Here is a 57,671-nt window from a genome sequence, read left to right as displayed (position 1 = left end):
AAGTTTAGTGATCCATTCAAATGAACTTTATAAAAGAATTATTTAAAAATAAAAAAAGGCTAATGGTGATTATCTACATAATCACCTTGGGAAATGCGATGTCCTTCTGCACTTTTGGTTCAGAGGGCAACAGCCTAACAGATAACAAAATAATTGTTACAAGGCTTGCCCTTCTTCGAGATTCTATTAAGACCAATGCAAATCTACAGATTTTGTTTTATGATGATCAAGGAGATGAAAAATTAGATTCTTTTCAATTAAACAGCGGAACGGCTAATGACCTGTATACTGTTACTCTGACTGATTCTTCAAAAATTAACTTTGACAAGATAGAATTATATATCAGCACTACAAGTTCAAATATTACAGCTAACAAAGAAAGCCAAAATGAAATATTTCTCCACGAAGCAGACGGTGGTAGTGGCGGGATTTCATCTGCAACCACTAAAATATATGTAACGGCTAATGGCTATTCCACTTCTACTTTTTTAAAGACAAATGGTTCCGATGAATTCGGGTCTTACAGTGCATCTGAAAGTTTTGTTCTTGCGAACTTGCCTCAGGGAATTTTACAAAAAGTAACTTTTCACTTTGCATCCATACTTTTTGTCGGAAGCTTAAAGAGCACAACAAAGACAAAAAATTTTACTATCCAGTTTCCATTGAACGATATCTCTTTTACAAGGCTATGTAGCAATACACTTGGTCTAAATCAAGGTTTAAATTTAAAATTGGATATTAAGTATTCTGAACTGTTTAAAGATACAACTACGAATGCATATACAATAATAGACAATACTAAAATATTGCGGGCTATTCATGATTTGCCGGATAACAATCCTGTTATCAGCAATGCACAAAATTCTGGAATCTACAATGAAATCATAAAAAACTGGAACCTAACAACTACAATCAAAGAGCATAGGTGTAGCAAATGAAATTCAATAAAAAGATTAGCTTAACTGCGGCTATAGTATATTATCTTCTTCAAAGTATTTCCATCTATTCCCATCACACAGGCTCAGGACTTGATACAACACAATTCAATGTTCGGTTTTTGGGTCAAGGAGAGGATAAAGGTGGTTTTCCGCCTACTTACTTTATCGTTAGCAATGACTACAATCGGGGGGCACAAGAGAATCGCAATATCAATACTACAAACATATACGGGGAAAGCATTTTCATGCGCGGATTATTCACTGTAAACGCTAATGTTAGTTATATTTATTATGATCAAAAAGAGCGATCTGATTTTGCTCGTTATGGAAAGCCTTATATTGGATCGAAATTGTTTCCGTTTTTTAAAACACAGGCGGAGAATAATTATTTCTTTTTTTTAGAAGGACGAATTGGTTTTCCGACGAGTGCAGTGAATCAAAAATTCATTGATAGTAATTACTGGACAGGACAGGGAAATATGGCATTCGGATATTTGTGGAAAGATTTTTCGATTGTAGGAAAACTTGGGGGTGAAATCCCAATTAGCCGCTATACCGGAGATAGAACCAATGAATATGATGAAGTTCCCTATATTCTAAGACCGCCTCAAACATTTACATGGAACCAGATTGATAACATTGAATTGAAAAAAACGACTAGCGCATCCGGGTTTATTAGCTATATTTTAAATAATCATATTTCTTTCTTTACTGGATATTTATACAAGACTCCTTTTAACGGAATCCAAAAAGAAAGAAGCACCGGCGACAAAGTTCCTTTGATCTTTAGAGAAGCTTCCTTTGGAGTGAATTATCGATTCAGCGAAAAATATATGCTAACGGTTTCGTATCGTAATCCGCTGTATCGAGGGCAGGGACTTTCGTCCCTATGAATCTTCGATCAATATCGCATTTGTTTTTAATTTGTGAAAAGAATCATGATTTATCGAACCAATTTATTTTATACAAGTCATGCCTACGCGATTTTAGATTGCGAACACTGCCCTGAGTCTTTAATTGTTTGAGTAAGTCTAAATCCAAATCTACAACTAGCGTCATCTCGGTGTTAGGCGTAGCTTCGGCGGCTATCGCATCGTGAGAGAAAGCAAAATCCGAAGGTGTGAATACTGCCGATTGTGCGTATTGAATATCCATATTCTCTACGTCTGGTAAATTTCCAACACTACCCGAAATAACTACATAGCATTCGTTTTCGATTGCTCTTGCCTGGGCACAGTGGCGAACACGTAAGTATGCGTTCTTTGTGTCAGTAGAAAATGGAACAAATAAAATATCCATTTCTTGCTCGGCAAGAATTCGCGGCAATTCAGGAAACTCCACATCAAAGCAAATAAGAATTCCTACTTTACCAACATCTGTTTCGAATACTTTGACTTTATATCCTCCGTGCACTCCCCAATAGTTTTCTTCATCGGGGGTAACATGGATTTTATACTGCTCGTCCCAGGTTCCATCGCGCCTTAGCAAATACGAAACGTTATACAAATACTCGTCTGTGTAAACAGGCATACTTCCAGAAATAATATTTATATTATACGACACAGCAAAGTGTAGCATCTCGTTTCGGATTTTCTCCGTGTAATCCGCTAGAGAGCGAATCGCATCCGATGGACTGAGCTTATTGTATTTCGCCATTAAAGGCACGTTGAAGAATTCTGGAAACAGCACAAAATCAGCCTTATACCCTGCAACTGCATCTACGAAAAATTCAATTTGTTTTAAGAAAGCTTCAAACGAATCAACAGATCGCATTTGCCATTGCACTACACCCACTCGGACAATTGGTTTTTTCCCACCGATGAGTAATTCTTTTTCTTCGTAATAAATATTAATCCATTCTAAAAGTGTAGCGTAAGTCTTAGAGTCCTTATCCTCTGGAAAATAATTTGTCATGATCTTACGAACGTGAAATCCATTTGCCAATTGAAAGCTTAAGACTGGATCAAAGATTTCTTTGTCTTTGACTTTAGTGATGTATTCTTGTGGAGACATTTCATTGTAGTGATCTTTATAACTAGGAATTCTTCCCCCGATTATGATTCGTCTGAGGTTCAAATTCTGACAGAGTTCTTTTCTTGCATCATATAAGCGTCTACCAAGGCGTAACCCCTGATAGGAAGGATTCACAAAAATGTCTACCCCATATAAAGTATCGCCATCTGAGTCGTGGTTACGCAGATAACCTTCTGTAGTAATTTGGTCGTAGGTATGTCTATCTCCAAAGTTGGAATATTTAACAATCATGCTTACCACTGCTGCGACTAGTATGCCATTATCCTCAATACAGAATTGTCCTTCTGGAAAATGTTCTAGTTGGGAAAGAAACTCTTCTCTCTTCCAAGCTCCTCCTGCATTGGAATAAACCATATCCATGATTTCTTTGATACTTTCATAATCAGAGCTGCGTGTATTTCTAAGCTTTAATTTATGACTGGTTGGTTTTGCGTTACCGACTGGGGCTATTGGCTGTTTGTCGGTTGTTTTCTTTTTTGCTTTTTTCTTTCCTGTATTTTCCATAAAATCCTATTTTAAAAATTCAAAAAAGAAGCTCATTCCCTGAGGAACCATGCGACTCAAAAACTCTGTCGTCTTGGCAAACATTCCCGGAATTACATGTAACTCATCTTTTTTGATTCCATTGATTAAATCACGAATTACATCTTCTGGAGTTGACATTAAGAATTCGGGGATTGCTTTTTTGTCTTTGAACCCATACTGCGGGGATTGCATCATTGGAGTTTTTTGTAAAGAACGGATAAAGATTAGTAACCCGTATCTTTGTAGAAATTAGCTCTTCATTGAGTGCTTCTCCAAAAGCGCGGAGTCCAAACTTAGTAGAAGAATAAGTTGCAAGTCCTGGAGACGCCACAAAGGAAGCGACAGACGCAATGTTAACGAGATGCCCCGAATTGCGTTTGCTCATATCTTTGAGGAAAAGTTTTGTTAGCCGAACGGGGGCTAGTAGGTTAATCGCATATTGCCTCTCCCATTCTGATTCAGGCGTAGTTAGAAATGGACCAATGCTTGCAACGCCCGCGTTGTTTACGAGTATATCGACTTCCAAGTTCTTTGCTTTAATTGTATCATATACATTCTGGCAACCCTCTTTAGTGGAAAGATCGCTTGCAAAGGAAAAAAGAATTTGTCCTTTCTTTGCTTGTTTTTCTACTAACTCGGTGAGTGTGGATTGATTCAAATCTGTAAGAATTAACTTGCTTCCTTCTGCCAGAAATTGTTTTACCATTTCTTTTCCTAGTCCACCCGTTGCCCCTGTGATTAATACAATTCTATCTCTTAAAAAACTCATCTTTATTCCTTCAAACAATATTTTAAATCTATTGCTTCTAGGTTACAAAGACAAGTCAATAGTTTTACTTTTTGAAATTCAGAAAACTTTCGTAAAATTACTTTCATTGAAGAAAAGCCTACGTAATAAATTCTAGTTTATTGAGGGCTTTCATGTTTGAGAAAAATTCTATTCGGTTAAATAAATACATCAGCGAGAGCGGAATCTGCTCTAGGCGAGAAGCAGACAAATACATTGAAGGTGGACATGTTTTTATAAACGGGAAACGCGCAAAGATAGGAGACCAAGTTCTTTCGAAGGACAGAGTAGTTGTAAATGGTCTAGTCATTGAACCCAAGAAGAGGGATACTTCGATTATCCTCGCCTACAACAAACCGGTTGGTGTGGTAAGCACAACAGAAGATAGCACCAAGGATAATATTCTAGAGCATGTAAAACACAGTCAGCGGATATTTCCGATTGGTCGCTTGGACAAAGATTCACAAGGACTTATTTTTCTTACAAATGATGGAGACATTGTAAATAAAATCCTGAGAGCAGGGAATCGACACGAAAAAGAATATCTGGTTACTGTTGATAAGCCACTCATGGATCAATTCATTGAAGCGATGGGTGCAGGTGTTCCCATTCTAGGTGAAGTAACTAAAAAATGCATTGTGAAAAAAGAATCTTCTTTTGTCTTTCGTATTATTCTAATCCAAGGACTAAACCGACAAATACGTCGTATGTGTGAATACTTTGGATATCAAGTCACCAAATTAGAGCGAATTCGCATAATGAATATTAGCCTAAAAGGAATTCCAGAAGGAGATTGGAGAGAACTCACCAAGCAAGAACTAGAAGGAATCGCGAAGCTGATAGAAAGTTCTAGCTCTGTTCCAACGAGTCACTCCAGTCGAAGCAAAAAAAACAAACCCCAAGGAACTCAGGTGGATAAGCCTGCGGGTAAGGGCAAACCATCCCCACCAAGACACGTCCTATCCATCGAAAAGAAATATGCAAATGGAAAGAATCGTTCTACAAAACCAAAAAGAAATGATCCCCGCAATACAACAGAGCGCCCAACAGCCAGTAGGCGCGGGAAAAATCGAAAGAGGTAGACTCGCTATAGAGAAAATTTTAGCCGCTAGCAGAGACTGGTATGAGACCTGTCTTTATACTATTCGAGATAAAATCTATCAAACTCTTCTAGGTAATATTTAAGCTGGTTAAAATGATATAGATAGGGATTTTTTCGACGCATGTCTTTTCCATTTCGAAAGTTTGTAGTAGCTAGCTTTTCTGTTGAGTGAACGTTAGCCGATTCATCTCTAATTAAAAAGCCTGATTTTATTGCTTTTGCAAGAAACTTCTGGAATAGTGGATTTAATTTATCGGATAGTAATTCTTTGGCGATAAAATATTTATCCGCAGACTTTACTTTTTCTAAGAACTTGTTTAATTTTTGAGTTAGGTCTTTTTCAGAAATTCCAGTTTTTATATCTTCTCTAAATAGTATGTATGAGAAAATATTTGCCTGTGTTAAAACATAGCTATTTCCAAGCTTTGTTTTAATTTCTGCTGCAAGAGTATACTCATCGGCATCTTGCGGAAAATAAGTATTTTCCCCAAATCCTATATGGAGCACAGGTTTTTTTTCTGAAATAAAATCATAGGTAAAATTAAAATAATTATAACGAACATTTGGAATTCTCTGAAATATGAGATATGTTCCTCGCTTGATCGATTCCATATTACCAGTTTCAGAAAATTTTCCTTCAGGAAACAAAAATAGATTTCTTCCTTGCAATACTCCCTCTGCTAATTTGTCCCATTGTGAATCTACTAAATCACGCAGTTCGCCTTGTTTGAGTAATTTTCTCGCATCATCCCTGAAAGCTCTTTTGACTCCGATTCCACCGACGTAAACTAACAGAATTTTGATGATCTGAGATTTGTCAATGAGCCAGAGAATTATCTTAATTAGCCCCTTAGGTTCAAATTCTTTCACTAGAAAGTTTGGCTCAGCAATGTCTTGTCGCATAGCAAAGCAAAATTTGGTTCTAGATCTAGGTATATTTTTATAAACATTGGCAAGAGCAACAATGTCTGTCTCGGCTACATGGTTCGCAAGAAGAATCGTTGGGTGTGGCGCTTCCACACAAGGATTTCCCTTTCTAAAATAAGTATGGGCAGAGTGAAACATGAGATTTGTTGTATAGTAAACAATTTTGATTAAGAGACGATAGAGAAAGGTTTCTTGCGTTGGATTTTGCACAAAGAGAAGTTTGTCTACGATTAAAAATTTTGGCAATCATAAAAATAAAAGTATATCATCCTGTGTTTTTTCACAGAGACACATATATGGTAGTCTCTACATAACGGGAGAGGGGATTACGATAGACACGATGTAAAAATTTAAAAAATCGCGCAATAGGGTGTTGTAAGTATTGACCGAGATTTCCTTTCCATTTCTTGCATGTAAAATTCTCATAGCACTAAAACATTCTGTATCTCTCTCGATAGCATCAATTTCTGTTTCGTCAAATTTTTTATTGAATATGGTTTTTAAGTTTTCTCTGACTAATTCTTTTACATAAAATCCAGACAGACTACAAAAAGAACTGCTTCCAAATACGATTTCTCCATTGGCATTTGATATGATTAAATTCAAATTGCTAAACTTGAAAAGTTTAATGATCTCCGAAATTTCATTTTCCTTTTCCGGGTTTTTCGTTCTTGCGGATAATTCTAATTCGTCTTTCATTTCTAAGTTCATAGTGCATTCCTTTTACTAAATTCATAATTGAGTATTGCCTTTGAGTGTTACTGTTTTATGACAATGAAATAAAGAATTTCCCATACCTATCGGCTGATTTGCGAGTAAGGTGTAAAAATTTCGAAAATGTTTCATAGTCAAGATAAAAAATGCATTCTAAACTAGGAATTATTTTCAAGCAGATTTTTATTATTTCAAAAACTCCTATTGATTCCTAAGAAAAATAATTGACTCAGTTTTTAGATTAGGCTAACATAAGTAATCCTAATAACAAGGATTGAAAAGTTGACGGTAAAGGAAAGGAGTTAGCACAATGCCAGAAGAAGATGATGACGATGAAGGTTTGTTTGTAGTAGATCCAAAAATAGCTGAGCGATCAGCAAAAGAATTTGCAAGGTCAATTGAGACCGGCGAATTGTATAAAGAATTGAGGAAAAAAGGAACCGGTGAAGATGACGATCGGAATGACGGTAAAAAGAAAAGTAAATAAAAAAAAATCCTACCCAGTCAAAGGGCTAATCCACTATAGCCCTTCCTTTTTTTCTCTTAATTTAAAAAACAGTATTGTCAAACTGAAAACAAGCGTGATTAAGTTCGATACAATGATTGGATAATCTGCTTTTAAAAACCCGTATGTCAGCCAGAGACAGATGCCCGCATTTAAAAGTAAATACATATTGCGCGAGATATCTTCTGTTTTTTTTGTCATGATTACGCGTATTACTTGGGGCAAAAAAGAAAACGTAGTAAGACTTGCCGCTGTAAATCCAATGATAGATTCTATTTCCATACAACCTTCCTATTATAACGACCTTTTTTAGCTAGTTCTTTATAAATGTCAAATGCTTCTTATACCAATTCCCAAAAGTAAATTCCGATTTAAAATTGAATACTCTTAGTTTGGGAATTGGGAATACCCCTCTTGCGAAAAATAGCGGAACTTATTTATGAGAAGTGGTATATAGTTCTAGGGACGACGCAATTTGAACTTTGTCCAGATATAGATTATAAGAAAGCAGATAATCGCTATCATCCACTCTTCCGGTTCAGGCACAGTTCCTTGCTTGATTGAAAAAGACTTTGAGTTATCTGTTTGCAAGTTTGTCTCTTCTAGACTCTTTTTATTTTTGTGAATCCCAAATTTATGATAATCAGTTTCGTTTTCCAGAACAATAAACGATGTAATTGGAGTAACAATGTTTCCAGTTGCAGCAAGCCGGAAAATATTTGTTTCTGTAGCGTCTTTATCGGTTACAAGAAGGCGCTTTCCAAGACTGCGCATGATTTTTTTATAGAGCACAAGACGTGCAAGTAAGTCATTTCCAGTAGGCGGGCTAACGGTAGATAGCTTCTTTAATTCAATTGTTATTTTTGAATTTGGAATCGAGTAGTTTTCGTCTGATTGATCTGGAAGTTTAATTTTTCTAGAAAGAAGAGATTCTAAAAGATTGTCCCAGGAATTGGGGATATCCTGTATTAGTTCATAATCCTTTAAACTATTAAAATAGGTAGATAATTCTCTATTGAGTGAATAAACATAAATATTCTTTTTATTCTTACTGAAAAACTCTCTGTTCTTATTAAAAAAGGAACTTCCTTTTAACTCACTAAAGGGAATAGAACTATCTTCTTTATTCGTAATGATTAGAATGTCCGTATCATTTGTAATCTTATAAAATGGAAATAAATTAAATTTAGGTAAAGCCTGTGATTCTATGAAGTCAAGATTTTCCTCTTTGTTTTTTGAATAAAACCATTCATTTGTTACTAGAATGATTTGTGATTTAAGTTCTATAGAGGATAATCGTGTGTAAATGCTCTTCCATTCTTTTTTGGATAAGGAGGAATTGATTAGAATATAAATTTTATCAGGATGAAAAACTTTTTCTTTCATCTTAAGTTCGGAAACATTAAGCTTAAGATCGGAAATTAGTAACTCGCTGCTAACTTTATAAGACTTATCTAAAGTCAGCGCCCAAGATTCTCTATATTTACCATAAGCAAACCATTTTGAAAAAGTTTCTTTCGAAATACGTGAATTTTTTTTCTCAAATGTATAACCTTTACCGGAAAGATTTAAATCAACATTTTCATGAACATCTGATTCGATCTTATGATTTGCTGAATCTAGCAGTGGTCCCTCTACTTTAAAACCTTGATAGTGTAATTGCTCATTGGCAACTTTTAAAGGACTAACAAAGCCAATTTTAAAGCTACTATAATTATGCTCCGCTACTGGAAATATTCTTACACGAATTAAGTTGTCTTCCATCCAGGTAACGTAAGATGGATATCTTTTATCAACGTCTACTATCTTGTTATCCTCTGTCTGTGCTTTTGATAAAAACGTTAGGCGTGCTGGCTCTTCTTTTCCATTAATCCATAGGCTGAAATTTGTGCAGACGCTTCCTTCTGGAACTTTAAAAGTATAAATCGCTTCTTGTTGTCCTCGATTGGTTTCGTTGTATGCATTGATTTTCATTTCCGTGTAGGCGGTTCTTGATTCGGGATGAAGTTGGAGTCGAGTCTCTACGTCTGTGGTAGTGAGTGAATTTCCGTTCCAGAGTCTATTCAGGCTAATATGTGTATACCCAAAAAGAAGTCTTAATAGATGTTCTCTGTCTTCATTTGGGATTTCTACTTTTTTGGAAATATTGGAGACAAGGAAGGCGAAAGGATCGAATAATTTGTCTGAGCCGAAGAGAGTAAATAAAACTTCTCTGTTACTTGATTCAGGTTGTAAGTATAATTCACTGACATGATTGACTGGAAGTTTCATTCCAAGGGATGCCCAGGCAGGAAAATCATCGTCTATTAGACTTCGCTTTGAATTTATAATTTTATTTTCAAGGAAATGATTGCGGATAATAAATTGTCCTCTATTCCATTCAGTATGAAACCATATGAAATAAATGGAAGTAGAAATTAGAATGGCATAAGTCAAATACTTAGAAAATGTATATTGGAGATAATATTTATTATCCCGTAATTCCAATGTAGTTCGATAACACATTACCAAAAACGCGATACAAGCCATGAGTGGCGTATAGGGTAAGATTCCAAGTCCCATGAATAAAAACCTAACCCATCCGATGAGCATAAAAGGTATCATTATCAGAAGAAAACAGAAAGAAACCAAAAATCCGATAAATAAGATAGGCGGGAAAAACAAAACTATCCACTTAGAAATTTTCTGATAGAAAATGGATGCAAATAAAGTTAAGAAAGTTAGCCAGAGAACGAATGTAGTCCGTGCTGTGAAGGAAGTAAATATTTCATTGTTTAAGAAAAATTTCTCTACAAAAAAAGCTGCCGCACTGCATAAGAGGGTAATGAGTATATATCCACGTAGTCGATTCTCAATAAATATTCTGAATAGAATAATCATTAAAAGAATAAAGACAATCCCTCCTGTCCCAAAGGCGAGAACGTTCATTGCATAAGAATCAAAGGAACTGATTAATTTTGCTAATAAGACTTCGATTAAACCCAAAAATAAAACAGAAAAAGTCCATACGAAAATCCATGCAAAGCGAGGTTTTACTGAACCTAGAATATTTATTTCCTTGGTAAAATATTTCTGAATCGCTTCTAACATAGATTTCATTTTATTCGCACACAGTTATTCATCAATCGCAAATTTATAACCTATACTCTATTCCGATAAATGTCATATCGTCTTCTTGTGGTAGGTTTCCGAGGAAGTCATCGACTTGTTGCACAACTGAATTTAAAGTTTCACTCACAGAATTATTTCCATGCTCTTTTAAAATGTGCCAAAGCTTTTCTTCTCCAAATTCATCACGGACATAATTGAATTCTTCAAAAATTCCGTCCGAATATAAAAAGAGTTTATCTCCACGTGTAAATCGAAACTCATCTTGTCTATATTTTACATTTTCATTGATCCCAATTATTTTTCCAGTAGAAGTCAGCTTTTGAATATTACCGTGCTGAACTAAAATCTGGGGGGGATGACCTGCTGCGGCATATAACAGTATGCCGCTAACTGGGTCAATGTCAAGTAGGATACAAGTAAAAAAGGCATTGATGGATTGAAATTTTCTGAGAAACTCATTGTTTAAAATCCCAAGTAAATCACTCGGACTAGCGATATTTGCTTTTAGGCTTTCATATTCACTTTTAATTGCCATTGTAATCAATGCACCCTGGATACCATGTCCCGTTGCATCTGCGAGGAAAATGCGTATTTTCCGCTCATTGACTTGCGTGATGTCAAAAAAATCTCCTCCTACTTCGTCCATAGGACTGTAAAAAGTTGAGATTTGCAAAGAATTAATTCTTTCAAGATTTTTCGGAAGAATGCTATCTTGAATTTTCTTCGCAAGTGCTAAATCTTTTTTTATTTTTTGGAATGATTGATTTAACTCTCTCGTGATTTTCATTAAGTTTTCGTTTAGCGTATACTGTTGGTTTAGCGAAGCATCCAATTCTTTTGTTCTTTCGTTTACTCTTGATTCAAGACTTGCATAGAGTCTTGCATTTTCGATTGAAATGGCTGATTGGGAAGAAATCATTACGAAAAACTCAACGCTGTCTTTTTTGAATGCATAAGAACTTAGATTATTTTCCAAATAAAAGATGCCGAATAGAGTTTGTTTGTGAAAGATTGGAAAGCAAAGAATGGAACGTGAATTATTTTTTATAACATAAGGGTCTTTGGAGAATTGTTCACTCTCAATTGCGTCGTTCAATACAATGTATTCACTGAATCGAATCGTATAATTGATTATTGTAAGCGGCAAATTGCCATTTTCCAACGGTATAGATTGAAGAACGGATGTTTCATTTTTGCCAAAGGATGCTTCTGCTTCTATGAATAATTTCCCTTCTCTTTCTAAAATTAAAACTCCTCTTTCGGCACCTGCATTTTCAATCAATGTTTTAACAAGAGATGCAAGGACTTTCTCCAGAAGTATTTCACGAGAAATTGCCTCTGAAACTTTTATCATTGTGGCTAGATTGAAAGATTCTGTATCGCCTCTTTGCGTGATTACGGATGCTGGGCTTTCTGTTTCGCTCGCCTTATCTTCCTCGTAAATGGTTTCAACAATTCCGGGATAGAGTCTTTCAAATTGCTTCACCTTCGCCATTGCCCCCCAGATATGGTAGTAATAGAGTGCAGAGTTTAAATATGATTTTGCGAGGTTTGGTTTATTTACTCGCATAAAAAATTTTCCAGCAAGTTCATTGGCAAGGGCGATTTCTTGAAGGAAGTCCCCATCCTTTGCTAGTTGAATGGATAATTCGTAGTAGTCTATAGCTAATAACACATTATTTAGAACTCTATTTTTTTCGGCTTCTACTAGATGAAATTTATGCTGAAAGTTAGCGGGGCAGTGTTGCGACCATTTTTTCATTTTACGCTGATTGGAATTTACAGTTCTGAGATATTGTTTTCTCTTTAAGAAATTTACATTTGTGTATTCTTGGAGTAGGCAAAGTGACTGTAAGAATAATAGAACGGGAAATATCGCGAGTGATCGTATTGTTTCGGAGAATCCAACAGCAATCTTTGCATCTTCTATTCCGTCGGCATATTTACCAAAATGAAAATTTAGAAATAAGCTATAAAAATGAAAATAGAAAGCGTTTCCTTTTAGAGATGCTTGATCTATGTCTTTTTCTTCCAGACTATTTTTGGATCGATGTAAAATAGTAACTGGATTTTCCTTTGGATCCATAAGTCCAATCAGTGTTAGTTGAAAAACTTTTAATTGGTATTTTGAGTAGATATGATTGTGATTTTCTAATGTCCTCACTCCATGGTTGAGTTCTTTTTCTAAGGGAGAAAGTTCTTTTCCTACGAAAAAGGAATGAAAGGCATATTGTATTAATCCGTAAAAAGCAAACTCTAAATCTCCAGTTTCTTGCCCACTCTTGTAACATTCCCATAATGGTTCAATCGTGATTTTCAGATGATCTTTCCAGTGGCTAATAAAAGAATTCACCATATGCAAAATCTTAGTTTTATTTTTTATTCCACCTAAATCTTCATAGATGTTTAGAGCAAGTCTTCCAAACTCATATCCTTTATCCACTTCGCCTAACGTTCCACAAAGAATTATTCCATACGCAGAGAAAGAGAAAGGTGTGTATGAAGTGTATCCGTATTTTAGGGAAAGGTAAACATTTTCTAAAATGAGCAAGGGTAATAAATTTGGAGAGGAAAAATAAGCTGCTGAACCAATAATAGACAGCAATCGCATAATAGAAATTATTTTTGGATCAAATACTTGTTTATAATGAATTAATTCTCGAATTTTTTTATTTCTAAGCGCAAATTTGACTTTTGCAAGACTTATTAGAACATGATATAATTTAGGTTTCTTCGGAAAATGAACATCTAGTTCATGTAGGAGACTGATTGTGTTATCAATTGCCTGGGTTGGATTACCGGAAGTAATAAGAAATTTATTCTTAATTTCAAAGACTTTGGCTTTAACGATTAGATCGTTTGTTTCGCCTAACGCTCTATTTAGAAGTTTTTGCATTTCATTGATCTGATTGCTAAGATAAGCACACTCTGCGGCTTCTATATAGGTATTGATTTTTAATTCTTTGGATTCTAAAGTGGAAGATGATTCTAAAAAATAGATTCCATTTATGAAATGTTTGTATGCTAGCTCATACGCAGCCGAGGCTTTCGCCTTTTTACCCGCATTTATATTTAGTTCAACAGGTTTGAATCTTGGAAATTCAGAAGGAAGAAAATCTCTACCCAAATTCAAATGGTTTGTAATTGAAAAGATTTGCTTATTTATTTCTAATTCAGTATATTTATTTAATAGAATCATTGCAATTTTTGCATGCAATTGCATTTTATTTCTATCGCCTAATAATGAGTATGCGGCCGATTGAACTTTTTCGTGTAAGAATCGGTAGGTAATTCCTGACACAATAATAAGTCCAGATGCGACTGCACCAATCAAAGATTCTTCTATTTCGAATTTTTTTTTCTCTGTTATCAGGCATAGAATGTCACTTGTAAATTCATTTCCAAAGCATGCGGCAATTTGAATTAATTTTTCTGTATCTGGATGTAATAGTTTTAAATTAGAAGTTACAATATCGGCCAGGTTATCGCTGACCCTTAGATCTCGAATGGAATCCACATTCCACTTCCAAGTGTATCCGCCTTCTTTTTTTTCAACTGGCTGTAAAAACTTTTCGGTGTATATAAATTTCAAAAATTCAGTAACAAAAAATGGATTTCCGTGAGTTTTAAACAGAATCAAATCAGAAAGTTCTTTGCATTTTTCTTTGGGATAATTTAAAGTTTCCGCTATTAAATTATTAATATCTTCTAGTTTTAAATTTCTAAGTTTAATATTCTGGATTTCGGGGGATATTAGTTTCGCTTCTCTAATAAAGTTTTCTACGGGCGATTGAATGTTTGCCTCATTTGTTTGATAAGCACAAATTAATAGTATGTGTTTCGTGTGCATCGTGTTGAGGAAAAAATATAACAATTGAAAAGACCTTGCGTCTGCCCATTGAAAGTTATCTAGGAATATTACAATCGGATGCCCGGTATCGGGTAACGATTGAACAAAATTTCGAAAAGATAAATGAAATCTATTGGCCATTTCCGCATCATCAATATCTGCAACAGTAGAAAGTTTTCCTGTAATAATTTCTAATTCTGGAATCACATTTGCTATGAGCTTTGCATTGTTTCCAAGACTTTGTAGAAATTTATCCTTGTAGTTTTGAATCTCTTCCATATTCGCTAAGAGAATTTGACGAATGAATTCTCTGAAGGCAGCAATAAAACCGGAATAGGGTATATCACGATTAGCCTCTTCATATTTTCCTGAAATTAAAAATCCATCCACACTCAAAACTTCTTTTCTCAATTCATGAACGAGTATGCCTTTACCTGTTCCTGCATGTCCATTTACAAATATTAATTCGCTAGATTCATGAAGAATTCGCTTAAACGCATCAATCAACGCCTTTTTTTCTTCTTCTCTGCCAAACAATTTAGCGGGTATTTGTAATTTACCCGAAAAATCATTTCTTCCAATTTCGAGCAGGAAGGTATGCTCAGAGTTTTTTTGCATTTCATATTCTAAAATTTTAGTAAGGTCATAGGCAATTCCATTTGCTGATTGATACCTTTTCTCTGGATCTTTTGCTAAGAGTCTTAGAATTAAATCAGAGAGTTTGGTTAGAACTTTTTCTTTATCCGGATAATATGTAATAGCCCGTAGAAAGGGGGACGTTGGCGATTTGGCTATATGAGAATGAATTACATCTAGAGTGTCGCTTGATTCAAATGGAGTTTTTCCTGTCAATAATTCATAGAATGTAATACCAAGTGAATAAAAATCAGACCGATAATCAATAGGTCGATTCATTCGCCCTGTTTGTTCAGGGGAAATATACGGAATACTTCCTTCTAAAAAATCCACCGCTGTGTGCTCAATATTTTCTTTGCTATAGATGGAAGAAATTCCAAAGTCTATAATTTTTATTTTAAGAGTTTCTGGCTGAATCAAAATATTTAGAGGATTAATATCTTTGTGGATAATATTATTTTTGTGAATTTGATTAATAATTAGAACGATTGATAAAAAGATTTCTAGCAAAACTTGGAGACTAAGATTATTATTGCTAATAAATGATCTTAGCGGTATTCCGTCCATATCCTCAAAAATAATCGTATACTGTGTTCCATTTTTTTTTAAGAAATATGATTTTAGAATTCCGTCAATTTGAAGCTTGGAAGTAATTTCAAATTCCTTTCTGTATGCGGCAATTTCTCTGTTAGTCGGAAAATTACTTCGGTGTGTTTTTAGAATAAAAGTAGACTTGGTATCATCGGATACTGCTCTATATATAATAGTATTTTGGTTTTCAAAAACCTTTTCTTTTATTGTAAAACCTTGGACGGAAATCATGGATTATTTTTTTGTCCAACTTCCCTTTGCGACTTCGTAGTATTCTCCCGTTTCCAAATTATTATAATTGGATAAAATAATTTTCTCTTTGAGTTTGTTAAAGTCTTCTTTGGGTTTGTCTGATTTTGTTAAAGATAGAATTCTGGTTTCATAAATTCTTACTCTAGAGTCATTGATTAATTTGGAAACTTCTTCTAATCGTTTCTTTTTTTCGGGAGAGGAAATTTCATCGAGTGTAGACTTGTCGAGAGTAACCGCTGGTTTTTGTAAAAGTCCATTGAGCCCCTCTCCGAGTAATCCTTTCGCCTTATAGGATTTTACTTCTGGAGCTAGATAAGCTATTACACTGAGTAACGCATAATAATCCTTATCCTTAAATTCGCTTTCTTCATAAAGAAGTGCATCCTTTTTCCATTCATCTGATCCCGAAGAAGAAGTCTTTATCGAAGAGATAAGCCATCCATCCTTCTCTAATTCTTTATCCTCACCGACCATTTGCTTTTCGGCAGCCGTTTGAGATTGCGTAAAGGTAATTGGAGGAGGTTTTAAATTTAAAAAACAGTTTATACTCAAAAGCATTAGCATTAGTAAGGTTGCTATAAATCTTTTACTCATATTTTGATACCTCCGATTGTGCTCGATTGAGGAAGTTGGCAAGTGGCATTCTCTCTTGCGAAATTTTATTATTGTCAATGCCCATGAAGACAGTAGAAAGAATCGACCGCTGAAATAAAATGTCAGCGTATACAAGTCCTTTTGATAATTCGACTTCAATTTTATTGATCTGCGAATAACTTCCAATTATCCCATCGGTTAGTAGATTCGGTGGGATCACAATTCGAATAGCACTTTTTCCAAAATCTTCTCCGATTTTAAAAACACTGAAGAATAAATTCAAATTTGCAATTGGATCTTTGAGATTTTTTCCTGAGAGGTTTATATCGGCTTTTATTTTTCCGTCTGCGATTTCTTTTCTAGATTTTGCAGGCAGAAGTTGTTTTAAGTCAATATCTTTGATCTGAATTGTAGCGGCATATTCCATTTCGTCTACATTTGCATTTCCAACGTTAAAAAGAATGTCTTTACCAAAAATGAATCCATCTAAGGTTGAAATCCGCAGGGCGTTTACATTTAGAACATTTTCTTTGTAATCGAGTCTTGCGGCAAATCCCGGTTGCACTCCACTTTCTTGCAAGAATTTAAAAAGATCATTCTGAATATATGGATGCGTGCCGATTACATTTTGAATGGTGAAGTTTGGTGGTAGATTTTGTCCATACGTGCTAATGTATTTGGATTTGTTGCCTTCGATTAAATTTTTTGTAGTCGTAATTTTTAGATTGTGCTCAAACGGAAAATCAAGATTAATCCTATTGATGTAGACTAGATTGCATTGAGTATAATCATTTTCTTTGCACGCGCCTGAGTAAAAAACAAAATTAGTATCCTTAGATGCAAGCTTTCCTCTCGCTATATAATCTTTTAGAGACAAATCAATATTAATCGCGCCGTTCATTTTAATTCCACTTAAAATTTCAACTTGTTTCTCGGAATTGAGAGAAATGGAAGCTGTAAGGGCTGGATAATAAGGACCGAGTGGCGGTTTTTCTTGATTAGCCCGTTTAATTAGATTTCCATTTGCATTTCCAGTCAGAACTCCGCCGAGTGCTGAAAAAGTGAATTTCGAAATTGTAATTTCCCCAGAAATATCTTTTGCAATTTTTACTGAGAAATCAGATTTAAAATCGTTTATATTGATTCCTGGAAGCGTAATTTTAAAAGCTCCATCAATAAGCATTGATTCTAACAAATCTTTGAAATGAATTTTACCATCAAGGGTAGGACGAGAGCCGATTGTTTTTTTTAGTGGAGCGATTTGCTCTTTTAGACTCAAGGGGAGAATTGGAATGAGTCGATTTAAATCAGGAGTTAACGCAAGTTTGTCTACAAACAAATCAAGCTTCGGATTCATGGATAGTTTTCCGTTGATAGAGAGTCCGAGAGCTTCTAGGTATTCTTCATTCTTAATCTTAAGAGAAATGCTTTTAATATTTGCTGATTGAAAGGAAAATTTTTCTCCAAGTGATATGCCGGCTAATAAGGATAAGTCGATATTGTTTAATCCAGACTTACTACCTTTTACTAAATAGTCCAGCGAGTTAATTGACGCATTGACAGATGCATCCAAATCGGAGAATTTATTTCCATTCACAGTGGCTTTTCCTGTGAGCCTGCCTCCGAGTCCAGTTACGAAATTTTTTAGATATAAACTTTTTAGATTTAATAGAACCTGGATTTTCTTTCCATTGTCTATTTCTGCGGAGATATCAGCCAGTAGTGTATTGTAAGATAAATCTGTTTTCAGATTTGCAGTTCGTAGGAGAGGCACGGGATTTTCTTTGGTTGGTTCTTCCCTTGTTGCCAAATCAAGATTAGCCTCTGCGTTTAGATTTAGAAAAGGAACATTGTGAGAGGTATTATTTTGTTGGAAGAGAAGGTCTCTTATTTTTATGTCTGCTTTTGTTAATAGAGAATTCATTTTCCCATTCACTGAAATGGGGGCAAGTTCTAAGTTGCCTCTAAAGTCAAAGTTCGGAAGTCCTGGAATTTGCTTATAAATAGAGGCTACCGGCAATAATTCGATTTTAGATTTATAAATTTGAAGATCAAATTCTCTTTCTTCTGTAATTGCTTTTGAAATCTTTCCCTTTGCCCTTAGCCACTCATTTTTATCAAAAACAATTGCCAGATCGCTCAACTGAAGAATGTCATCTACGGGAATATAGTTCATATCATAGGAAAGATTTAAACCAAATGGCGGTAACTTGCGATTTTTCACAGTGAGTCCGATTTGGTTTGAGCCTAGATTTAATTTTGAATGAAATTCGGGTGGATTTGCCCGTGAATCTAAATTAAGAACAAGCGAGCTTGCAATTGGTTGGTTGATTTCATTGTGATTGTCTTGAAATAAAACTTGTAATTCCTGTGTGGGATTAAGCGAGATTTGAATTGTTTCAAAAATGGAAACGATGCTTGTGTTCAAAGGAATTTTTCTAAATCTTTTTGTTGCGACAAATAGTTTTAAGTATAAATTTTTTTCTTCTGTTAAAAAATACTTTTCGCCTTTTTCTTTTTCCATTCGAAAGCTTAAATCTTCAATGAAGAAATTTACATATGCACTCACCGGTAAATAGAGATTTATCTCTTCTAACGGAGTTGTTTCTGTTGGAGGGTCTTTGGGTTTTGGTTGACCTGGTGGGAAAAGCGTGGCAACGTTTAATTTGCCGCTCTTTTCTAAAATTTGTATGAATGGTTTTGTTAGAGAAATTTCGGAAAGTTTTAATTTGCCAAAGAAAAGATAGGGGAGATTGTATAGAACTGCAAGCCTATCGCAGGATAGAATAACTTGATTGTCGAAGTCAGAGCCAGATCGAATCGTAAGCGATTCAATTTCGATTCCGTAAAGAAGAGAAAACTGATTTACTTTGCCCTGATAGGAACCGGTTGAAAAATTTTGAAAAATATAAGTAAGGAGGTAATTTCCTATAACTCGATTGAATACAGTGTTATAGAGTAGAGTGAGACAGATTAGAAAAATTACTGACTTCTTTTTTAGAAAGCCAGTCAGCATTTTTAAATTTAGGAGTCTCACGGACGGTTTTTTTAGAAGTCAAAGGATTCCAATGCCTCATCTGCGGTTTTGAAAATCTCAAAGATGCTTGCTAGTTTTGTAATCTCCATCAAGTTCTCAATATCAGAATTCAGATTGGCAAATACCATTCTGCCTTTCAACCCATCTACATGTTTGTAGATATTTAAGAAAATACCCAGTCCGGCTGAATTGATAAAAGGAACTTTCTTTAGATCGATGATAAATTTAGGAGCTTTACCTTTCTTGATATACTCTTCAATTTTTTCACCCAATTCAAATTCGTTCCCTGCTTTGATAGGACCTTCGATTTTTATGATGTGGACATCGTTTTTTAAGACAACTTTTATTTTCATAACCCTAACTATTTAAATTAAGAGACAAGCTCTTTTACCTTATTCTTTGCCTATAGGCAATCAATTAAATTTGAACAGTTTACCTAGAGCAATGCAAAGTTAATGGCAGATTACTCGGTTTACTAAACTGGAAAGACCGTTTTAAGTGAAATCAACAATGATTTTTCTTATTCAGAACGGTCTATAAATCGAATACAATTGATTTATATTCATAGAAGTAAAGTATTTTTTAAATTGATTGTCATTTTTTATTCTCATTTCTAAATGACAGCAAGGGACAACAGTCAAGTAAATGAAATCAAAAGTAAAAGAGGCTCTTCTATCTTTCATAATTTTATTTAGTATATTAATTCCTTATTCTCTGACTGTTTTTTCCTCGGACATTGCATTCGAAAGAGAAGTCACTTTTTGCAATTCAGAATTAAATGCAACGGTTTATAGAGGAAATGACTTTCTATTTTCTGAGTTTAACGACGACATCGAAAAGATTAGTCTCACTGAGTTATTTTCTTTTTGTTTTTTGCGAAGAGAAGAATTTCTTTCTCTAGCACTTCGACAAAGTTTTTCACTCTTTCAGAAAATCCCATTCAAACTTCTAAGTATTCCTCCTCCCTCCTTTTCTTGAAAAATCGATAGCAAAGAATCAGTTGATTTACCAAGAAATAACATTCTTATCCCTTAAAATCAGCTATGTTTTTTTTGAAATAATTTTTAAATATTCTTAAGGAATTAAACTATGAGCTTTTTACACATTTTGATTGGTTCATCTCTATTCTTACCCTTTTTTCTTGGATGGAAATTGGGCAAAGACTTTTTTGGACTAGACTTTCCAATATTCTTTGGTCTTTGCCTGCAAGCGTTCTTGGGAAATTTTATTCTTATATATGCTAAGTCCGATGAAAGCAAAGATAAGCTAAAAGTAATGATCGGGTATTTGTTATTTTTTACCGGTCTCTCAGGCTCTTTTCTTTCTGGCAAAAGTATTTGGCTTCCGGTTTTTTGGGAAGTGTCAACACTGGGAGCAGTTTTACTTTATTTTGGACAGGGATTTCATGAGAAAGCGGTTAAGAGTGTTTTGGCGCTATTCTTAGCTAGCTGCACTTCTATGGTGTTTATTGCTTCTTGGGTTTTTCTGCCGGAGGGTAAGGCTGGTTATGCGTTCTTAATGATAGGCTTATTAATTAAATCAGCTTTTTCTCTTGCTCATATTTGGTATCCGGAAGCGCATATAGGCACTCCCTCTCACGCTTCTGCATCTTACTCAGGGCTAATGTTAAATCTCCCCTTGCTCTTATTTGTGCGATACGTTATGGGTTGGTGGAATGAAATTCCTTATAGTCATTTGCTGATTCCATTGGCGGGTGTGGGAGTTTTTATTGGCGGCTTGGCTTCCTTTTTTAGCAAGGATGTAAAGAAGTCTCTTGCTTATAGCACAGTCGAAAAAAGTAATCTAATGTGTTTATTTCTTTTTGTTGCTTCGTTTTGGATTGCTAGTGATGTAGAAGAGTATTCTTCTCTTGGAAAATCTTTTCTAGTTTTGTTTTATTTAATGCTATTACACCATTCTTTTTCAAAGACATTTCAATTTCTTGCCATTGGTTATCTTTGCAAAAAAGCAAAAACAAATGTTTTGGATTTATGCAAAGGAGTAGGACGAGTATCCGGACTTTCTAGTTTAGAATTGGGATTTGGAACACTTAGCTTTGCTGCTCTTCCCGGTACAATTGGATTTGTGGCAGAAGGAACTTTGCTTTTTCTAATTTCGAAGACGATTGATTTATCCAATTTGGATGATTCGGTTTACTTTCTATTATCTGTTGTTTTAAGTCTGACTGGACTTGTGCTTGGAAGTGCAGCGCATATTCGTATGTATCTTCCGATGGTTCTTTCGATTCCTGATAAAAAATTAGCAGCCGAAATACAGTTAAATAAATCTCCCGTTCCGAGAGGAATTTCTACCTCACTCCATGCTATTGGAGCAAGTATTTTTATGATTCCGATTTTACTAATAATTCCATTATTTGTTATGAATCGATTTGTTACTTGCAGCGCAAATTCGGCGTATGAATGCGTAAATATCCTTTCAGGAAACGGAGCTATTCTAGCTAATTGGATTCCTACCTTTTTGTTAACTTGGCTTTATAAGCTAAGTTTAATTTCGATTGGGATGACAATTCTTTTTGCAAGTCTAGCCTTCTTTCGATGGTCGCATAAAATTCAGAAGCGAAGAAGTTGGGACTGTGGAAATAATTACGGTGGAGCTGAACTTTCTATACCTGGTTCAGTCATTTCAGATCCGGTTTATAACTCATTCGGAAGATATTTTATTGATAAGCGAGGTGAGTTGTATTTCGACAATGCGATTAATAATGCGTTAATCTCATCTCTGGGTCTTGGAAGATTTTGGATTGGTAAAGTGGAAGCAGGAGAAATTTCTTATTACTTATTATTTACGACTGTCTCGTTTTTGCTATCACTATTCTTCATTATTGTTTTAAAGCTTCATATATAATGTCATAGTAAAATTTTATAGGAATAAACATGGAAAAACTAAACTATATTATCCTCTTTTTAATTTTTATCATCTTTCCCATTATTGCAGGTGGAATTATTCGTAAAGTGCGTGCAAGGGCGCAAGGAAGAAAAGGTCCGCCGCTTCTGCAAAATTTTTATGACCTCCTTCGGTTTTTACAGAAAAAACCAGTCGATGGTTTTAATTCTGGTTTCTTTTCAGAAGTTTCTCCTGCTCTTGTTTGTATTTCAGGAATTCTTATGTGGTCAATTGCGGTATACGAGTGGATGCCGTTCATTTTAATTCCATTTTTTCTAACATTACAAAGAATTGGAACAACAGCCTTTGCAATGGAAACGGGCTCCTCCTTTGGAGGACTTGGAACTTCGAGAGAAATTCTACTTTCGATTTCTTCTGAGCCTATTTTACTTATAAGCATTCTTGTTTCGCAAAGTAAAATGCAGCTTAGTATTTCTTTTGTTGGAGTAATTGTCGGTGCATTGTTTCTAGGTGCGCTCATGGTTGCTGTGCTTGCCGAGCTTGCAAGACCTCCCTTCGACGATCCAAGAACTCACTTAGAGCTTACGATGGTGCACGAAGCGATGCTTTTGGAAGCTTCTGGAAAAACAATGGGCTTATTCGAATTAGGCTACCAATTAAAAATTTCAACTCTATTTGTTCTCGTTGTAAGAATTGGACTTGAGCATTCTAAATTTGCAGACAATGAAATTTCAAAATCTACAGAAAATATAATAGCGTTCTTTGGGGCAATACTTATCGCAATAATGATCGGGTATTGGGAATCAATTAGTGTTAGAAGGAAATGGGCATGGATACCGGAGGTAATGGGGATTACCCTGTTATTCATTTTGGTTTTAGGAACTCTGGTGAAATTATAATGAGGATAAACATGATTACATTCAAAAGGATTAGAACATGGTATTAGACTTTTTTGATTTAGTATATTTATTATTGGTTCTAACGGGAATTATTATTCTTGTGGAAAACAGGAAAGAGAGAATTCTATATTTGATCTCTTTGCAGGGGTTACTACTCGTTATCCCTATATTTCAATTGCATGGTTTTTATGAATTCCATACTTGGATTTTGGTTGCGATGGTGTTGATTTTTAAAGCAACACTGACTCCTTATATTTTGCTCTGGTCGATTAAGAAAAGTAAGATGAATGTTCATACAAAACCCCGTTTTGGTTTTTTGGCAAATTTCTTCTTCTTTATTTTTGGACTCCTTGCTTCTATTGGAGTAGTCAATGGTTTAGGAGAATTACCACAGGGTATTGATAAAATTGGAGTCATCTATGTGTTTTTGTTGATGTATCTAGGAGTGATTACTTTTATTTCAAGAAATCATTGGATTGTATTGATTTGTGGTTTTATTATGATCGAAAATGGAATCTTTCTATTAACGCTGATTTTACATAACGGTCTTCCTTTTGGAATCGAATTTGGAGCATTTACTGATGCTTCGCTTGTGATTGTGGCGGCAGCTGCACTACAAATTCGAGGAGATTCTATTAAAAAAATGGGAGACAATTCACTATGGACTTAGGTATACTGAGCATAATTACAGGAATTACTTTTCTATTAGTTTTTTTGAATTTGCTATTTGCATTTACAAAGAGTCAGGAAAAGGTTAATTATTGGGCAGGACTTGTTATTTTATTATTCATCGTGGTTTTGATGTCTTGGTGGATGGAGGATATTGCCTTGCAATGGGTTTTAATTGAGGCTACTACTTTGTTTGGCGCACTTCTTATTTCGATGAGTCGGAATGAAAAATCAATCGAAGTGGCATGGAAGTTTTTGCTTTTAAATTCTTTTGGATTAAGTTTGGCATTTATAGGGATAATCATTGTTAGCTTTGGTATTCATTCGCAAGTAACCACTAACGGCAATGAAATACTAGCGCAGATAAATTCCCATCAAAACCGACTTGTTGAGACAGGGATGTGGCTAGCAATTTTTGGATATAGCGCTAAATTAGGATTATTCCCAAATCACTTTTGGGTAAGTGATACTTATGCAGAAAGTCCAAGCCAGATTTCCTCTGTCATATCCTGTTTGTTTCCTGCAACTGTAGGAATTGCAATGAGAGCATTTATTAAGATGGATTATCAGTTTTCAAATCCTCATTTTAGTTCTGCGAGCGGGCTTTTGATTCTAGGAGTTGTCACAATGTTTTATAGTCTCTGGACGTTGAATCAAACAAATGATATTCGGCGGATAACAGCACAGATTGCTTTATTTCACAGTGGTGCATTGGCTGTATTCATTTTCTTAAATCCACCGGATGAAGTATTTTATTATACCCTCTCTGCAAGTGTTACTGTTAAAGCGTTGTTATTCTCTGCGATGGGAATTTTTAGAATAGATGCTGGGACAAGAGAACTAACAGAGGTTAATCCAGAGGAGGGATTAAATCGATGGTCAACGGCACTTTATATTTTTTCTTTAGGAATGGCATTCGTAATTCCTTTTTCTCCTTTTTTTGTTGCCGATTTGCTTCTTCTTAAAATTGGATTTGTGAGTGAAAAATTTTGGATTATAATTGTGCCTATACTCGGACTAGTTTTTTTTCTTGTTGCACTTAACAAGCTATTGCCTCTACTCAATATTAAGTCGAGAGAGTTCTTACCGCAATACAATCGAACTTTGCGAATTAGGATGATGCTTACTTTTCTAATTTTGATTTTAGCTTTGGCGATAGGTGCTTATGGAGTATACAATCTCTCTAATGGAGGATTTTCCAATGCCCAATAATCTGTTTGATTCATACGAAATTGTAACTGGCTTATTTTATAATAAGCGAACATCATCTTATTTCAAATTTTTGCAAACGAATGATTCTGTGAAAATGGTTCCGGTGAAGGAAGTAAAGTTTAAAGAAATTATAAAACAAACTCGTTTTCCTATGTGGCTACTCAAGCATAGCCTTGGAGTGAAGGGTGGCGAAGAAAATTATTCGGAAGTCGATATACAGTCTCTCAGGAATAGCAATGAAAGAAGACGTTTAGAACTAGATCGCTCGATGGTCGGAAATTCAGAAATTAGAGATTTGAACTTTAGAGGAATTTCTGTAAAGGTAACGCCGGATAGTTACTCTCATGCTGTAGGTCCGATTCATGCGGGTATCATTGAGCCGGGTCATTTTCGATTCAGTGTGACTGGTGAGAACATTCAGCATTTGAATATACGTTTAGGATTTCAAAAGAGAAATATTTTGGATCTATTGAAAGGAAAATCTCCATTAGCTGCATTGCCTGTAGCCGAAGCAATATCGGGAGACACAGCGGTTGCCTATGCGACTGCGTTCTCTCGAATTTATGAAGAGGCAGCAGGTTTAAAAGTATCAGATGAAGTTAAGCTAATTCGAATGGTCTTGCTTGAAGTGGAAAGAGTTGCCGTGCATATTGGTGATCTAGGAGCAATGGCTGGAGATATTGGGTATTATCCGCTTTTAGGTGTTTGCGCTACGGATAGAGGGGTTCCTCTTGGCGTCATGGAAACATTGACTGGGTCTAGATTCGGTAAAGCTGCAATTTTTCCCGGGGAAGTTAGACTCAATAAAAACTTGAATCTTTCTGTTTTAATAACGTTAGCGGCTAATCTAATTAACTGCTTTCGTCGAGTAGAGTATCAATTTATGAGGGCTGTCAATTCTTCCACAATTCGAGAAAGGTTAGATGAATGTGGAAGGCTTACAAAGATTCAAGTTTTACACAACAGTATTATTGGAATGCCTGCTAGAGCAACGGGGCTAAGAATGGATATGCGCTATTCCGAACCACTTTACCAAACGGCAAAGTATCCACTTGATTTGAATTTAGAAAGAGAGCATCTGAATGGAGATGCATGGGCGAGATTCTATCTGCGATTTTTGGAAGTAAAAAATTCTATTGCTTGGTTAGAAAAAATTCTTCCCGAATTAGATACAACCAAAGCGGGTAAGGGTGATTTGCTTGTGCAGAAGGCAAATAAATTTAAACCAGGAATTTATTTCCAGAGTGTAGAAGGCTGGCGCGGATCGGTTCTAGTGGCGCTTGATATTAATGCTAAAGGACAAATTGGAGAGGCTTATATTAGAGATCCTTCCGTTTTGAATTGGCATGCATTAGAACTTGCAGTGAGAGGAGAGTTAATTGGTGATTTTCCGCTCAATAATAAATCGTTTAATTTAAGCTATGTGGGGTTTGATCTATAATGGGAATTTACGAAATAAAAAACTTATTTAAGAGACATACGACGATGGACTTTGATAAGGCATCGCCGGTAAATCAGAATGCAAGGGGCGTTCCAGTTCCATCCAAAGCCGCAACTGTTGGAACCTGTAAGAGCTGCAAGGCTTGCGAAACAAATTGTCCGACCAAGGCAATCGAAGTTAAATCGGATATAGAATTGAACTTTGATTATGGTGCTTGTCTTCAATGCGGAATTTGTGTAAATATTTGTCCTTCTCAGAAATTAGAAAATTCTGGACTTGTATATGCATTTACCTTTAACCGCGACGAATTAAAAATTTCTTATGTCAAGGGAGATTTTGTTCCAAAGGAATTTCCTACTCCAGAAAATGTTGGCGTATTTCAAAAGCTAACAAAGACAAGAGGTTTTAATTACAGGGAAGTTGCCGCTGCCGGAAATAATAGCGTTGAATGGGAATTAGGCGCTAGCTTCAACAACTTCTTTGACTCAGAAGGGCAAATGGTTAGAAGTGTTGCTTCCCCAAAACATGCAGATGCTGTTTTATTTTCTGGACCGGTAAGTGAGAATATGGCGGGACCTTTGCAAACAGCTTGGGATTGTATGCCAGAGCCGAAAGCTTTAATTGCAGCAGGCACAGAGGCAGTCTCCGGCGGAATCTTTCCAATGGGTAAAAGACCTAAAGAGCCGGATTTATTTATCGGAGGAGATCCACCACGACCGGATGTTATGTTAAATGCATTTCGCTTTTTAATGGGACAGTTTAAGTATTCGTTTCAATTTGCTTTAAAAGATCGAATTGCAAAGTTGAGGGAAACTAAATAGGAGACTTTATGGATAACAAGAATATACCTCTAGATGGTATTGCAGGTTTAAAAGAAAATTGGAAGTCGGACATGATGTCTGGCTTTATCATTTTTCTAATTGCATTACCTCTTTGTATAGGAATTGCACTCGCATCAGGTGCGCCACCAATGGCCGGTCTTTTTGCCGGTATAGTGGGTGGTATCGTTGCCTCCTTGCTTGGTGGCTCTTACGTAACGATCAATGGACCTGCGGCAGGGTTAATTGCTGTTGTGGTTAATTCCATTAATGTGCTTGGAGGTGGAGATGCTAAATTAGGATTTGAATTAACATTAGCCGCTATCGTGATTGCAGGGCTACTTCAAATTATCCTCGGTCTCTTAAAGGCAGGAAATTTAAGTGTATACTTTTCTGGGTCGGTTATTCATGGAATGATGGCGGCAATTGGGATAATTATTATTTCTAAGCAGATTCATGTAATGCTTGGTGTTACTCCTCAAGCAAAATCAATCATGGGCTTACTTGCTGAAATTCCTTCCAGTGTAATGAAATTAAACCCTCAAATAACTTTGATTGGAGTCGTTGGGATTATTATACTTATAGTGCTTCCAATAATTAAAGCAAGCTGGGTAAAAAAAATTCCAGGTCCACTTGTAGTTGTATTAGTGGGAATGGGGATTGGGCTTTATTTTGATTTAGAAGACCAACATACATTTACTTTTTTGCAACAGACCTATGAAGTTGGTCCGAAGAATTTAGTAAATCTTCCTGCCCATATTTCAGACGGTTTTACTACTCCGAATTTTTCAAAAGTCTTTACATTAGATTTTTTCTTAATGATGATTACCATTATGTTAGTAGCGAGCATTGAATCTTTATTAACCACTACAGCAATTGATAAATTGGATCCATACAAAAGAAGTAGTAATATGGACAAAGAATTAATTTCTAAAGGCGCTGGAAATTTTATTTTAGGAATGATAGGTGGTCTTCCCATTATTGCAGAAGTAGTGAGAAGTTCGGCTAACGTGAACAATGGAGCAAAGACTAGATGGTCAAATTTTTTCCATGGTGTGTTTTTACTTATCTTCATATCTTTGTTTCCGGCAGTATTGCATGAAATTCCTCTGGCTGCGTTAGCCGCTATACTAATCATGGTAGGTTTTAAACTTGCATCTCCAAAGGAGTTTATTCATACTTATAAGAAAGGAATTGATCAGTTTATCGTATTTATAATTACGATTATTCTTACATTAGTTGAAGATCTATTGGTTGGAGTTGCGGGTGGTATGGTGGCTCAAGTTCTGATTTTGATTTATTATGGTTTGCCAATCAAAAACATTTTAAAGGCTGATTTTACGGTTCAATCGGAAGGTAAAAATCATAGACTTACAATCAACAAAGCATTAGTTTTTTCCAATTACATATTTATAAAACATGCATTGTATGGTTTACCCTTAGGTGAGCAAGTTACTATTGATCTTTCAAACGTTACTGTTATTGGACACGCGGCTCAAGAGTATCTTGCCGATTTCACATTGTATTATGAAGGCAAAGGTGGAAAGGTATATGTGGAAGGTCTAGATGAACTGACTCCAATTTCAAATCATCCAAATGCAACAAGGAAGTTAGTGGCAAAAAAATAACTTGCTCAACTTCTTCACCGCTTTTGCAGTGAGCTTTTTAGGGTCAATTCCACTTGGCTCTATCAATCTCACTGCTCTTCAAATTTACCTTAAAACTAATTTTAGATCGGTTGTTTACTTTTCTTTATCCGCTAGTTTCATTGAATTCTTTTATTCCTATCTCGCAATCAAAGGAGAAATTCTTCTTTCGGAGAATATTTTTTTAAATTACATCTTTTCTTATATTACGATGTTTGCTTTTTTTGTTTTAGGAGTTTTAAACATAAATGCCAAAGAGAAAAGCATTATAGAGTCTAATATATCTTTGTCGCATTCCTATTTTAAAGTCATTCGTAAGGGTTTTGTCCTAAGCATCTTAAATCCGCAGGCTATTCCTTTTTGGCTTGTATTATCTAATTTTTTAGAGAAACAGGATTTAGTGAAATTTCATTCCACTGCGGATATGCTATATTACACGTCAGGTGTAGCTTTCGGAACTTTCTTTTGTTTATTGGTATTTGCTCTATTTGTTGGTAAAATTCTAAAACAAATACAAATCCGAATGAAAATTTTAAATCGTGCTATCGGAATTTTATTCATTTCGCTAGCACTGTTTCAATTTGGAAAAATACTTTTTACGATAATTCGCTAAAACAAATTTATTCTATGAATTACAAATCCACACCAAGATAACTCAAATTAAAAGATTTATTATTGAGCGGAAAATCCCCGATTAACTCACCGCGGACAGCGAGTTCGAGAGCATGCCAGTTGAGAACGGATGGATCTCTCACATAGGACTGTAGAATTTTTCCTTCAACCGAAATGTCTAGTGCTACTAAAACAGGACCGCGCCAGCCTTCTACGGAAGAATAATAAAGTCCAGGTTTGAATTTCTTTTTCTTTTGAATTAAGAAATCTCCTCTTGCGGGAGCGGATGGAGTCAACTTGGGTAAAATATGGATTAGCCAGTCAACACTGTTCTTTAATTCCGCATAACGCAAATAAAATCTTGCCCATGCGTCGCCTAATAGTTGTTCTTTGTATTCTTCTAACCAGAGAGTCATGCCTGTCTTAATATAAAGCTCTTCTGATAAACGAAGATCTTGGGTTACTCCTGTGCATCTGGCAGCCATGCCAACAAAACCATTTCGGTAGACTTGGTTTCGGCTAATCGTTCCGCAGTCATGAAGCCTTTCGCGAATCGTGGAAGATTTGAGTGCTCTTAGAATTTGTGTCTCGACTCGATGAAATGCATTTTTTAAATTTTCACAAAGAGCCATAAGCTCCTCTTTGGAAAAATCTTTTTTTAATCTAACCTCTCCGGGGAAAATGCAAGCCTTTCCAAAACGAGAGCCGGTCAAGGTCTCCATTACCCCGAGTGGAACTCCCCTATCTGTAGAGCAAACTCCAAGTAGAGGATAATAACCAATATCTCCTGCAATGGCTCCTAAATCGGCAATATGAATGGCTACTCTTTCGATTTCCAAAAGAACTAATCGCAGAAGTTTTGTTTCATCCGATAACTTCATGCCGGCTGCTTGCTCGAATACATTTGCAAAGGCTGTTGCATAGGAAATGGTTGAATCAGATGCAATAGCTTCGGCTAATGGCATTGCTTGCATTGCAGTTCTATTCTTTAATAAATTATAAATTCCACGCTTTTGAAATCCTAATCGAATATGTAGAAACTGGATGACTTCTCCTGTAACATAAAAACGAAAATGACCTGGCTCAATAATTCCAGCGTGTATAGGACCAACTACATGGTAATAGCTATTATTTCCAATGGGAAGTTTTAGCCCTCGATATTCTAAATTCTTTAGCGTCTTATCAGAATTAACCGCAACAAACAATTCTCTTTTTCTTTCTTCTGTTCTTAGATAATCTGGATCGAGGCTATAGTCTTCGAGTTCGCCTCCGGATTTTCCAAGGCTATGCCTAAGTAGTGCTAATGGATATTCCAGATTATTGTAATTATCCTCTGCCTTGAAATTTTTTACAGAGTTCATTTTGATACTCGTTGGACTTTGGGCAAATGTGAAGTATTCTCCCGTTCTATCGAGCTTGAAAATTCCAGTATTTATATTATATCGGAGTGATTTAGGCATTGTCAAGTCCTCCTGTTGAGAACATATAAAATCCGTAGGCAGCAATTAGAATTGCAATGGCGAATAAGAACAAAGTTAAGCCAATTCGTATTCTAATCATTTTTATATTTTCAGGTTTGAAACCTCTCGAATCTATGTTCATGATTGGAAGTATTTTATAAAGTGTAATTGCGAAGAATGTAATTCCAAGACATGGAACTAACGTATACCAGTAATAGGAATGCTTGACAGCCATACGCATTGCCATCATGTCCGATAAGAACATGGGAGAAATTGGAACGGCAAACGCCATAAATATGGAACCCAAATATATAAATTTTGAAATTGGATGTAATCCATCTTTTGGATTTATATCGTCAATGATTCTACTTGATAAATCTAGTCGAAGAGCTCCAAGAGATCCAAAAATTAAAGCTTTAATTACAACCAGACTCGTAAGAGCTAAATAAAAAATTTCATCCGAAGTATTGAGCCAGAGGAAAACACCGATTGCCCCGTTGTGAAACAGTGCGATCAGAGAGGTAATTCGCCGTATGTCTCTCACTTGGTAAAGTGTTAAGATACTATAAATCATTGTCGCCACTCCCATAACGAGTAGGGCGTTTTTTGAACTGAAGTGGGGAATGAGCATTAGCTCATCCATTTTTACAAGCGGACGAAGAGCAATCGAAACCGAAACTGGAATTAAGGACGCAAACAATGCGGATATTTGACTAGGACTTTCCGAGTAAGTATCACTCACCCAATATTGATTCGGGAATAATCCCAGTTTTGTGGAATATCCAAATACAATGAGCCAAATCCCTACTTCGATAATTGGATTTTGTTTTGCTTGGATATTTTGCATGATGACATTGATATTCATGGATACAACATTGTGAACTCCATAAGAAAGAATTACCAATCCCAAAAACGCAATGCCCATTCCGAAAGAATTTAAGAATAGAAATTTCCAAGCAACGTTAGTCGCCTTTTCGTTTTGACTCATGGAGATGAGAAGGGCTCCGATGAGAGTGCAGGCTTCAATCAAAACCCACTGTGTTGCAAAATCTGTCATAAACCAGGAGATGATTAATACAAAATAAAATGCCCCAATCAGGGGAGACCAACGTCGCACGCTCGCATCACTTTTGGTAAATGCGAAGTAAACGCTAGAAAAGAGATTTAGAAAAATAACAAAGCTAACGGCTGTTAGTGTATATAGGTTCATCTTCTATCCTTCAATAAATTTTTATAAAAATCTACTCGTGTTTGCAATGATACCGCCGCAACGATAACAAGAAGCGCATCTACGAATGCAATCAACTCTGTTCCAAATGGTAAGCCTTTGTTTAAAATAAGCGTTAGTAGAAATACACCATTCTCAAACATAACAAAGCCAATAATTAAAACTACCCAATGTCTTCTGGCTATGAATGTTAAAATTCCAAGGTAGATTAAAAGCAAAACATATATTAAACCTACTTTATCAATTTGCACAGGAAGTTCTTTCAATCCATTGCTGATTTTTAAAACAGCAAATAAACCTGGAATAAAAAGTAAAAGTGTAATAAAATAACCAAATCTTGGATTTGTATGCTCGGTCATCTTCAGTCTTTTTAAAGTCGTGATTAAGATATAAGGAGTCAAAAAAGTTTTGAAGGTGAGGATAAGAACGATTAACATCCAGAAGTGAAACTCTTTGAAGTTATACACTTGAAAGACAGAGCCGCAAAGTAAAAAGCCCTGCACTGCAATCACAATGATTTGTCTGGACAATCTATTCTCTACTAGGATAATGATTCCAGTCAAAAGAAGTAGTAAGTAAATTAAATCAAATATCATATTAGTTTTACCAATGTTCCAAAGACAATTAAGAATAAGAAAGTTAAGCCGATGGTTTCGGGAACCCAAGTCCATTTTCTTCTAGAGCTAACGGCTTCCCAGTATCCTATGACAGCGGCTAACAGGAGTGCGCCCCCGAAGGAAACCAAGTTTGTGAGAAAGGAAGGAATTTCCAATCCATAAATATCATGAGAATGTTCTAATGCAAGTTTTGTGATAAAAGTCATAAAGCTTGCAATTTTTATTTGGTATCCTATTTCGAATAACGCCATGGATTTTCCAGAAGCTTCGAGTAACATTGCTTCATGCACCATGGTTAATTCCAAGTGAGTTCTAGGGTCATCAAACGGCGGTCTAGCTAATTCAGCCAATATTGCTACAATGCTCACTGAAAGAAAGAGTGCACCTAACACTAATCCAACCCATGAAAAGACCATCGACATTTTGGATTGAGCAACAATGATTAAGAAAATGATGATAGGCTCTGTCGCGATGAAAAGTAAAATTTCTCTAGAGGTGCCGAGTCCTCCAAAAGAAGTGCCGGTTTCCATTGCGTAGCCTGTGAGTGCAATTCTTTGTAGCCCTAGAAAAAAAGGAATCATGATAAAGGGAGACCATTCAAAAACTACAATAGACCAAATCATCAGAGATGAAAAAAGGGCAAACACAGGACCTATTTCGCAGAAGATTCCAGAAAGGACTCCGTCAATTGGAGATTTTTGAAGCAAGCGGATAATATCGTTTACATTCTGTAGAAGAGGCGGACCTTTTCTTCCTTGCGCCCTTGCGCGCACTTTGCGAATAATGCCGCCCGTAAAAAGCGGAAGAGTAAAAAAAGTTATGACCATTATGAAAATTGTCAATGTAAGATTGTTCATAAATTTACCCCGAGAAAGCTTTGGTATGCCAATAAAATTCCAATTGAAAATAATAAGCCAACAGCAGAAAGAAAAAGGTAGGTAGATAAATCTCCTGTCTCAAAAAACTTACTCCAGAATCTCCCAAGATTCAAGATTCGCGTGATTAAATTTAATATGGAAGAGTCTATTCGTGATTCTCCGCTACCCAATTGTAAGTATTTTCCCATTGTCTCAAACATTGGATCTGAGATGACAGAGCCTGGAATGGAAACTTCATGACCACGAAACTGACTTCCGCAATCCCAGAGTTGTCTGGTTTTAATCTTATGAGAAAACTTTGTCGTAAATACAATTATCCCGAATGCAATGACTAATATAGATATGCCGGAAACCTGAAAAATCCAAAAGATGAAATTGGATGAAAGGTTAGAACGAAGAATATCAAAAGAATAAAAAGGAATCCATATCAGAATAGGAATGGCTAATATTAATATACCAATGCTAGATAAGGATCTAGATAAGAAGGGAGAAGGTATTAATTGCTCTTTCGGTGGATTTCTTGGAACAGATAAAAGTAGAGTCAGGAAAAGCTTTAGATGAGCCGCACTACCAACGACTAGTCCTGTGCAAATAAATACCAGTGCCGGCAAAATGAGAGTAGACGCTGATAAGGGAAGATCTATGACTACTGTTGTTAAATAGAGAAAAGTGGATTCAGAAAGAAAACCAACGGTTCCAGGGATCATTGCAAAGCTCAGACTTCCCATGCTTGAGGCTAAGAACGGTAAGCCGGAAATTCTGCCGATTCCTTTGCATTCGTCTGTATTAGTAGAGCCGCCGAGTTTTGCCAAATAACCAAAGGAAAGAAATTGGTATATTTTGGAAATAGAATGATGCGTTAGTGTGATATAGAACAAAATGAGAAAAGCATAACCAAGCTGGCTTAGGATTGGATTTTCATTGCCCATCCAAAACTTAGAAATCAAAAGATTAAGCCAAAGAAAATTGCTATTTTCTACAGTGCTATAAGCAAGTGTCTTTTTTAAATCTGAATGAAAGAAAGAGGAGATTCCTCCTAAAAAAATTCCAAGTCCAGAAAAGAAAATTAAAAACTCGATTGGACCGAAAGTCGCGAGGCTCGTGGGACTATATCGGAGAAATAGAATGAAGGGGAGATTGATCATTAGCCCCGAATAGGTTGCTGAGCCATGAGCCGGCGGTCCCGAGTGGGCTTCGGGAAGCCATAGATGCAACCCAGAAAATGCAGATTTAATAAGCAAAGCAATGAGTAAAAAGTAAAATCCCGTTGGATCATTTTCCGGTAAAAAAATCCATACACAGAGTAAGACCATAGAGATACTACTTGCGAGAAATAGTGCAACTATACTTCTAATGCCTTTCACAGTAAAAGGTCCACCGAGATAAATGAATATGGCGCCTACCGTTGAAATTTCCCAGAAGAAAAGAAGTAAGAAATTTTTTCCTGATAGATAAGACCCGGATAGCCCTAAGAAAAAAATAAAGTATCCGAAGAAAATTTTGTTTAGATTTTTATGTTCATAGCCTCGGACATAGAATAAAATAATGTTTCCTAGGATACCTTGAAGGAGTAAGCCAAAAAGAATAGGAAAGTCTTCTCCTAAAAAGTTTCTTTCTAAGTAGAGTCCAAATGGTATTGGTAGAAAAAGAGATATTCCGACTATCGCGTGAATGATGTTCATAGGTTCATTTAATCCTGTAGAATCTAAAGTGATTTTAGATTAATTATATTTTTCGAATAGAGATTAAATACTCAAGTCAAAGTAGTTTTCGGTGTCATGATGAGCTTGTCGAATCCATACTCAATAGAAATGTTCGACACGCTCAGGATGACAAATTACTAAAATCAAACTAGCTTGTCTATATCCCCATACTTAAATCCTTTGCTAGTATTTCTATCTTTTTTTTGGCTTTGCGCAATGGGTTTGGTTTATTGACATATAATTGAGAAGCCAAATCATAGTTTAGCTTAGGTTTGCTTCCAATAAAATTATATTTGTGGATAATTATTCTTACCCACAAATGTGAATGGACTTTTTATTAGAATTAAAACTTTTGATTGTAACCAAAACTAATGTAAAATAAGTTTTGGACAATTTTTTGCGACTGGTATTCTGCTTTTGCATAACTTTTTAATTCATTGGGAGCATCTAGTTTATCAATCGCAGAATAGACTGCTTCATTTTTTGCACCGTATAACTTCGAAGGATCGACCGTTTTTCCATCATACTGACTTCTATTTGGTTGTGCCTGGGTTCCTTGTGACAAAGTGTAATACCAGGTGTCATTGTCATACATATATACATCAGGTCGATAAACATGGTTTAAGCTAAAAAAGAAATCAGCAAAAAAGAACTTTAGACTTGTGCTTAAATCATAAAATCCGGATTTCTGATTGATGTTATCGTTTTGGTATTTGTAACCAAGATTAGAGGAAGGTTGAACTCTAAAAAATTTCCCTTCAAAGAAGGTGTGAGAAACAGCAAACGAACCATAATGCCCGCCGGCATAGATTGAGTTGTAATCAAAGGAGGATTGTGTGTAAAATGATATGGTTGGTTTGAGAGTTTGTTCTAAGAAAGGCAATCCCCAAAAAATGAAATATTCATCCCAAGAATACTTTGCATTTTTATCAAATTGATAATAGAACCAAATCCCCCAGGTAATGTCGCCGAATTTTTTATTTTGAAAGTTGTAGGCAAATGTGGTGAAACCTCCATCTGTTCTTGCCATTCCATTTTTCTCTTTGTGCTTTTTTACTGATCTTGGATCTACAAAGGATACACTTGGATCAGTGCAACCGTTTGCTCCATCTGATTCACATTTTGCATTTACAATATTTTGAGCGGGGTCAAAGAATAATCCTGAGTTGATGACATTGTTTGTGGATGGATCAGCTTGAATAGAATCTAATTTTGAAAACATTGCATTTGGATCAATGGCGCCAGCACCGGGGCTAGCTTGGAATATCCGCATATCCGAATCCCTATCTTCTCTACCGACTAACGCCAGATTACCCCAAAATTCTAAATAAAGACCTTTAATGGGAGCATTCAGTCTGATGTTTGGTTGATATGCCCAGTATTGGGTCGTGCCATTGTAGGCAGTGTTGTTTCTTCGGCTTAAATATTCTCCGCCATAACTATTTCCACGCCAAATAAAGTCCGAGACCACTTCATGTGTTAATTCAATACTCGGTTCGTTATTTTCTTCTGATGGATGAGCAGGATGAGGATGCACGCTTTTCGATCCGGCAGTTGAAGTATATTGTTCCTTTTCTTTATTTGTCGTATTTGTAATATCCTTTGAAGGGGATAATGGTTCTTTTGCGGAAGACTCTTCGTTTTTCTTTGCTTGTTCTTTTATCTTCTCGTCTTGCTCTTTATTTTTCTCTGTTAGAATTTCTATTTTCTCATAGAGTTCCTTAATCTTCTCGGCTAGACTAGAATCATTTTGTTTTGAGTCGTCAGTCGGTTCTTTTGCAGTTTTAGTCGGGATTGTTTCTACTGCCTTATCGAGTGTAACAGATTTTAGCTTTGCAATAGGAATGGTTTTTATTTTACCATTTACGTCCTTGTATTTAAGGATTTGTTTTGTTCGCTCAATTTGTGTTCCCTTAATTTTCTTACCATCTTTTAGAATAAACGTATCTGAATAAATCTCTATGCTTAAAAAGAGGAGAGTGCAAAGTATAATCTTGATTGTTCTCAAAGTCATCGAAGCCACCGTTAATTATTTTTTTGCACACTTATATAGATAACCTGTAATAAATCAAGACTTAATTAAGTCGGAATTGATTTTATTTTTGATCTAGAGCCTGATTGGCAAGTTTATCAGCCATTTTGTTTTTTTCTCTTGGCACATGATTGAATTCTATGCTAGCAAAATCTTTTCTTAGAGCATCAACTTGTTGCTTTATTTTTTGAAGCTCAGGATTTTTTGTTTTATAAATCCCCTGCATTTGACGCACAACTAATTCAGAATCTAAATGAATTTTGAGGTCTTTTTCGGATAATTCTTTGCATTTTTGCAAGGCGAAAAGCAAGGCTGTCCACTCGGCTACGTTATTTGTTTCTTTGCCGATCTTCTCAGAAATAGTGAAAACTACTTCAGTTGATTCACTATTTCTGTAGGCAACTACTCCGATGGAGGCAGGTCCTGGATTTCCCCGAGATGCCCCATCGCAATAAATGTAGATCAAAATAAAGTATAGATAAACGGAGAAATTGCTGACCCTTGAGTCATAACTAGCAATACTGATAATAATACTAGTAAGAAGATAATTGGGATTAGCCAAAACTTCTTACGTTCCATTAAAAATTCAAAAAATTCTTTTACTAAAGATAACATATAACCTCTTTAAAAATGTCTTTCGTAGTGTTTGATATTCATTTCTTTCTTTGGTCGTTCGTTCCAATAAGTGACCGCTTCTTTCTGTAAATTCTTATCGAGAATATCTTTTCGAAAGAGTCTGAGCAAAAGAGAAATCGGAACAACTGTAAGGATAAATACCACAAATAAAATAATACGAGTATTAACAACTCCTAATATATGAGCAAACTTCATCCAACCAGTGTGAACCGGTAGAATCCATTTGAAATTTATCACTCGAATAAGTAGGAATGCACTACCCAGACTTGCTAACGCATAAGAAATTTCAATTTTCTCTTTGTAATACAAAAACGCTGCAAGTGCTGATAAAAATATTCCACCGCCGAGAGAGAAGGACTTTAATTCTTTGTCTTTAGATTCTTGGTTAGTCGAGTTCAAATTCATTTTTCCAGTCATTATCATTTTTTAGTTCAGGTTGTTTTGTTTTATCCAAGATAAAATTTTCTACAACCAAATAGTCCATGTTTGTTCGCATAAAACATCTGTAAGCATCTTCAGGTGTGCATACGATTGGTTCGCCTCTAACGTTAAACGAAGTGTTGACCACAACACTACAGCCAGTCAATTTTTTAAATTCAGAAATTAAATCATAATAAGCTGCATGATCTTCGCGGGTAACAGTCTGAATCCTCGCAGAATAGTCAACGTGGGTAATAGAAGGCAAAGTAGATCTTGGCACATTTAGTTTTTCGATTCCGAAAAGCTTTTCTTGCTCTGGTGTCATTTTAATTCGAATTGAATCTTTGACAGGGGCAACAATTAGCATATAAGGAGAATCACCGTTATGTTCAAAGTATTTAGAAACATCTTCTCGCAATACTGAAGGGGCAAATGGTCTAAAGGATTCTCTGAATTTAATTTTTAAATTCATAATAGATTGCATGTTTTGAGATCTAGGATCTCCAATGATTGATCTAGCACCTAAAGCTCTTGGACCAAATTCCATGCGACCTTGAAACCAGCCGACTACTTTTTCTTCTGAGAGAACTTTTGCAGTTCGCTTTGCAACTTCGGTCTTTGCTACTTTTTCATAAGGAATATTGTTTGTTTTGAGATAATTTTCGATGTATTCTTCACTGTATTCAGGACCTAAGTAGGAAGCTTTTTGCATCTTTGCAAAATTGGTTCCTTTTCTAGGTGCATTGTTTACATGGTAGTGAGTAATGAGCGCAGCCCCAAGAGCAGAGCCAGCATCACCACTCGCAGGCTGAATCCAAATATCATCAAACGGACCTTCTCGGAGGATTTTGCCATTAGCCACACAATTCAGTGCAACACCGCCTGATAGACAAAGATTTTTCATGCCCGTTGTCTTGTGAATATGTTTAGCCATTTTTAAAACTACGATTTCTACAACTTCTTGGATCGAGCGCGCAAGATCCATTTCGCGCTGTGCCAATTTAGTTTCTGGTTTACGCGCAGGTGCTCCGAAAAGTTGATCAAACTTTTTGTTTGTCATCTTTTCTCCGCCAATGTAATCAAAGTATTCTAAATTAATTTTATAAGAGCCATCTTCTTTTAGATCTATGAGGTTATCTAATATTAACTGCACATATTTTGGTTCACCATAAGGGGCTAATCCCATTACTTTGTATTCACCGGAATTGACTTTAAATCCTGTATAATAAGTAATGGCAGAGTATAGTAACCCAAGTGAATGAGGAAATTTGATGTCGCTTAAAATTTCGATTCGGTTGTCTCTTCCTACTCCGAAGCTAGTTGTTGTCCATTCTCCTACACCATCGACTGTAAGAAAAGCGGCATCTAAATAGGGAGAAGGGAAAAAAGCTGCTGCGGCGTGAGACTCATGGTGTTCAGGGAAAATTAATTTTCCTTTGAATTCCTTTTTACCTAATTGTTTTTTGATTTCTTCGCCTGCAAATAGTTTCTGGCTCATCCAAATAGGAATCGCTTTCATGAAAGTAGGCAATCCTTTCGGTGCTGCACTGAGCGCTGATTCGATGATGCGCTCAAATTTCAAAAAAGGTTTATCGTAAAAAGCTACATAGTCTAAATCGCTTACTTTAATATTTGCCGTTTGTAGGCAATATTCGATGGAGCGATTTGGAAAATTCGCATCGTGACGCTTGCGAGTAAATCTCTCTTCCTGTGCAGCTGCGATTACTTCGCCATTCTTTAAAATGGCAGCTGCACTATCGTGATAAAAACAAGATATTCCCAAAATATTCATACAGGGATAATAATTTTAAGAGGACTCAATTTGTAAATTAGATAAGTGGTGACGATGTTTTTTTCTTGAAGATTTATCGTCTCGTTTCATTTGTAGCATTATATTTCTGCAAATTATCAGAGGATTCCGTTTGAGATACTTAAACAGGCAAACATTTAAACTTTTTTCTTTTAGTCTTATTACTTTTCTATTATTTATCCTCTTGTTACATTGGTTTTTCATTGGCTTATGTAAGATAAATCATATTCCTGGATTTAGGTTTGATACATTCTTAGATTCTAACATTAGGCTAGATAATCCGAATTTTGAAAAAGAGCTTACGGAAGGAGATATACTTATTTATCTACCTCAATCTAAATTAAGAAAATCTACTCCGGATGGCTTAACGTTAAATTTTGCCGGAGAGAATGTTACTTATTTTTCTGGTTATAGGAGAACGATACCCGTTCAAAAAGAAAAGGTTCCAGGAGTAAAGCGAGTAATTGCAGTAGGTGATAGTTTTACATGGGGCTGGAAAGTTTCAGATCAAAATACTGTTTCAAGTCATTTAGAGCAAGTTTTAAATCAGAGAAAGCCTGAGAATGTAAAAGCCATTGAAGTATTAAATGCAGGAATGACAGCATCTACAATCACCCATTCATATGAGAGTTTGAAAAATTATGATCTTAAATTTGCTCCCGATGTTGTTTTACTTACTTTTTGTGAAAATGATATTGCTGATTTAAAACAGAAGAGTAGCACGGATGCGTTTACATATGATATGCTAAAAAAAATTGGTTGGTTCGGTCCGATTCGTTTTTTTGTTGCAGGCAAATATAAAAAAGAAAGAGAAATTTTTCTAAGACAATTAAAAGAAATGAAACAAAATGAACTCATAGGAGGGAAGTTTGGGGCTAAGGCGCATATATCGCATATTGCCTGGCCAAATGATGTAATGGCTTTTATGAAAGCAAAGATAGGAAAGCAAGATATCGAGAATTTGCTTACGTTCTATTATTTAGGAAATGAAGGAAAAATCGTACCTTATACAAGAACGGAAGATGTTGAGACATGGGAGTTGTGGAAGGAATGGGAAGAGACTCTTGTTAAAATGAAAAGATTGAGTGAGTCCAAAAAATTTAAACTGATTGTATATACCTATCCAATTTTTGTGCGAATTTATGAGCCTCAGTTTGATAAGGAAAATACACCGGAAAATATTATTGACGCAATTTGCAAGAGACATGGGGTTACTCATGTTAATCCCCTCGCTAAATTTCGAGAAGCGGATATTGAAATGCGTAAAGAGAATAAGTTTATTTACATGCTTCCTGAAGACGGACATCCAACTTCCGAGGGAAATATTCTAAGTGCTAAGATTTTAGCGGATGAAATACTTCCTTTTCTGAAAGAGTGAATTATGAACTAATATTTTGATTCAATCGCGCAGTAATCGTTTGCAGTAATTCGGTGTTTTCCTCTAACACGACTGCCGTTTGTAAAATTTTACGAGAGCGGGAGTGAATAGTTTGGATGTTTTGTAAGATTTCCTTGCTGTAATTTCCCTGATCATTTGAGGTTAATTTTAATTTGCCAGACATGCTCTGCATTTCAGAGTTCTGATTTAGAACTTCTTTAATTAGAACCATTTCTTTTTTAACCTTTTCATCCATTTCATGAAGCTCTGATACGATTAGTCGAATTCCCTGCACAATATCGCGGATAGAATTAACGACTGATTGAATTCTGCCTGCTCCTTTTAGGGTCGCTGCATTCATTTCCTTGACTAATTCGCCTATTTGAGACGCATTTCTTCCAGCGAGGTCGGCGAGTTTACTTACTTCGTCGGCTACCACCGCGAAACCTTTTCCTTGGTCTCCTGCTCTTGCTGCTTCTATTGCAGCGTTTAGAGCAAGTAGATTGGTTTGCTTTGCAATTCCATAAATAATGGAAACAATATGTGATACCCTTGTCGAAATGTTTTTAATATTCTCCATTTCTTGAACGGTATCTTTTAGTTCTCCTTCTCCAGCTTCTGCTCGTTTTAATGCATCACTTCCTTTGATGGAGATAATTTGATTTACCCGCTCTGCTTCAAGCATTGCAGAATTGAGGTCTTTTAAGGAGGTTGAATTTTTTTCAGAAATATTATCTTGGGTTGAGGTAAGAGTTAATATACTATGAGTAGTTGCATTCGATTGATCAATAATATTGCTAATTTCATCCATGAGTTGTGATTGTTCATGATTGAGATTTTTGTTACTTGTCACTACTTCATTCATACTACTAAAGACTAAGTTTAATTCACTTATAGCATGTTTTGTTTCGGAGATAATTTTAGTTAGACTTTCGGATTGTTCATTTGCTTTGTTTTTAGATTCAATCTGCTCTTCTACTAACTCTCTTACATATCGAGTGCACGTTGTAGTGGTAATTGCCATTGCCCATAAGAATAAACTATTTATAACTACAAAGGACATGTCAAATGGAGCGCCGGGACCAGGAGTTCTCTTTACTACTTGCACGAAAATAATTGATAGAATGGTAAATAGGCATGATGTAAGGATACCAGCTATTAGGCTAAACCTGGGAGAAAAACGTAAACTGGCTCCTGCGATTAATAGAAAGTAGACACCGAATAAGGTTATACTTCTTACTCCTCTGGCAATTTCGTCTTTCGAGTCAAACCGTAAATAGCCGCTAATTACGAATGCAAATCCAATTAACTCGAAAACGATGCCATAGTATTTAAGCCAGGGATTGTAACGTTCACGGGAAAGGTTATAAAGCGAAGCTACAATAGAAAGACTGTAAATGAAAATCCCTGTTAAATAGTTGCCAATAATTTTAGGAACTTCATTTTGAACTAGGACTCCTACAATCACTCCGAGAGAGAAAATGGTAACTAAGAAAAGTCTTAGATAAATGGAAGCTTTTTCGCCTTTTCTTTCTAGTGTATATTTTTCATTCATGTAGATTATTTTTTAACGCAGCGGACTCTGACGTCTATATCCTTATGGTAATAATTTCCGTAGCCATCGTTGATGTCTATGTAATAAGCATAATCAGAATCCTTACTGTTCGATTTAGAAGACCAAAAAACGCAGCAAGGCTCTCGTAGAATATGATTTTTTAATTGTGCCATGTCTCGCAATTCTTCAGGTGTTGGAAGCCTCATACCTTTGCTTTCACATATATCGACCGCGTCATCCCATTTCATTAGACCCTCAAAATTGCCCCATCCAACGTTTCCTATAGAAACTATTTTATTTTCTGAATAATTAATAGTTTCTGGTTTTGAAATTGAATTCTTTTTTTCTGCGGCTATTACTGATTCGCCGCTTTTAATTCTATAACGAGGATTCAAAATTTTAATAGCAGCTTCCTTGATATAAAAATCAAAATCATTTTCAAAAAAAGAAATATCGACTATTGATTTTGTGTAAAAATCTTTTGATTTTGGATCGCGTTTTAGATTATTTAAAAGAAGTTTAATCTGACCTTGATCTTTAAAAACTTTTCCGTGAATTAGTTCATCTGCATCTCGTGCGTCGGCAATCTCTGAAAGGATTTCTTTTGTATCACGTCCTTGCCGCTGAAGGCTTTCCACTTGTCGTAAAAGCAAATCTAAGTCAGATTGAGAAATAATATTGTAACTCCCTCCAAATTTTTCCACTAAATGAGATTTGAGTTTTGTGATGATGCTTTCTCGTATGGTTTCAGGAACGTCATTGGCGATACTAAGGTTGGCGATGTAGATTCTGTTTTTTTCCTCCACGGTTTCTGAGTGTGAAAATAAATGAGATGAGTATCCTTTTAAACCGACGAGTAAACCTAATACCAAGATAGTTAATTTCAAGAGTCGAAAGGTTTGTAATTGGAACATCTTTACAGAATATCATCTGCAAGATAAATTTCAATCTTTATTCGAGATACTGGAATGTATAGATATCCCCTTTTTTCCTTGAAAGCTATTCGGATACAAGAAATCTATCCTCATGAACATTTCCTTTCGACTAATTTTTGTATGCCCTTTTATTTTAGCTTTTCTTTCTTGTAACCTTTTTGAAAAAAAACAAGAACCGATCCTCGTTGAAGCTGAGACAGAGGTTCCTTCCGTGATTCCAGAAAGCAAAGAAGAAAAATGGGAAGAAGTTGCAAGCATAGTAAAGCCAGAGCCATCATACAAATTAATTTGGAATGAAGAAAAAGTAAAATTTCATATAGAGCCGCGATTTGGAATCGTAGAATCGTTTCAAGATAAACTTGCTTATGTAAAGTATCAGGAGAGGAAAGAAGTAAAAGAAGGATATATTGATCTTGAAGGCAAACTAGTGATTCCGACTAATTATGATTATCCGAACTACTCTTTTCAATATGGACTTGCGAGGGTTGTTAAGAATAATAAAACGGGTTTCATAGGAAAGGACGGAAAGATTGTAATACCTTTGCAATTCCAAGAAGCAGGAAATTTTACAGACGTAATTACCTGGTTTAAATCGAACGGCAAATATGGATTTATCGACATGAAAGGAAAAGTCATCATCGAACCAATTTATGATTTAGTCGAATCCTTTCAAAAAGAACTAACTTGTGTTAGCCAACGTGGAAAATTTGGATATATTGACGAGAAGGGGCTACTTGTTATTTCCCTTCATTTTCAAGAAGCGAATAGTTTTAGAGAAGGGCTTGCTGTTGTAAAACAAAATGAGAAGTTTTTCTTTATTAATAGATATGGTAGGCGGGCAATTCAGAATAGTTTTGATTTTGCAAATTCTTTTTCGGAGGGTTTAGCCCGTGTGCGTGTCGGCGGTAAATACGGATATATCAACAAGAAAGGCGAATGGATAGTAAAACCAGAATTAGAGCAGATGTATCACGATGCATTCTATTTCAAGGAAGGAAGAGCAGTGTTCATGAAAGGGGAAAAGTATGGTTATCTCGATAGATCTGGTAAGGTAATAATCGAAGCTAAGTATGATTTTGCAGATTCATTCTCCGAAGATCTCGCAGTTGTAGCAGTCAATAATAAAGTTGGATATATCAATCGTTTTGGGGATTATGTGGTGAAACCGCAATTTGAAAATGGGGAAAGTTTTTCGGAAGGATTTGCTGCGGTAAAAAAGACAGGGTTATATGGCTTTATCCGCAAAGAAGACATTGCGAAAGAAGTTGTGGTAAAATAAAAATTTACTTATCGGTCACTGAAATCGTAGACAAGTTTCATCATCAAGCCTGGATTTTTTGTAACAAAGCGAACAACGTCTGCATGTGTGACTGAATAAAGAGAAACAGAATCTTCGTTGATATAGGTAAACTCAGATGGAAGTCCCCGTTTAAGTCTGAGCATGGATCCAACAAAGTCTCCTCGTTTCAAAATGCCTTTCAGTTTTCCCCGTCTTTCTACTTTAACTTCGCCTTGACGGATAATATAGATTTTGTCCAAAGGTGTGCTTTCTTGAATTAGGATAGATGGCTGATGAATTTCAACCGGATTGAGCATGGACTCTAAAAGTGTTTTTTGAGTTGCGGTTAATGATTGGAAGGCGCTACTAGATAGAACATTCCAGGACTCGGCATCTCTCATTTTTGCTACTTTTACTAGCGTTTTTTCAAATTCTGTTCCACTAATAAAACTTAAAAATCTATCTTTTGTAATAGTATAAGCAACGACATCTGTTTCAGCAACCACAGCCGCAGTTCTTTTTTGATCTGTAATCAAGGCTACTTCGCCAAAGTAATCATAGGTGCCATATACTTTCTTGGAAACAAGTCCTTCTGATACGACTGACACATTCCCAAAATAAATTACATAAAATTTATCCGCTATCTCACCTTTTTGAATAATCAAATCTCCTTTTTTAAAGGTAACTTCTTCTACGATATTGATAAACTCCATCGCTTTGCTAATTGAGAGTCCTTCAAAAAAATCTAGACTCTTTAAAACGCCTAGAACTTGGCTTGCTTTTTCGAACTGGGGAGGAGTTGCTGGAAAATAGAGAGTATTCTCAATTCCAAATTTAGCGAGTCTTAAACTTGTTTCTTTCGGAAAGTCTTTGGTCGCAATATGATAGACAACAGTTTTTTCCTTAATGTCTTCTGGTAGCGAGTCTAGAAATTTTATCGGAGTATGCAATGGCGCAACGCCTGATTCATGATAAATCACTTTGGAGTTCCAAGGAAATTTTCTTAATTCATCGTAACGTTCGCGGCTAATAATATTTTCCCGCAGAAATTTTTCATGAATCTCTGGGTCGTTGTTGTGATCGGAAGAATAAACGAAAGATTGATCTTGAAATTCCATTTTAAATCCAATCGCAGGAATTGAATGCAATGTGTAGAACATTTCAAATTTGCCACCGTAGATGAAAGCTGGCTTATTAATTTTAATTGGATGAAAAGTAAAAAGACTTTTTAAATATTCCTTTGATACATTTGTAAACGCAGAATATTTATAAAGAAAACTATTCATAATAGTTTCCGTTGTGTAAATATTGATCTTTCCCTCCTCTAAAATTTTTTGAAAAGTTCCAGCATCATGATCTGCATGACAGTGAGTTAGTATAATGGAGTCTATGAACTTTGGATTTACATTTGAATCTAAAAGCCATTCAGTAGAATTCACGGGAGGATCTACCATGATACCAAAATGGTTTAGCCAAATAATGAAGCCGGAAGTATTTTCGTCTGGATCAAAACCATGACTAGGACCCAAGCAGGTAACGCCAAATAAAGGTGGAATAAATGGTTCGCGTAGGCGCTCACTGATATTATAAAAAGCTTTGTATTCCATCTTACCCGGAACGTCAGTAATATGATGTGATCCAATAGAGACCGAAAAATCGCCGTTAGCCTTCTTCTTAATTGTGGTTCCTTGAATAGTGAAATGATCATCTTTAAAAATTCCGAATCCAACCATTTCGTGAAATTTAAAAGTGCTACTGAAAAATTTATGCTCTGATTTTAAATCAGGAACATAGGTGTCACCGTTCAACAATTCGTAATCTTTTGCTACATCTAGATTTCGAGGACCAAAAATAGATTCACGCAAAACTTTCTTGAATCGCCGAAATTGTTCTTCACTGCAAATAATAAAGGTTCGTTTTTTTCTGAAGAAGAAATTAAAATATATGGGAAATTCTAATTCGGCAACGCTGATTCCTTTTGTCCAACTAAAAAATTCTGATGGTAATACAAAAACTTGTGGAACTCCACCCTCTAAAAACATTGTATCTTTGATGGTCTCCGGGGGAGAACCAAACTGAATTGCGGAAATATCTGTCTTGACTAAATAGCCTCCACGAGGGAGGGAAATTAGGCACGGATTTTTCTCATCATGACTACTCATTTTTGAACCTTACTTACTAATCGAATTAGCATGATAGAAAGAGTCAACTTTTTTATACTGAGTCATCAGTATTTTCTGAAATGGGAATGAGCGAAATTCGTTCTAAATATTTCAATGGCAACCTTGAACTTTGAAAATATAATTTGGCATTCAAGAAGATTTACATTGATACAAGAAATGAATCAATAAAATCAATGATTTCTATAAAAGATATTTTGGAGACTTTTCAATATGTTTAAAAAAATATAAAAACTTGAAAAAAAAACACAAGATAGCGCACTAAAATCTTTTTTAAAACCCAATGTAAATAGGATAGTTTGGTTTTATGAAAAAAGATTATTTAGACAGGATTAACAAAATTTACAGGATGATCTTTCCGAAAGTCACTTTGACTTGAGTATATATCATTAGAAAAAAAGGAAGGGTATATAGATTAATGGAGAGAGCTTTTTTTTAATTCAAAATTTTTTTGTAAGCGCATGATTTTGATATTATAGGGGATCGATAATGAACAGTGATAGTAATGAAAAAAATCAGAACGATTTAATTTCTGATAATGGTAAATCAGATGAACAGACAGAAAAAGGCGATGTTCAAATAATGTCTGATGATCCGAGATTGGTAAATTCATTAAATGATGATTCAGGGAAAATTGCGGATGATCCAAGTCTTTGGACGTGGCTTCCAAATTCCCGTGTAAGTTCGGAAGAAGAAAACTATTTGCTCCTGCGACATGAAGAACATGCATTTACTCAGAATAACCAATTTGTAGAAGGTTGCAATTTTGGGGAAAACGATTCTGAAAACACGCCTGTTCCGCCAAATCAAGAGTTGCCGCTCGGATTCAATGAGGCTCTAGGAAAGGCACTGAAACAAGCAAAGGAGCGATATGCTGGTTTTACTGCTGATGGATATGAAAATGGAAAAACAGTCACAAATAGAAAAATTTCTTTTCCAAAAGAAAACTACAAAGGTAGTGATATTCGATCTAGTATTCTTATTCCAGAAAAATATTTATCCTTATTCTATACGAAAGTCAGAGAACATCGAGGAGTGCGGGCTTATATCGTTTATCTGCTATCTAAGTATAGAATTCATATTTCCAATGGGCTAGTTCCTGCTTATTCAAATCTAACTACAAAGTATCAGGAAAAAGGTCAGGATTTGAAAAAGATTGGCTTTCGTCCTAATCCTGCTGATTGGGCTGAGTTAAAACTCTATCGAGTTAGTTTTGGGATGTCAATCTCCGCGTTTTTGATTTACTTACTAATTGCGGATTCTACCGATTTTGCGCAAGCCCTATCGTATTTCTTGTGGTCGGTCGGAATTCCTGCGACACCCAGTTTAGACTTGGCTGCAAAGTTATACTTATGTCACAACAGAGATTACTACTCCGCAGTTTTTCAATTTCGACAAAGCAATTCCTCATAGACTATCCATTTTTCACAAAGACCGGATACCCCAAATTACCCGCACATACCCCTCCATGGCAAAGCCATACCAATTTCAAACCTCTCGATCTAAACTAAAACCTTCAATTATCTCCGGTATTTTAGATTTTGCTTTTTTTGCGATTTCATAAGCCTCTTCCATTGGAAGTCTCACAGCAAAGGTCAGGTTTTCTGATTTTACAGAGATTGCGGTTAATTCAAATTTAACCCGTTGTGTTTTTAAAAAGTTTTTAATTGCATCTTTCGATTCAACATTTTTGCAATTAAATTTGATATATGTGTGATGAACTTCTAGTGGTGGCAAATACTTCAAAATTATTTGCACCCCACTCATCACCAAAAAACCAAAAACTGCTAGGTTTATAAATCCTGCTCCACAAGCGACTCCAGTGACTACTGAATAGAAAAAAGTTGCTGTATCTTTCGCGTCGCGCAGCGTTGTTCGAAACTGAATGAAACTTAGAGACCCGAAAATCCCGACTGCCCATGCGAGGTTTTGACCAATCACATTGATCATGATAGAAAAAACAATCGTAACAATAATTTGAGAGTGAATGACAGAACGATCATAATTCTTGCCTGTATAGGTTAGATAGGATACTCCGCTTACGAGAAAGCCGAGGAATGTTGCAATCCCAATTCGAAATGCAAGTTCGGTCATTGGCACAATGTCTTGTTTTTCAGGTGCCTGTAAAATTAATTTAATAAAATCAAAATCCACTTCTCTGTAATCTTATTGCTTCGTCCATTTTATACAACCAAGTTTTAGATAGACATAGAAAATAATTCTAGTAGCTTAGGGAAATGTATTCTATTTCGTATCGAATTCTTTTTTACTTTCTTTGCAATTTGTTTGCTTTGCTTTTTCTTTCCTGTCAGCGAGAAAAGGAAGGACTCTATGGACACGAAAGTAGCCCCAAAGCTTTTTGGTCTCCGAGCAAGGCGGTGCTTGCCAATGCTATTCGCGAAGAAAAGTTTTACAAGCTTTTCAAAGGTCATCAAAAGAGTTTTCATTTTGAAGGTAGTGGAGTGTTTGCAAAGGAAAATCTTTTTTACGTAGTCTTCGATAATTCTGCTGCAATTGGAGTAATCGAATCATCTCTTACAGGACTTTCGGACTCCAATTTCTTAAAAGGTAAACTGTTGGATAAATCAAATTATGAAGGAATTACCTATCGCGAATTAGAGCCATCATCTTTTTATGTTATGATTGAATCATTAGAGCGGAATAATGGACATTATCCGGCAATTGTTCAGTTGGATGCAGATTTAAATTTCAAAGAAAAGAAGTTTGTCAAGTTTGAATTAGAAAAGAAAAATAAAGGTCTTGAGGGAATAACGTTCATTACCCGTAATGGAGAAAATTTTATTCTTGGACTTTGCGAAGGAAATTTTTGTAATAGCGACAAAGAAAAGACCCGTGGAAACGGACGCATTCAAGTCTTAAAAGAAACTGCTGATGACTGGGTTGTGATTGCGGAGATTAAACTACCTCGGTCAGTCAACTTCCTGGATTATTCAGATATGGACATTGAAAATGGTAGAGTTGTTATTGTTTCACAGATGTCTTCTGCCCTTTGGGTAGGAGAGCTTCATCCTGAAAAATGGGAAATGTTGGATAAGGGAATTCTTTATTATTTTCCTTTCGGGGATCGCGAAGGAAACGCGGGGTTAGGTGGAGAAATTATCTACTGCAATATAGAGGGCGTGTCTTGGTTTGGAATGCATGAGATTGTAGTTGTATCAGATAAACGAAACGAAGATCAGGAAAAATGGTGCAAGCACAAAGAGGAAATGATTCATATATTCGAAATTCCCCATATGTAAAAATAACTTACCTTGCAAAAATTAGCCGAAAATAAAAGAGTATAATAATTGCATTTCGGTTGCGAAAAGCTGCAACCGCCGCGCTCGCAGCTACTGTCCAGAAATTGTTGCCGATTTAAAAGTAGATTGCTAACGCAATTTGTCTCTATCGAACCAAGCAATTTCTGGACATCGTTTTGATCGCTAATGCTAGTCTTGAAGAAACATTTTTTAGGAAAAAAATATGAGCAGAAAAGTTGGAATTAAAGAACGAATCAAATACGAGTTTGAAAACACACTTTCAAAGGGAACGATTGCGATCATTGGTTGGTTAGCGCTTGTTTCCTTATTAATCGTCATCATCGCAGGAACCATAATTACTGTTGGTCAAATTTCTCTAACCGCTGATGAAAAGCTTGGATTCTTCGAAGCTACTTGGCGAAGCTTGATGCATGCGTTAGACGCAGGAGCCGTCGGTGGGGATGGAGCGGATAACGGTTGGTCGTATCGTCTTATCATGCTTATTGTTACGATTGGAGGAATTTTTATTTTGAGTGGTTTGATCGGGGTTCTTACATCTGGACTCGATGCAAAGCTCGAAGAAATGCGCAAAGGTAGATCAAGAGTTTTAGAAACAAATCAAACCCTCATATTAGGTTGGAGTGGAAAAATTTTCCCTATCATTTCTGAAATTATTATAGCGAATTCAAGTCTCAAGAGGGCAAGCATTGTTATCCTCGCGGACAAAGACAAGGTCGAAATGGAAGATGAACTAAATTCCAAAATTCCAGATAGAAAAACAACTCGCATTATTTGTAGAACCGGTAGTCCTATGGATGTAAACGATTTGGAAGTTGTAAGTCTTGATGAAGCGAAATCCATTGTAGTCATGGCACCGGACGATCCAAATCCAGACATTAGTGTAATTAAAACAATTTTGGCGATTACTAACAATCCTCATCGAAAGACAGGGAAATACCATATCGTTGCAGAAATGAAGCACCAAGAAAACTTAGCCGCAGCAAATCTGGTTGGTGGAGATGAGGCTACTTATGTATTATCCCCAGATTTAATCGCCCGTGTAACTGCTCAGACTTGCAGACAATCCGGGTTAAGTGTGGTATATACTGAGTTACTTGATTTTGATGGAGTTGAAATTTATTTTAAAGAAGAGTCTTCTTTAAAAGGTAAAACTTTTAAAGAAGTAATTTTTGCTTATGAGAGTTCTGCTGTTATTGGAGTAATGTCGAAAGATGGCATCGTATCAATCAATCCTCCTATGGATACAGTCTTTGGTGAAAAGGACAGCATCATTGTGATTGCAGAAGATGATGACACTATTCTATTAACAGAAAAATCCAATTATGAAATAAAAGAAAATTTATTTCAGTCGCCTAAACCTGAAGGTTTAAAGAAAGAAAAGACTTTACTTCTTGGATGGAATGAGAAAGGAGCAAGGATAATAAGTGAGTTAGAAAACTATGTAGGAACTGGCTCTGAAATCACAATTGTTTCTGAGTTAGAAGAAACAGAATCGGAGCTAAGCAGTATTAAACTCAAGAAACAAAAGGTGAAGGTGATTAACGCCAATATTACCGACCGAAAAATTTTAGACTCGTTAGATGTCTCTTCCTTCAATCATATTATCATACTCTGTTATACGAATGAGATGGATATTCAAGAGGCTGACGCAAAGACATTAATTTGCTTACTGCACCTTAGAGATATTGCCAATAAAACAAATAAGAATTTAAGCATCGTGAGTGAAATGCTCGACAACAAAAATCGTGCCCTTGCCGAAGTAACTAAAGCAGATGATTATATAGTGAGTGATCGGATAATCAGTCTTATGCTCTCACAGCTTTCAGAAAAGAAAGAATTGAAGAAAGTATTCGATATTCTCTTTGAAGCAGAAGGGTCTGAAATCTATTTAAAGCCTGTAACTGATTATGTGAGAACGGGCGATCCAATGAATTTTTACACAGTGCTAGAATCAGCAGCTCAGAAGAAACAAGTCGCAATAGGATATAGAATTCATGCCAATGCGAATGATGCATCAAAAGCGTATGGCGTTGTTATCAATCCTAAGAAGTCTGACATGATTCGGTTTACTTCGGAAGATAAAGTCGTCGTCCTTGCAGAAGATTAGTTTATATTGTAGTAAAATCTAAAGGTAATGGTAATCCTATGAAAAGAATAATTTTTGCTTTTTATTTTGTTGTGGTTAATTTAATTTTTCCGCAAGAAGTAATTAAATCTAATGTGGATAATTTAAAAAAGAGCGAGCCTTCTAAGACAGAGGCTCCTAAAAAAGAAGTAGGAATTCCGTTTATGAAGGCAGAATGGAAAGAAGTTCTCGCTAAAGCCACAAAGGAAAAAAAATACATTTTCATTGATGCCTATACAGTCTGGTGTAATCCCTGCAAATGGATGGATGATAATGTCTATAATACTAAAAAAGCAGAAGATTATTTTGGTGAAAAGTTTGTAAGCATCAAGATGGATATGGAAAAAGAGGAAGGGCTTTTATTTAAAGAAAAGTATAAAGTAGAAGCTTATCCATCGTATCTTTTCTTCGACTCTTCTGGAAAAATTATTCATCGATTTCAAGGTCCCCTTGAAGTCGATGAATTTCTGGTTGAAGTGGCTAATACCTTTTTGCCTGAAAAAGCCTTTTATGAATTGAAAAGAAAATATGAGAAAGGCGGTAAGGATGAAAAAACTCTATATGAGTTAATCTTTGCTTCCTTTAAGGCGCACGGTGAGGTTAAGGCCGATTTGCTTGAAGATTATTTTGATACCCAGGATGATTTTCTATCAAAGAAGAATTGGAAAATCATGGATGATTTCGTTCTTGATATCAAGTCTAAACCATTTCGCTATTTAACGGCTAATCGCGAAAAATTCTATCCTGCACACGGAAAGGACGTAGTCGAAAAAAAAATCTATCTAACTAAAATGTCTTACTATGCTAAATATGAAGACTGGAAAAATTATGCGATAGTCGCCGTAGCCTATGCCGAAAAATATTCCATGAATGATTGGAAAGATTTAGACGCTATTGCATGGCGACTTTCTGAAAAAGTAAAAGATCCAAAGGTATTAGCTAAGGCGGAAACTCTTGTTAAACGCTCGATTCAACTCGAACCAAATTTTTTAAACCATGAAACACATGCACAGGTTTTATTTAAACTTGGAAAATACAAAGAGTCTCATCTGGTTACAATGAATAGCATTCGTATGGCGAAAGAAGCAGGCGAGAGTTATGACAATAGCATTAGTTTACTGAATCTGATTATACAAAAGCTTCTAATTCAACTGGATTCTAAAAAGGGAAAATAAAATTATTCTCCTGTGATCTGGATATAACGATTAGTTATTGGGTTTTTGGTTTTTCCAGTTAAGCACATGAGGCAAATCATCATCCAACCAATAAGCGGTAGAATCCGTTACGACTAAGATTTCTTCCCATTTAACGCCTACATCTTGTTTGCCGATGTGCGGTTCTATTGCCCAGAGTCCGGGTTCTGCTCGATGATTTGATGAACCATTCCAAAATGGAACCACTGTATTGTTTTCAAAACCAAACTTTGGAATCATTGCTTGAGCAGTCTCGCCTAGCAGATACAGGAAAGTTTGCGCATGAAATCCAAAAACTTTAAAAGGAGGAATTTGTAAAAATGGCAGGCGACCAATCTTATGACCTAGAACTTCGGCGGGATACATTTTATGACAGTTCATATAACCCATCTCGGAAATAAGCTTATCAACTTTGGTATAGATTTCGCTTAACGTTCTTTCAGCTAGAATTTCTTCTAAAATTAATTTACGAAAAATTTCCAAATCTAAAATTGCTTTTTCTACTATTGAATTTTCTCCAAAGGCAAATGCATATCCTATATCGCAGGCTCTTCCCTCTAGAGTAGGGGCTGTGTCTAAAATGACACACATTCCTTTTTCTAATTTGCGTCTAGTTGGTTGAAAGTCAAAGTAACTATTGAAATTGGTGAAGGATGTTCTATCTCCAAACCAGGCAAAGGAGGTATGAAAGAAATTCCTTACTCCTTTTTTTTGTAATACTTCATCTAATAAATCCGCCGCTTCTCTTTCAGTAATTCCTGCGGATAATTTAGATTTAACTTCTAGCACAGAATCATAAGCTAGCTTCTGAACTTTTTTATAAAGTTCTAGTTCTGATTCTGTGTATGTTTCCATTACTCTACTTTTAATAACTCTACATCAAATAAAAGTGTTGCGTTAGGTGGAATGTCAGCACCTGCACCACGCTCTCCGTATCCGGAGATGAGAAGGAATGGTTAATTTGCGTATGCCGCCAATTTTCATTCCTTTAACGCCTCTGTCCCAGCCCTTAATTACTTCGCCACGACCAAGTATAAAGCTGAAAGGTCCTCTACCAACAGAACTATCAAACTTTTTACCATTGGTTAGAGTTCCGGTGTAATGCACAGTAACCGTATTTCCATCTTTGGCTTCTTTTCCAGTTCCTACTTTTACATCTTTTACGATCAGGTCTTTTACATCCTGAGCTCCAACGCCAATGCTACTAAACGCTACTAAACTTGCTACTAACAAAATTTTAAACATACTTTCTCCTTTAAATATTAAATACAATTTTTTTACCACCGATGGACACCGATAAGGGGCTTACTCCTGTCACCTCGAACAGTATAACCGTCCTCCCGTTTGCTTAGTCGCAAACCCAACGCCTTCGCAAGGTCTATACCACAAAAATAGTATAAGGTTAACTTCATACTATTTTTGTCAGATAGATTTCTCACATACTGAGGTTCGAAATGACTGTGTAATTCTTAACTTAATGACCTTGCCAAATCCATCCGTGTGTATCTGTGTTCATCCGTGGTAAATTCTTATTTCCCTTTATTCTCTTTCAAACACTTTCTAAATTTACTACGTCTTTGTTTTTCAAAACTAGTAATAGAATTTTCATGAACGAGCGTTAATCCAATATCATCGAGACCTCTGTAGAGACAGTCTTTACGAAATGGATCTACATCAAAAGAGTAGGATTTGCCATTACCCGCTTTCACAGTTTGGCTCATTAGATCAATTTCTAACTTTGCGTTAGGAGTAGAATCTACATACTTGAAAAGTTCATCTACTTGTTCGGAAGGAAGAACGATTGGAAGCATTCCATTCTTAAAGCAGTTGTTATAAAAAATATCTGCATAAGAAGGAGCAATGATCGAGCGAAACCCATAGTCTTCAAGTGCCCAGGGTGCGTGCTCGCGAGAAGAGCCGCAACCAAAGTTATCTGCTTTCATGATTAACTCCAATACCTGATGTCTACAAATTTTCCTTCGATTGCAGCGGCAGCCGCCATTGCAGGTCCAACTAGGTGTGTGCGTCCGCCTTTACCTTGACGTCCTTCGAAGTTACGATTAGAAGTAGAAGCACATCTATCTCCTCGTGAGAAAACGTCATTATCATGGCAAGACACATAGAGCAACCTGGATTTCTCCATTCAAAGCCAGCTTCGACGAATATCTTATCCAGACCTTCCGCTTCCGCCTGACGCTTTACACGACCCGCGCTGCCAGAGCCGGGAACCACAATCGCAGTCACTTTAGAGGAAACTTTTTCCCTCTTACAGCGCTAGAAGCGGCAATTCGTAAGTCTTCGATACGAGAATTTGTGCAAGAGCCGATGAAAACTTTATTCAGGGTAATGTCTGTTATCTTCTGACCTGCTTGTAATCCCATATAGGCAAGAGCGCCTTCGATAGATTTCTTAACAGTTGGATCAGTCGCAGAATTAGGATTCGGGACAACATCAATTGCTAACTTGCCAACTTGACTGGGAGAAGTTCCCTATGTGACGGTAGGAGTAAATATCTTCTGCTTTTTTAAAACAATCGTCTTACTCTCAAAAGTAAAACAGCCCTGGGCTGGGGTTGCTATATAAGAATGCCCATTTCCTTAATTATGTTTATATCAAAGTTTCCTTTGAGTGCATGGTCTTTGCCTTTGATATACTTAAAAGTAGTTTCATCAGGTACAAAAAATCCAGCACGAGCACCGGCTTAATCGATATATTGTGCTGCCAGTCATATTGACCTTCCATCGATAAAAAGAACGAATAGCCCTACCGGTATCTTCTAATCATATAACCAGTAGCACCATCAGTTCCAGAATTTTTCCAATGATATGCAAGAATAATATCTTTTAGGATAACGTGTGTGTGGTAAAATTTCCTTCTACATGAATTTCTATTGTTTTAGGTTTCTTTTTTGCTGAAATCCAAAGTTTGAGTGACATAAAAAATCTAACTTTCACTCTGTTCCAATTCTCCCTCCAAATGCAAGTGTACCAAAAGCCCCGTGTGTAGAAGTATGAGAATCCCCACAAACAATCGTCATCCCAGGATGCGTTAGTCCCAATTCAGGAGCGATAACATGGATTATCCCCTGATCTGGATTGGTGAGATCGTAAAGAGTAATTTTATTTTCTTTGCAGTTTTTAATCAGGGTTTTCATCTGAATCGCAGAAATCGGATCTGCAAAATCCATATCCTGACT

The 57,671-nt window shown here is 35.9% G+C and carries 46 protein-coding genes and 3 pseudogenes (1 of these 49 running past the window's edge); 20 read left to right on the top strand and 29 right to left on the bottom strand.

Annotation, left to right across the window (positions count from 1 at the left end; genetic code table 11):
- The 3 genes in view from IPH52_16960 to IPH52_16950 are tightly spaced (each overlapping or abutting the next) and all read left to right on the top strand, a layout consistent with a single transcriptional unit that may run on beyond the window.
- Nucleotides 1–24, top strand: the end of a protein-coding gene (locus tag IPH52_16960) for a di-heme enzyme (GenBank protein MBK7056699.1). 1,179 nt of this gene lie to the left of the window's left edge; 24 of the gene's 1,203 nt are visible here — the last part of the coding sequence; its start codon lies beyond the left edge, outside the window; the stop codon is at nt 22–24.
- Nucleotides 21–938: a hypothetical protein gene (locus IPH52_16955; protein ID MBK7056698.1), complete on the top strand. Its 918-nt coding sequence runs from the start codon at nt 21–23 to the stop codon at nt 936–938. The genes IPH52_16960 and IPH52_16955 overlap by 4 nt, the downstream gene beginning before the upstream one ends.
- On the top strand, nt 935–1,831 hold the full coding sequence (locus tag IPH52_16950; GenBank protein ID MBK7056697.1) for a hypothetical protein: 897 nt from the start codon (nt 935–937) through the stop codon (nt 1,829–1,831). The genes IPH52_16955 and IPH52_16950 overlap by 4 nt, the downstream gene beginning before the upstream one ends.
- Nucleotides 1,832–1,874: 43 nt before the next feature.
- Here IPH52_16950 and IPH52_16945 read toward each other — a convergent pair whose 3' ends face one another.
- From IPH52_16945 to IPH52_16935, 3 genes are read right to left on the bottom strand one after another with little or no spacing between them, the layout of a single operon-like run.
- Complete coding sequence (locus tag IPH52_16945; GenBank protein MBK7056696.1) at nt 1,875–3,476, bottom strand: bifunctional GNAT family N-acetyltransferase/carbon-nitrogen hydrolase family protein; 1,602 nt, start codon at nt 3,474–3,476, stop codon at nt 1,875–1,877.
- 6 nt (nt 3,477–3,482) lie between these two features.
- Nucleotides 3,483–3,635, bottom strand: coding sequence for a hypothetical protein (locus IPH52_16940; GenBank protein MBK7056695.1), 153 nt, complete (start codon nt 3,633–3,635; stop codon nt 3,483–3,485).
- Nucleotides 3,607–4,266: an SDR family oxidoreductase gene (locus IPH52_16935; protein ID MBK7056694.1), complete on the bottom strand. Its 660-nt coding sequence runs from the start codon at nt 4,264–4,266 to the stop codon at nt 3,607–3,609. Before IPH52_16935 ends, IPH52_16940 begins: the two co-directional genes overlap by 29 nt.
- Before the next feature lie 152 nt (nt 4,267–4,418).
- Here IPH52_16935 and rluF point away from each other — a divergent pair, with 152 nt between their 5' ends.
- Nucleotides 4,419–5,366, top strand: coding sequence for a 23S rRNA pseudouridine(2604) synthase RluF (gene rluF / locus IPH52_16930; protein ID MBK7056693.1), 948 nt, complete (start codon nt 4,419–4,421; stop codon nt 5,364–5,366).
- Between the two features lie 59 nt (nt 5,367–5,425).
- Here the strand turns inward: rluF and IPH52_16925 are convergent, their stop codons facing one another.
- Nucleotides 5,426–6,559 (bottom strand): 1-acyl-sn-glycerol-3-phosphate acyltransferase, encoded by a 1,134-nt coding sequence (locus IPH52_16925; protein MBK7056692.1) that lies wholly within the window; start codon nt 6,557–6,559, stop codon nt 5,426–5,428.
- Between the two features lie 60 nt (nt 6,560–6,619).
- Entirely contained in the window at nt 6,620–7,024 is a 405-nt protein-coding gene (locus IPH52_16920) for a PAS domain-containing protein (GenBank protein ID MBK7056691.1), read from the bottom strand.
- Between the two features lie 313 nt (nt 7,025–7,337).
- On the opposite strand from IPH52_16920, the gene IPH52_16915 reads away from it, so the two are divergent.
- Nucleotides 7,338–7,514 carry a hypothetical protein gene (locus tag IPH52_16915; protein MBK7056690.1) on the top strand — a complete coding sequence of 59 codons (177 nt, stop codon included), beginning with the start codon at nt 7,338–7,340 and terminating at the stop codon, nt 7,512–7,514.
- Between the two features lie 33 nt (nt 7,515–7,547).
- Here IPH52_16915 and IPH52_16910 read toward each other — a convergent pair whose 3' ends face one another.
- The 6 genes from IPH52_16910 to IPH52_16885 all read right to left on the bottom strand — a co-directional run bounded on the left by IPH52_16910 (nt 7,548) and on the right by IPH52_16885 (nt 19,956).
- Complete coding sequence (locus IPH52_16910) at nt 7,548–7,814, bottom strand: SemiSWEET transporter (GenBank protein ID MBK7056689.1); 267 nt, start codon at nt 7,812–7,814, stop codon at nt 7,548–7,550.
- 177 nt (nt 7,815–7,991) lie between these two features.
- Nucleotides 7,992–10,631: an XrtN system VIT domain-containing protein gene (locus IPH52_16905; protein MBK7056688.1), complete on the bottom strand. Its 2,640-nt coding sequence runs from the start codon at nt 10,629–10,631 to the stop codon at nt 7,992–7,994.
- Nucleotides 10,632–10,665: 34 nt separating this feature from the next.
- On the bottom strand, nt 10,666–15,951 hold the full coding sequence (locus IPH52_16900; GenBank protein ID MBK7056687.1) for a SpoIIE family protein phosphatase: 5,286 nt from the start codon (nt 15,949–15,951) through the stop codon (nt 10,666–10,668).
- Between the two features lie 3 nt (nt 15,952–15,954).
- Nucleotides 15,955–16,566 (bottom strand): DUF1318 domain-containing protein, encoded by a 612-nt coding sequence (locus IPH52_16895; protein ID MBK7056686.1) that lies wholly within the window; start codon nt 16,564–16,566, stop codon nt 15,955–15,957.
- Nucleotides 16,559–19,582: a hypothetical protein gene (locus IPH52_16890; GenBank protein MBK7056685.1), complete on the bottom strand. Its 3,024-nt coding sequence runs from the start codon at nt 19,580–19,582 to the stop codon at nt 16,559–16,561. The genes IPH52_16895 and IPH52_16890 overlap by 8 nt, the downstream gene beginning before the upstream one ends.
- A 32-nt stretch (nt 19,583–19,614) precedes the next feature.
- On the bottom strand, nt 19,615–19,956 hold the full coding sequence (locus IPH52_16885; protein MBK7056684.1) for an STAS domain-containing protein: 342 nt from the start codon (nt 19,954–19,956) through the stop codon (nt 19,615–19,617).
- 292 nt (nt 19,957–20,248) lie between these two features.
- On the opposite strand from IPH52_16885, the gene IPH52_16880 reads away from it, so the two are divergent.
- The 9 genes from IPH52_16880 to IPH52_16840 all read left to right on the top strand — a co-directional run bounded on the left by IPH52_16880 (nt 20,249) and on the right by IPH52_16840 (nt 29,766).
- Nucleotides 20,249–20,581: a hypothetical protein gene (locus IPH52_16880; protein MBK7056683.1), complete on the top strand. Its 333-nt coding sequence runs from the start codon at nt 20,249–20,251 to the stop codon at nt 20,579–20,581.
- A 111-nt stretch (nt 20,582–20,692) separates the two neighbouring features.
- The gene (locus tag IPH52_16875; protein ID MBK7056682.1) at nt 20,693–22,468 is read left to right on the top strand and encodes a formate hydrogenase; all 1,776 of its coding nucleotides are present in this window, start codon (nt 20,693–20,695) and stop codon (nt 22,466–22,468) included.
- Between the two features lie 29 nt (nt 22,469–22,497).
- Nucleotides 22,498–23,367 (top strand): NADH-quinone oxidoreductase subunit H, encoded by an 870-nt coding sequence (locus IPH52_16870; protein MBK7056681.1) that lies wholly within the window; start codon nt 22,498–22,500, stop codon nt 23,365–23,367.
- A gap of 37 nt (nt 23,368–23,404) precedes the next feature.
- A complete protein-coding gene (locus tag IPH52_16865; protein ID MBK7056680.1) occupies nt 23,405–24,037 on the top strand; it encodes a formate hydrogenase in 633 nt (210 codons plus the stop codon).
- Nucleotides 24,028–25,248: a formate hydrogenase gene (locus IPH52_16860; protein MBK7056679.1), complete on the top strand. Its 1,221-nt coding sequence runs from the start codon at nt 24,028–24,030 to the stop codon at nt 25,246–25,248. The genes IPH52_16865 and IPH52_16860 overlap by 10 nt, the downstream gene beginning before the upstream one ends.
- Nucleotides 25,238–26,689, top strand: a complete 1,452-nt coding sequence (locus tag IPH52_16855) for a metal (Ni/Fe) hydrogenase large subunit (GenBank protein ID MBK7056678.1) — start codon at nt 25,238–25,240, stop codon at nt 26,687–26,689. The genes IPH52_16860 and IPH52_16855 overlap by 11 nt, the downstream gene beginning before the upstream one ends.
- The gene (locus IPH52_16850; protein ID MBK7056677.1) at nt 26,686–27,510 is read left to right on the top strand and encodes a 4Fe-4S binding protein; all 825 of its coding nucleotides are present in this window, start codon (nt 26,686–26,688) and stop codon (nt 27,508–27,510) included. The genes IPH52_16855 and IPH52_16850 overlap by 4 nt, the downstream gene beginning before the upstream one ends.
- Nucleotides 27,511–27,518: 8 nt before the next feature.
- Complete coding sequence (locus tag IPH52_16845; protein ID MBK7056676.1) at nt 27,519–29,135, top strand: SulP family inorganic anion transporter; 1,617 nt, start codon at nt 27,519–27,521, stop codon at nt 29,133–29,135.
- Nucleotide 29,136: 1 nt separating this feature from the next.
- Entirely contained in the window at nt 29,137–29,766 is a 630-nt protein-coding gene (locus IPH52_16840) for a LysE family transporter (protein MBK7056675.1), read from the top strand.
- Nucleotides 29,767–29,785: 19 nt separating this feature from the next.
- On the opposite strand, the gene IPH52_16835 is transcribed toward IPH52_16840, so the two are convergent.
- The 9 genes from IPH52_16835 to IPH52_16795 form a co-directional block, all read right to left on the bottom strand.
- Nucleotides 29,786–31,225 carry a metal (Ni/Fe) hydrogenase large subunit gene (locus IPH52_16835; protein ID MBK7056674.1) on the bottom strand — a complete coding sequence of 480 codons (1,440 nt, stop codon included), beginning with the start codon at nt 31,223–31,225 and terminating at the stop codon, nt 29,786–29,788.
- The gene (locus IPH52_16830) at nt 31,218–32,435 is read right to left on the bottom strand and encodes a formate hydrogenase (GenBank protein ID MBK7056673.1); all 1,218 of its coding nucleotides are present in this window, start codon (nt 32,433–32,435) and stop codon (nt 31,218–31,220) included. Before IPH52_16830 ends, IPH52_16835 begins: the two co-directional genes overlap by 8 nt.
- Nucleotides 32,432–33,049, bottom strand: coding sequence for a formate hydrogenase (locus IPH52_16825; GenBank protein MBK7056672.1), 618 nt, complete (start codon nt 33,047–33,049; stop codon nt 32,432–32,434). Before IPH52_16825 ends, IPH52_16830 begins: the two co-directional genes overlap by 4 nt.
- Nucleotides 33,046–33,927 carry an NADH-quinone oxidoreductase subunit H gene (locus IPH52_16820; protein MBK7056671.1) on the bottom strand — a complete coding sequence of 294 codons (882 nt, stop codon included), beginning with the start codon at nt 33,925–33,927 and terminating at the stop codon, nt 33,046–33,048. The genes IPH52_16825 and IPH52_16820 overlap by 4 nt, the downstream gene beginning before the upstream one ends.
- Nucleotides 33,924–35,630 carry a formate hydrogenase gene (locus IPH52_16815; GenBank protein MBK7056670.1) on the bottom strand — a complete coding sequence of 569 codons (1,707 nt, stop codon included), beginning with the start codon at nt 35,628–35,630 and terminating at the stop codon, nt 33,924–33,926. The genes IPH52_16820 and IPH52_16815 overlap by 4 nt, the downstream gene beginning before the upstream one ends.
- Nucleotides 35,631–35,994: 364 nt before the next feature.
- The gene (locus tag IPH52_16810) at nt 35,995–37,659 is read right to left on the bottom strand and encodes a hypothetical protein (GenBank protein ID MBK7056669.1); all 1,665 of its coding nucleotides are present in this window, start codon (nt 37,657–37,659) and stop codon (nt 35,995–35,997) included.
- 88 nt (nt 37,660–37,747) lie between these two features.
- Nucleotides 37,748–38,149 (bottom strand): ribonuclease HI family protein, encoded by a 402-nt coding sequence (locus IPH52_16805; GenBank protein MBK7056668.1) that lies wholly within the window; start codon nt 38,147–38,149, stop codon nt 37,748–37,750.
- A 158-nt stretch (nt 38,150–38,307) separates the two neighbouring features.
- Complete coding sequence (locus IPH52_16800) at nt 38,308–38,736, bottom strand: hypothetical protein (protein ID MBK7056667.1); 429 nt, start codon at nt 38,734–38,736, stop codon at nt 38,308–38,310.
- Nucleotides 38,705–40,531, bottom strand: coding sequence for a carbamoyltransferase (locus IPH52_16795; GenBank protein ID MBK7056666.1), 1,827 nt, complete (start codon nt 40,529–40,531; stop codon nt 38,705–38,707). Before IPH52_16795 ends, IPH52_16800 begins: the two co-directional genes overlap by 32 nt.
- Before the next feature lie 130 nt (nt 40,532–40,661).
- On the opposite strand from IPH52_16795, the gene IPH52_16790 reads away from it, so the two are divergent.
- Nucleotides 40,662–41,927 (top strand): SGNH/GDSL hydrolase family protein, encoded by a 1,266-nt coding sequence (locus tag IPH52_16790; GenBank protein MBK7056665.1) that lies wholly within the window; start codon nt 40,662–40,664, stop codon nt 41,925–41,927.
- A 1-nt stretch (nt 41,928) separates the two neighbouring features.
- On the opposite strand, the gene IPH52_16785 is transcribed toward IPH52_16790, so the two are convergent.
- A complete protein-coding gene (locus tag IPH52_16785) occupies nt 41,929–42,990 on the bottom strand; it encodes a hypothetical protein (protein MBK7056664.1) in 1,062 nt (353 codons plus the stop codon).
- Nucleotides 42,991–43,487: 497 nt separating this feature from the next.
- Nucleotides 43,488–44,396 (bottom strand): DUF1566 domain-containing protein, encoded by a 909-nt coding sequence (locus IPH52_16780; protein MBK7056663.1) that lies wholly within the window; start codon nt 44,394–44,396, stop codon nt 43,488–43,490.
- 112 nt (nt 44,397–44,508) lie between these two features.
- Here IPH52_16780 and IPH52_16775 point away from each other — a divergent pair, with 112 nt between their 5' ends.
- Entirely contained in the window at nt 44,509–45,696 is a 1,188-nt protein-coding gene (locus tag IPH52_16775) for a WG repeat-containing protein (protein ID MBK7056662.1), read from the top strand.
- 8 nt (nt 45,697–45,704) lie between these two features.
- Here the strand turns inward: IPH52_16775 and IPH52_16770 are convergent, their stop codons facing one another.
- Nucleotides 45,705–47,738, bottom strand: a complete 2,034-nt coding sequence (locus tag IPH52_16770; protein ID MBK7056661.1) for a cAMP/cGMP-dependent 3',5'-cyclic-AMP/GMP phosphodiesterase — start codon at nt 47,736–47,738, stop codon at nt 45,705–45,707.
- A 627-nt stretch (nt 47,739–48,365) separates the two neighbouring features.
- Here IPH52_16770 and IPH52_16765 point away from each other — a divergent pair.
- On the top strand, nt 48,366–49,289 hold the full coding sequence (locus IPH52_16765) for a DUF1564 family protein (protein ID MBK7056660.1): 924 nt from the start codon (nt 48,366–48,368) through the stop codon (nt 49,287–49,289).
- A 75-nt stretch (nt 49,290–49,364) separates the two neighbouring features.
- Here IPH52_16765 and IPH52_16760 read toward each other — a convergent pair whose 3' ends face one another.
- Entirely contained in the window at nt 49,365–50,030 is a 666-nt protein-coding gene (locus tag IPH52_16760; GenBank protein MBK7056659.1) for a DUF4956 domain-containing protein, read from the bottom strand.
- 83 nt (nt 50,031–50,113) lie between these two features.
- Between IPH52_16760 and IPH52_16755 the strand changes: the two genes are divergently transcribed.
- The 3 genes from IPH52_16755 (at nt 50,114) to IPH52_16745 (ending at nt 54,457) form a co-directional block, all read left to right on the top strand.
- Nucleotides 50,114–51,136: a hypothetical protein gene (locus IPH52_16755; protein MBK7056658.1), complete on the top strand. Its 1,023-nt coding sequence runs from the start codon at nt 50,114–50,116 to the stop codon at nt 51,134–51,136.
- 223 nt (nt 51,137–51,359) lie between these two features.
- Entirely contained in the window at nt 51,360–53,264 is a 1,905-nt protein-coding gene (locus IPH52_16750) for an NAD-binding protein (GenBank protein ID MBK7056657.1), read from the top strand.
- Between the two features lie 38 nt (nt 53,265–53,302).
- On the top strand, nt 53,303–54,457 hold the full coding sequence (locus tag IPH52_16745) for a thioredoxin family protein (protein MBK7056656.1): 1,155 nt from the start codon (nt 53,303–53,305) through the stop codon (nt 54,455–54,457).
- Nucleotides 54,458–54,487: 30 nt separating this feature from the next.
- Here IPH52_16745 and IPH52_16740 read toward each other — a convergent pair whose 3' ends face one another.
- The 5 genes and pseudogenes from IPH52_16740 to IPH52_16720 form a co-directional block, all read right to left on the bottom strand.
- Nucleotides 54,488–55,330, bottom strand: coding sequence for an aminopeptidase P family protein (locus IPH52_16740; GenBank protein MBK7056655.1), 843 nt, complete (start codon nt 55,328–55,330; stop codon nt 54,488–54,490).
- Nucleotides 55,330–55,720: pseudogene (locus IPH52_16735) on the bottom strand (FKBP-type peptidyl-prolyl cis-trans isomerase). Before IPH52_16735 ends, IPH52_16740 begins: the two are co-directional and overlap by 1 nt.
- A gap of 284 nt (nt 55,721–56,004) precedes the next feature.
- The gene (gene leuD, locus IPH52_16730; protein ID MBK7056654.1) at nt 56,005–56,418 is read right to left on the bottom strand and encodes a 3-isopropylmalate dehydratase small subunit; all 414 of its coding nucleotides are present in this window, start codon (nt 56,416–56,418) and stop codon (nt 56,005–56,007) included.
- 2 nt (nt 56,419–56,420) lie between these two features.
- A pseudogene (locus IPH52_16725) lies at nt 56,421–57,009 on the bottom strand (hypothetical protein).
- A gap of 422 nt (nt 57,010–57,431) precedes the next feature.
- Nucleotides 57,432–57,671, bottom strand: a pseudogene (locus IPH52_16720) (3-isopropylmalate dehydratase large subunit).

The organism is Leptospiraceae bacterium (genome assembly GCA_016708435.1).
Classification (GTDB): domain Bacteria; phylum Spirochaetota; class Leptospiria; order Leptospirales; family Leptospiraceae; genus UBA2033.
The sequence above is the reverse complement of the archived record's forward strand: the minus strand, read 5'-3'. Positions and strand labels throughout refer to the sequence as shown.

What these genes read in the sequence shown, in the direction of transcription:
- IPH52_16955 (MBK7056698.1), top strand. Translation starts at nt 21, where the DNA reads ATGAACTTTATAAAAGAATTATTTAAAAATAAAAAAAGGCTAATGGTG.
- IPH52_16950 (MBK7056697.1), top strand. Translation starts at nt 935, where the DNA reads ATGAAATTCAATAAAAAGATTAGCTTAACTGCGGCTATAGTATATTAT.
- IPH52_16945 (MBK7056696.1), bottom strand. Translation starts at nt 3,476, where the DNA reads ATGGAAAATACAGGAAAGAAAAAAGCAAAAAAGAAAACAACCGACAAA.
- IPH52_16940 (MBK7056695.1), bottom strand. Translation starts at nt 3,635, where the DNA reads ATGTCAACTCCAGAAGATGTAATTCGTGATTTAATCAATGGAATCAAA.
- IPH52_16935 (MBK7056694.1), bottom strand. Translation starts at nt 4,266, where the DNA reads ATGAGTTTTTTAAGAGATAGAATTGTATTAATCACAGGGGCAACGGGT.
- rluF (MBK7056693.1), top strand. Translation starts at nt 4,419, where the DNA reads ATGTTTGAGAAAAATTCTATTCGGTTAAATAAATACATCAGCGAGAGC.
- IPH52_16920 (MBK7056691.1), bottom strand. Translation starts at nt 7,024, where the DNA reads ATGAACTTAGAAATGAAAGACGAATTAGAATTATCCGCAAGAACGAAA.
- IPH52_16915 (MBK7056690.1), top strand. Translation starts at nt 7,338, where the DNA reads ATGCCAGAAGAAGATGATGACGATGAAGGTTTGTTTGTAGTAGATCCA.
- IPH52_16910 (MBK7056689.1), bottom strand. Translation starts at nt 7,814, where the DNA reads ATGGAAATAGAATCTATCATTGGATTTACAGCGGCAAGTCTTACTACG.
- IPH52_16905 (MBK7056688.1), bottom strand. Translation starts at nt 10,631, where the DNA reads ATGAAATCTATGTTAGAAGCGATTCAGAAATATTTTACCAAGGAAATA.
- IPH52_16900 (MBK7056687.1), bottom strand. Translation starts at nt 15,951, where the DNA reads ATGATTTCCGTCCAAGGTTTTACAATAAAAGAAAAGGTTTTTGAAAAC.
- IPH52_16895 (MBK7056686.1), bottom strand. Translation starts at nt 16,566, where the DNA reads ATGAGTAAAAGATTTATAGCAACCTTACTAATGCTAATGCTTTTGAGT.
- IPH52_16890 (MBK7056685.1), bottom strand. Translation starts at nt 19,582, where the DNA reads ATGCTGACTGGCTTTCTAAAAAAGAAGTCAGTAATTTTTCTAATCTGT.
- IPH52_16885 (MBK7056684.1), bottom strand. Translation starts at nt 19,956, where the DNA reads ATGAAAATAAAAGTTGTCTTAAAAAACGATGTCCACATCATAAAAATC.
- IPH52_16880 (MBK7056683.1), top strand. Translation starts at nt 20,249, where the DNA reads ATGAAATCAAAAGTAAAAGAGGCTCTTCTATCTTTCATAATTTTATTT.
- IPH52_16875 (MBK7056682.1), top strand. Translation starts at nt 20,693, where the DNA reads ATGAGCTTTTTACACATTTTGATTGGTTCATCTCTATTCTTACCCTTT.
- IPH52_16870 (MBK7056681.1), top strand. Translation starts at nt 22,498, where the DNA reads ATGGAAAAACTAAACTATATTATCCTCTTTTTAATTTTTATCATCTTT.
- IPH52_16865 (MBK7056680.1), top strand. Translation starts at nt 23,405, where the DNA reads ATGGTATTAGACTTTTTTGATTTAGTATATTTATTATTGGTTCTAACG.
- IPH52_16860 (MBK7056679.1), top strand. Translation starts at nt 24,028, where the DNA reads ATGGACTTAGGTATACTGAGCATAATTACAGGAATTACTTTTCTATTA.
- IPH52_16855 (MBK7056678.1), top strand. Translation starts at nt 25,238, where the DNA reads ATGCCCAATAATCTGTTTGATTCATACGAAATTGTAACTGGCTTATTT.
- IPH52_16845 (MBK7056676.1), top strand. Translation starts at nt 27,519, where the DNA reads ATGGATAACAAGAATATACCTCTAGATGGTATTGCAGGTTTAAAAGAA.
- IPH52_16835 (MBK7056674.1), bottom strand. Translation starts at nt 31,225, where the DNA reads ATGCCTAAATCACTCCGATATAATATAAATACTGGAATTTTCAAGCTC.
- IPH52_16830 (MBK7056673.1), bottom strand. Translation starts at nt 32,435, where the DNA reads ATGAACCTATATACACTAACAGCCGTTAGCTTTGTTATTTTTCTAAAT.
- IPH52_16825 (MBK7056672.1), bottom strand. Translation starts at nt 33,049, where the DNA reads ATGATATTTGATTTAATTTACTTACTACTTCTTTTGACTGGAATCATT.
- IPH52_16820 (MBK7056671.1), bottom strand. Translation starts at nt 33,927, where the DNA reads ATGAACAATCTTACATTGACAATTTTCATAATGGTCATAACTTTTTTT.
- IPH52_16815 (MBK7056670.1), bottom strand. Translation starts at nt 35,630, where the DNA reads ATGAACATCATTCACGCGATAGTCGGAATATCTCTTTTTCTACCAATA.
- IPH52_16800 (MBK7056667.1), bottom strand. Translation starts at nt 38,736, where the DNA reads ATGACTGGAAAAATGAATTTGAACTCGACTAACCAAGAATCTAAAGAC.
- IPH52_16795 (MBK7056666.1), bottom strand. Translation starts at nt 40,531, where the DNA reads ATGAATATTTTGGGAATATCTTGTTTTTATCACGATAGTGCAGCTGCC.
- IPH52_16785 (MBK7056664.1), bottom strand. Translation starts at nt 42,990, where the DNA reads ATGTCCTTTGTAGTTATAAATAGTTTATTCTTATGGGCAATGGCAATT.
- IPH52_16780 (MBK7056663.1), bottom strand. Translation starts at nt 44,396, where the DNA reads ATGTTCCAATTACAAACCTTTCGACTCTTGAAATTAACTATCTTGGTA.
- IPH52_16775 (MBK7056662.1), top strand. Translation starts at nt 44,509, where the DNA reads ATGAACATTTCCTTTCGACTAATTTTTGTATGCCCTTTTATTTTAGCT.
- IPH52_16770 (MBK7056661.1), bottom strand. Translation starts at nt 47,738, where the DNA reads ATGTTTTTAGAGGGTGGAGTTCCACAAGTTTTTGTATTACCATCAGAA.
- IPH52_16765 (MBK7056660.1), top strand. Translation starts at nt 48,366, where the DNA reads ATGAACAGTGATAGTAATGAAAAAAATCAGAACGATTTAATTTCTGAT.
- IPH52_16755 (MBK7056658.1), top strand. Translation starts at nt 50,114, where the DNA reads ATGTATTCTATTTCGTATCGAATTCTTTTTTACTTTCTTTGCAATTTG.
- IPH52_16750 (MBK7056657.1), top strand. Translation starts at nt 51,360, where the DNA reads ATGAGCAGAAAAGTTGGAATTAAAGAACGAATCAAATACGAGTTTGAA.
- IPH52_16745 (MBK7056656.1), top strand. Translation starts at nt 53,303, where the DNA reads ATGAAAAGAATAATTTTTGCTTTTTATTTTGTTGTGGTTAATTTAATT.
- IPH52_16740 (MBK7056655.1), bottom strand. Translation starts at nt 55,330, where the DNA reads ATGGAAACATACACAGAATCAGAACTAGAACTTTATAAAAAAGTTCAG.
- leuD (MBK7056654.1), bottom strand. Translation starts at nt 56,418, where the DNA reads ATGAAAGCAGATAACTTTGGTTGCGGCTCTTCTCGCGAGCACGCACCC.